The organism is Pseudarthrobacter sp. CC4 (assembly GCF_048957775.1).
GTDB lineage: Bacteria > Actinomycetota > Actinomycetes > Actinomycetales > Micrococcaceae > Arthrobacter.
This window is the reverse complement of record NZ_JARCCZ010000015.1, coordinates 57,079-113,930: the sequence shown is the minus strand read 5'-3', so window position 1 is coordinate 113,930 and position 56,852 is coordinate 57,079. Positions and strand designations below refer to the sequence as shown.

At 66.0% G+C, this 56,852-nt stretch carries 53 protein-coding genes (2 of these 53 only partly in view); 31 read left to right on the top strand and 22 right to left on the bottom strand.

Annotated features, from left to right (window positions below; genetic code table 11):
• From PV768_RS11850 to PV768_RS11815, 8 genes are all read left to right on the top strand, one after another.
• On the top strand, positions 1–989 hold the 3' portion of the coding sequence (locus PV768_RS11850; protein ID WP_321216180.1) for a uridine diphosphate-N-acetylglucosamine-binding protein YvcK. The gene continues 28 nt to the left of window position 1, outside the view; only the last 989 of its 1,017 coding nucleotides appear in the window; its start codon lies beyond the left edge, outside the window; it ends in the stop codon at positions 987–989.
• 9 nt (positions 990–998) lie between these two features.
• Complete coding sequence (gene whiA, locus PV768_RS11845) at positions 999–1,979, top strand: DNA-binding protein WhiA (protein WP_015937022.1); 981 nt, start codon at positions 999–1,001, stop codon at positions 1,977–1,979.
• Between the two features lie 99 nt (positions 1,980–2,078).
• Positions 2,079–2,705, top strand: a complete 627-nt coding sequence (locus PV768_RS11840; protein WP_188808970.1) for a superoxide dismutase — start codon at positions 2,079–2,081, stop codon at positions 2,703–2,705.
• Positions 2,706–2,967: 262 nt separating this feature from the next.
• Entirely contained in the window at positions 2,968–3,978 is a 1,011-nt protein-coding gene (gap, locus tag PV768_RS11835) for a type I glyceraldehyde-3-phosphate dehydrogenase (RefSeq protein ID WP_321216181.1), read from the top strand.
• 10 nt (positions 3,979–3,988) lie between these two features.
• Positions 3,989–5,215, top strand: a complete 1,227-nt coding sequence (locus PV768_RS11830) for a phosphoglycerate kinase (protein WP_157242366.1) — start codon at positions 3,989–3,991, stop codon at positions 5,213–5,215.
• A gap of 95 nt (positions 5,216–5,310) precedes the next feature.
• Positions 5,311–6,126, top strand: a complete 816-nt coding sequence (gene tpiA, locus PV768_RS11825) for a triose-phosphate isomerase (RefSeq protein ID WP_370460743.1) — start codon at positions 5,311–5,313, stop codon at positions 6,124–6,126.
• A gap of 46 nt (positions 6,127–6,172) precedes the next feature.
• Positions 6,173–6,430: a preprotein translocase subunit SecG gene (secG, locus tag PV768_RS11820; RefSeq protein ID WP_104997906.1), complete on the top strand. Its 258-nt coding sequence runs from the start codon at positions 6,173–6,175 to the stop codon at positions 6,428–6,430.
• Between the two features lie 116 nt (positions 6,431–6,546).
• Complete coding sequence (locus PV768_RS11815) at positions 6,547–6,936, top strand: RNA polymerase-binding protein RbpA (RefSeq protein WP_421093102.1); 390 nt, start codon at positions 6,547–6,549, stop codon at positions 6,934–6,936.
• On the opposite strand, the gene pgl is transcribed toward PV768_RS11815, so the two are convergent.
• From pgl to tkt, 6 genes are read right to left on the bottom strand one after another with little or no spacing between them, the layout of a single operon-like run.
• Positions 6,889–7,707 carry a 6-phosphogluconolactonase gene (gene pgl, locus PV768_RS11810; protein WP_421093101.1) on the bottom strand — a complete coding sequence of 273 codons (819 nt, stop codon included), beginning with the start codon at positions 7,705–7,707 and terminating at the stop codon, positions 6,889–6,891. The genes PV768_RS11815 and pgl overlap by 48 nt on opposite strands.
• Positions 7,697–8,638, bottom strand: a complete 942-nt coding sequence (locus tag PV768_RS11805; protein ID WP_157242364.1) for a glucose-6-phosphate dehydrogenase assembly protein OpcA — start codon at positions 8,636–8,638, stop codon at positions 7,697–7,699. The genes pgl and PV768_RS11805 overlap by 11 nt, the downstream gene beginning before the upstream one ends.
• Positions 8,635–10,206, bottom strand: coding sequence for a glucose-6-phosphate dehydrogenase (gene zwf, locus PV768_RS11800; RefSeq protein WP_197432524.1), 1,572 nt, complete (start codon positions 10,204–10,206; stop codon positions 8,635–8,637). Before zwf ends, PV768_RS11805 begins: the two co-directional genes overlap by 4 nt.
• Positions 10,207–10,220: 14 nt before the next feature.
• On the bottom strand, positions 10,221–11,855 hold the full coding sequence (locus PV768_RS11795) for a glucose-6-phosphate isomerase (RefSeq protein ID WP_421093100.1): 1,635 nt from the start codon (positions 11,853–11,855) through the stop codon (positions 10,221–10,223).
• A 6-nt stretch (positions 11,856–11,861) separates the two neighbouring features.
• On the bottom strand, positions 11,862–12,977 hold the full coding sequence (gene tal / locus PV768_RS11790; protein WP_157242362.1) for a transaldolase: 1,116 nt from the start codon (positions 12,975–12,977) through the stop codon (positions 11,862–11,864).
• 26 nt (positions 12,978–13,003) lie between these two features.
• On the bottom strand, positions 13,004–15,121 hold the full coding sequence (gene tkt, locus PV768_RS11785; protein WP_157243214.1) for a transketolase: 2,118 nt from the start codon (positions 15,119–15,121) through the stop codon (positions 13,004–13,006).
• 507 nt (positions 15,122–15,628) lie between these two features.
• On the opposite strand from tkt, the gene PV768_RS11780 reads away from it, so the two are divergent.
• Positions 15,629–16,588, top strand: coding sequence for a heme o synthase (locus PV768_RS11780; RefSeq protein ID WP_370460742.1), 960 nt, complete (start codon positions 15,629–15,631; stop codon positions 16,586–16,588).
• 293 nt (positions 16,589–16,881) lie between these two features.
• Positions 16,882–19,134: a SulP family inorganic anion transporter gene (locus tag PV768_RS11775; protein WP_421093108.1), complete on the top strand. Its 2,253-nt coding sequence runs from the start codon at positions 16,882–16,884 to the stop codon at positions 19,132–19,134.
• Positions 19,135–19,228: 94 nt separating this feature from the next.
• Here PV768_RS11775 and PV768_RS11770 read toward each other — a convergent pair whose 3' ends face one another.
• The 4 genes from PV768_RS11770 to PV768_RS11755 all read right to left on the bottom strand — a co-directional run bounded on the left by PV768_RS11770 (position 19,229) and on the right by PV768_RS11755 (position 22,970).
• Positions 19,229–20,107 (bottom strand): CPBP family intramembrane glutamic endopeptidase, encoded by an 879-nt coding sequence (locus PV768_RS11770; RefSeq protein WP_421093099.1) that lies wholly within the window; start codon positions 20,105–20,107, stop codon positions 19,229–19,231.
• Between the two features lie 154 nt (positions 20,108–20,261).
• Positions 20,262–21,206, bottom strand: a complete 945-nt coding sequence (locus PV768_RS11765; protein WP_421093098.1) for a COX15/CtaA family protein — start codon at positions 21,204–21,206, stop codon at positions 20,262–20,264.
• A 7-nt stretch (positions 21,207–21,213) separates the two neighbouring features.
• Positions 21,214–22,005 carry an ABC transporter permease gene (locus PV768_RS11760; RefSeq protein WP_421093097.1) on the bottom strand — a complete coding sequence of 264 codons (792 nt, stop codon included), beginning with the start codon at positions 22,003–22,005 and terminating at the stop codon, positions 21,214–21,216.
• The gene (locus PV768_RS11755; RefSeq protein ID WP_421093096.1) at positions 22,002–22,970 is read right to left on the bottom strand and encodes an ABC transporter ATP-binding protein; all 969 of its coding nucleotides are present in this window, start codon (positions 22,968–22,970) and stop codon (positions 22,002–22,004) included. The genes PV768_RS11760 and PV768_RS11755 overlap by 4 nt, the downstream gene beginning before the upstream one ends.
• A gap of 103 nt (positions 22,971–23,073) precedes the next feature.
• On the opposite strand from PV768_RS11755, the gene PV768_RS11750 reads away from it, so the two are divergent.
• From PV768_RS11750 to PV768_RS11725, 6 genes are all read left to right on the top strand, one after another.
• Entirely contained in the window at positions 23,074–23,916 is an 843-nt protein-coding gene (locus tag PV768_RS11750) for a helix-turn-helix transcriptional regulator (protein WP_370460741.1), read from the top strand.
• Entirely contained in the window at positions 23,916–25,379 is a 1,464-nt protein-coding gene (gene sufB / locus PV768_RS11745) for a Fe-S cluster assembly protein SufB (protein ID WP_104997916.1), read from the top strand. Before PV768_RS11750 ends, sufB begins: the two co-directional genes overlap by 1 nt.
• 2 nt (positions 25,380–25,381) lie before the next feature.
• Positions 25,382–26,665 (top strand): Fe-S cluster assembly protein SufD, encoded by a 1,284-nt coding sequence (sufD, locus tag PV768_RS11740; RefSeq protein WP_321216189.1) that lies wholly within the window; start codon positions 25,382–25,384, stop codon positions 26,663–26,665.
• Positions 26,666–26,688: 23 nt separating this feature from the next.
• Positions 26,689–27,048, top strand: coding sequence for a non-heme iron oxygenase ferredoxin subunit (locus PV768_RS11735; protein WP_323057182.1), 360 nt, complete (start codon positions 26,689–26,691; stop codon positions 27,046–27,048).
• Between the two features lie 79 nt (positions 27,049–27,127).
• Positions 27,128–27,922, top strand: coding sequence for a Fe-S cluster assembly ATPase SufC (gene sufC, locus PV768_RS11730; RefSeq protein ID WP_104997919.1), 795 nt, complete (start codon positions 27,128–27,130; stop codon positions 27,920–27,922).
• A gap of 15 nt (positions 27,923–27,937) precedes the next feature.
• On the top strand, positions 27,938–28,270 hold the full coding sequence (locus PV768_RS11725; protein WP_157242355.1) for a metal-sulfur cluster assembly factor: 333 nt from the start codon (positions 27,938–27,940) through the stop codon (positions 28,268–28,270).
• Between the two features lie 159 nt (positions 28,271–28,429).
• Here the strand turns inward: PV768_RS11725 and PV768_RS11720 are convergent, their stop codons facing one another.
• Entirely contained in the window at positions 28,430–29,308 is an 879-nt protein-coding gene (locus tag PV768_RS11720) for a neutral zinc metallopeptidase (protein WP_157242354.1), read from the bottom strand.
• Positions 29,309–29,367: 59 nt separating this feature from the next.
• Between PV768_RS11720 and PV768_RS11715 the strand changes: the two genes are divergently transcribed.
• Both PV768_RS11715 and PV768_RS11710 read left to right on the top strand, forming a co-directional pair.
• Positions 29,368–30,774 (top strand): class I adenylate-forming enzyme family protein, encoded by a 1,407-nt coding sequence (locus PV768_RS11715; protein ID WP_421093095.1) that lies wholly within the window; start codon positions 29,368–29,370, stop codon positions 30,772–30,774.
• On the top strand, positions 30,764–31,942 hold the full coding sequence (locus PV768_RS11710; RefSeq protein WP_421093094.1) for a thiolase family protein: 1,179 nt from the start codon (positions 30,764–30,766) through the stop codon (positions 31,940–31,942). Before PV768_RS11715 ends, PV768_RS11710 begins: the two co-directional genes overlap by 11 nt.
• Before the next feature lie 14 nt (positions 31,943–31,956).
• Here the strand turns inward: PV768_RS11710 and PV768_RS11705 are convergent, their stop codons facing one another.
• From PV768_RS11705 to PV768_RS11690, 4 genes are all read right to left on the bottom strand, one after another.
• Positions 31,957–32,580 carry an energy-coupling factor transporter transmembrane component T family protein gene (locus PV768_RS11705; RefSeq protein ID WP_157242351.1) on the bottom strand — a complete coding sequence of 208 codons (624 nt, stop codon included), beginning with the start codon at positions 32,578–32,580 and terminating at the stop codon, positions 31,957–31,959.
• A complete protein-coding gene (locus PV768_RS11700) occupies positions 32,577–33,308 on the bottom strand; it encodes an energy-coupling factor ABC transporter ATP-binding protein (RefSeq protein ID WP_421093093.1) in 732 nt (243 codons plus the stop codon). The genes PV768_RS11705 and PV768_RS11700 overlap by 4 nt, the downstream gene beginning before the upstream one ends.
• 11 nt (positions 33,309–33,319) lie before the next feature.
• Complete coding sequence (locus PV768_RS11695) at positions 33,320–33,964, bottom strand: biotin transporter BioY (protein WP_421093092.1); 645 nt, start codon at positions 33,962–33,964, stop codon at positions 33,320–33,322.
• A 201-nt stretch (positions 33,965–34,165) separates the two neighbouring features.
• Entirely contained in the window at positions 34,166–36,949 is a 2,784-nt protein-coding gene (locus PV768_RS11690; protein ID WP_421093091.1) for a phytase, read from the bottom strand.
• 321 nt (positions 36,950–37,270) lie between these two features.
• Here PV768_RS11690 and PV768_RS11685 point away from each other — a divergent pair, with 321 nt between their 5' ends.
• Both PV768_RS11685 and PV768_RS11680 read left to right on the top strand, forming a co-directional pair.
• Positions 37,271–38,539 carry a DUF7594 domain-containing protein gene (locus PV768_RS11685; RefSeq protein ID WP_421093090.1) on the top strand — a complete coding sequence of 423 codons (1,269 nt, stop codon included), beginning with the start codon at positions 37,271–37,273 and terminating at the stop codon, positions 38,537–38,539.
• Positions 38,540–38,776: 237 nt separating this feature from the next.
• The gene (locus PV768_RS11680; RefSeq protein ID WP_321216198.1) at positions 38,777–40,375 is read left to right on the top strand and encodes an ABC-F family ATP-binding cassette domain-containing protein; all 1,599 of its coding nucleotides are present in this window, start codon (positions 38,777–38,779) and stop codon (positions 40,373–40,375) included.
• A 159-nt stretch (positions 40,376–40,534) separates the two neighbouring features.
• On the opposite strand, the gene PV768_RS11675 is transcribed toward PV768_RS11680, so the two are convergent.
• Genes PV768_RS11675 through PV768_RS11660 form a run of 4 tightly spaced genes read right to left on the bottom strand, consistent with a single transcriptional unit; the run spans position 40,535 to position 42,591 of the window.
• Entirely contained in the window at positions 40,535–41,011 is a 477-nt protein-coding gene (locus PV768_RS11675) for a YbaK/EbsC family protein (protein WP_321216199.1), read from the bottom strand.
• A gap of 3 nt (positions 41,012–41,014) precedes the next feature.
• Positions 41,015–41,890: an SURF1 family protein gene (locus PV768_RS11670; RefSeq protein WP_421093089.1), complete on the bottom strand. Its 876-nt coding sequence runs from the start codon at positions 41,888–41,890 to the stop codon at positions 41,015–41,017.
• The gene (locus PV768_RS11665) at positions 41,891–42,160 is read right to left on the bottom strand and encodes a hypothetical protein (protein ID WP_421093088.1); all 270 of its coding nucleotides are present in this window, start codon (positions 42,158–42,160) and stop codon (positions 41,891–41,893) included.
• Positions 42,157–42,591, bottom strand: a complete 435-nt coding sequence (locus PV768_RS11660; RefSeq protein WP_321216201.1) for a DUF3099 domain-containing protein — start codon at positions 42,589–42,591, stop codon at positions 42,157–42,159. Before PV768_RS11660 ends, PV768_RS11665 begins: the two co-directional genes overlap by 4 nt.
• A gap of 153 nt (positions 42,592–42,744) precedes the next feature.
• On the opposite strand from PV768_RS11660, the gene PV768_RS11655 reads away from it, so the two are divergent.
• Both PV768_RS11655 and PV768_RS11650 read left to right on the top strand, forming a co-directional pair.
• Positions 42,745–43,470: a beta-ketoacyl-ACP reductase gene (locus tag PV768_RS11655; protein ID WP_157242343.1), complete on the top strand. Its 726-nt coding sequence runs from the start codon at positions 42,745–42,747 to the stop codon at positions 43,468–43,470.
• A gap of 126 nt (positions 43,471–43,596) precedes the next feature.
• Positions 43,597–44,361, top strand: coding sequence for an SDR family oxidoreductase (locus tag PV768_RS11650; protein WP_157242342.1), 765 nt, complete (start codon positions 43,597–43,599; stop codon positions 44,359–44,361).
• Positions 44,362–44,431: 70 nt separating this feature from the next.
• Here the strand turns inward: PV768_RS11650 and serB are convergent, their stop codons facing one another.
• Positions 44,432–45,325, bottom strand: coding sequence for a phosphoserine phosphatase SerB (serB, locus tag PV768_RS11645; protein ID WP_421093087.1), 894 nt, complete (start codon positions 45,323–45,325; stop codon positions 44,432–44,434).
• Between the two features lie 102 nt (positions 45,326–45,427).
• On the opposite strand from serB, the gene map reads away from it, so the two are divergent.
• From map to PV768_RS11615, 6 genes are all read left to right on the top strand, one after another.
• Complete coding sequence (gene map, locus PV768_RS11640) at positions 45,428–46,198, top strand: type I methionyl aminopeptidase (protein WP_421093086.1); 771 nt, start codon at positions 45,428–45,430, stop codon at positions 46,196–46,198.
• A 90-nt stretch (positions 46,199–46,288) separates the two neighbouring features.
• A complete protein-coding gene (locus tag PV768_RS11635; RefSeq protein WP_421093085.1) occupies positions 46,289–47,074 on the top strand; it encodes an ABC transporter ATP-binding protein in 786 nt (261 codons plus the stop codon).
• A 17-nt stretch (positions 47,075–47,091) separates the two neighbouring features.
• Positions 47,092–47,877, top strand: a complete 786-nt coding sequence (locus PV768_RS11630; protein ID WP_157242338.1) for a sulfite exporter TauE/SafE family protein — start codon at positions 47,092–47,094, stop codon at positions 47,875–47,877.
• A 7-nt stretch (positions 47,878–47,884) separates the two neighbouring features.
• Entirely contained in the window at positions 47,885–48,736 is an 852-nt protein-coding gene (locus tag PV768_RS11625) for a TrmH family RNA methyltransferase (RefSeq protein WP_421093084.1), read from the top strand.
• Positions 48,737–48,835: 99 nt separating this feature from the next.
• The gene (locus PV768_RS11620; RefSeq protein WP_066275740.1) at positions 48,836–49,093 is read left to right on the top strand and encodes a type B 50S ribosomal protein L31; all 258 of its coding nucleotides are present in this window, start codon (positions 48,836–48,838) and stop codon (positions 49,091–49,093) included.
• A gap of 110 nt (positions 49,094–49,203) precedes the next feature.
• Positions 49,204–50,295: a biotin/lipoate A/B protein ligase family protein gene (locus PV768_RS11615; protein ID WP_321216205.1), complete on the top strand. Its 1,092-nt coding sequence runs from the start codon at positions 49,204–49,206 to the stop codon at positions 50,293–50,295.
• Between the two features lie 102 nt (positions 50,296–50,397).
• Here PV768_RS11615 and pepN read toward each other — a convergent pair whose 3' ends face one another.
• On the bottom strand, positions 50,398–53,037 hold the full coding sequence (gene pepN / locus PV768_RS11610; protein WP_421093083.1) for an aminopeptidase N: 2,640 nt from the start codon (positions 53,035–53,037) through the stop codon (positions 50,398–50,400).
• Positions 53,038–53,070: 33 nt separating this feature from the next.
• Positions 53,071–54,126 (bottom strand): YeiH family protein, encoded by a 1,056-nt coding sequence (locus PV768_RS11605; RefSeq protein WP_421093082.1) that lies wholly within the window; start codon positions 54,124–54,126, stop codon positions 53,071–53,073.
• A 113-nt stretch (positions 54,127–54,239) separates the two neighbouring features.
• On the opposite strand from PV768_RS11605, the gene PV768_RS11600 reads away from it, so the two are divergent.
• The 3 genes in view from PV768_RS11600 to PV768_RS11590 are tightly spaced (at most 60 nt apart) and all read left to right on the top strand, a layout consistent with a single transcriptional unit that may run on beyond the window.
• On the top strand, positions 54,240–55,796 hold the full coding sequence (locus PV768_RS11600; RefSeq protein ID WP_157242336.1) for a circularly permuted type 2 ATP-grasp protein: 1,557 nt from the start codon (positions 54,240–54,242) through the stop codon (positions 55,794–55,796).
• A gap of 60 nt (positions 55,797–55,856) precedes the next feature.
• Positions 55,857–56,783 carry an alpha-E domain-containing protein gene (locus tag PV768_RS11595; RefSeq protein ID WP_013600945.1) on the top strand — a complete coding sequence of 309 codons (927 nt, stop codon included), beginning with the start codon at positions 55,857–55,859 and terminating at the stop codon, positions 56,781–56,783.
• Positions 56,780–56,852: the 5' end (the start) of a transglutaminase family protein gene (locus tag PV768_RS11590; RefSeq protein WP_157242335.1), read on the top strand. Its footprint extends 779 nt past the window's final position; only the first 73 of its 852 coding nucleotides appear in the window; the start codon lies at positions 56,780–56,782; its stop codon lies off the right edge, out of view. The genes PV768_RS11595 and PV768_RS11590 overlap by 4 nt, the downstream gene beginning before the upstream one ends.

Sequence of the window (56,852 nt, the reverse complement as noted above, 5' to 3'; positions counted from 1 at the left end):
TGGTTCCGCCCGCCGGAGCAGCGGGCGGCCAGCAAAACAAAGGCCCCAAGGTAGTTGCCCTGGGCGGCGGCCACGGCCTGTCGGCGTCGTTGTCCGCGCTGCGCCTCCTCACTTCGGACCTGACGGCGGTGGTGACGGTAGCGGACGACGGCGGCTCGTCCGGGCGCCTGCGCGAGGAGTACGGTGTCCTGCCGCCGGGGGACCTGCGCATGGCGTTGGCCGCCCTGTGTGACGACACTGACTGGGGACGCACCTGGCGGGACGTCATGCAGCACCGGTTCCGTCCCGGCAAGGGCCCGGGCGGCTCCCTGGACGAACATGCCATGGGCAACCTGCTGATCGTCACCCTCTGGGAACTGCTGGGCGACGCCGTCGCCGGGCTCAAGTGGGCAGGCGCGCTCCTTGGAGCACGCGGCCAGGTCCTGCCCATGTCCACCGTGCCGCTCACCATCGAAGGTGACGTCCGGATCACCGCCCCTGACGGCGGCTCCGCCCTGCACACCATCCGGGGCCAGGCGCGCTGCGCGGTAGCGGGATCCCTGGAGGAGGTGCGGCTCCTGCCCGGAGCCGCCCCCGCCTGCGTTGAGGCACTTACTGCGATCGAGCTCGCGGACTGGGTCATCCTGGGGCCCGGCTCCTGGTACACCTCCGTGCTGCCGCACCTCCTCCTGCCCGAGATGCGGGAGGCACTGTGCCAGACGCCGGCGAAGCGCTGCCTCACCATGAACCTGGCCACGGATACCAAGGAAACGTCCGGCATGACCGCCGCGGACCACCTTGACGTGCTGCGAAGATATGCCCCCGGGTTCAGCGTGGACGTTGTCCTGGCAGATCCCGCCTCCGTCCCTGACCGGCAGGAGTTCGAGAAAGCCGCCGGGATGATCGGCGCCGAGGTGGTCTTGGGTAAAGTAGGGGCGTCGGGCCGCCGTCCCGTCCACGACCCCCTGCGTCTGGCGACGGCGTACCACGACGTTTTTGGGAACAGTTAGGAAGGTGCCATGGCACTGACAGCATCGGTCAAAGAAGAACTGTCCCGTCTGGACATCAAAAAGTCATCAGTACGCAAGGCCGAGGTATCCGCCATGCTCCGCTTCGCGGGCGGGCTGCACATCATCTCCGGCCGGATCGTCATCGAGGCCGAGGTGGACCTGGCGTCCACCGCGCGGCGCCTCCGGGCAGCAATCGCCGAAGTGTACGGCCACCAGAGCGAAATCATCGTCGTTTCTGCCGGGGGACTGCGGCGCGCCAGCCGCTACGTGGTCCGGGTGGTGCGTGACGGCGAGGCGCTGGCCCGCCAGACAGGCCTCCTCGACGGCCGCGGCCGCCCCGTGCGCGGGCTGCCTTCCGCCGTCGTCAACGGCTCAGCGGCCGACGCCGAAGCGGTGTGGCGAGGGGCTTTCCTGGCGCACGGCTCGCTGACCGAGCCGGGGCGCTCATCGTCGCTGGAAGTCACCTGCCCCGGACCGGAATCGGCCCTGGCGCTCGTGGGGGCGGCGCGCCGGCTGGACATCCAGGCCAAGGCCCGCGAAGTCCGCGGCGTGGACCGGGTGGTCATCCGGGACGGCGACACCATTGCGGCGCTGCTGACCCGCATGGGTGCCCATGACGCCCTGATGGTGTGGGAGGAACGGCGGATGCGCAAGGAGGTGCGTGCCACCGCCAACCGCCTGGCCAACTTCGACGACGCCAACCTGCGCCGCTCCGCCCAGGCCGCCGTGGCAGCAGGGGCGCGCGTGGACCGGGCCCTGGAAATCCTCGGCGACGACGTGCCGGACCACCTGAAGTACGCCGGCGAACTGCGGGTGGCGCACAAGCAGGCCAGCCTGGACGAGCTCGGCCGCCTGGCGGACCCGGTGATGACCAAGGACGCGATTGCCGGAAGGATCCGCCGGTTGCTGGCCATGGCGGACAAACGTGCGCTGGACCTGGGCATCCCCGGGACGGACGCCAATGTGACGCCTGAAATGCTGGACGAGTGACAGCCCCATAGAATCAAAAAGATTCCGGGCGCCAGCCGCCCGGATGCATAATCCGAGAGTTACCAACCGGACCGAATGTCCACGATATTGGAGGATTTTGTGACCGAGTACGTATTGCCCGAACTCAGCTACGATTACGCCGCCCTGGAGCCGCACATTTCCGCGCGGATCATGGAGCTGCACCACAGCAAGCACCACGCAGCCTACGTGGCCGGCGCCAACAACGCACTGGCCCAGCTGGCCGAAGCCCGGGAGAAGGGCGACTTCGCCAACATCAACCGGCTCTCCAAGGACCTCGCCTTCCACACCGGCGGCCACGTCAACCACTCCGTCTTCTGGAACAACCTCTCCCCGGACGGCGGCGACAAGCCCGAGGGTGAACTCGCTGCGGCCATCGATGACGCGTTCGGCTCGTTCGACGCGTTCCGCGCGCAGTTCTCCGCTGCGGCACTGGGCCTGCAGGGCTCCGGCTGGGGTTTCCTCGCCTACGAGCCCATCGGCGGCAACCTGGTCATCGAGCAGCTGTACGACCAGCAGGGCAACGTTGCGCTCGGCACCACCCCGCTGCTGATGCTGGACATGTGGGAGCACGCCTTCTACCTGGACTACGTCAACGTAAAGGCCGACTACGTCAAGGCGTTCTGGAACATCGTGAACTGGGCCGACGTCGCCAAGCGGTTTGAGGCTGCGCGCACCAACGCCACGGGGCTCATCACCCTCCCGTAGTGAACACCGCCGCACCGCGGTGTAACAAACTTCACATTTCGGACATATGACGGCCGGGATGTGGACGGTCCGCCCCCGCACTTGCGGGGGCGGACCCAGTTAAACGTAAGATAGGTCACGGAAGGCGGTTAGCCTTCAGCAATGAGGCTGGTCGCCCTCCGTATGTAAATCATCTCTGCCCAATGGCGTGCGGGATCTGTTAGTTGGCTTGATAGCCCGCTCAACTAGTTGTGCTTCTGAAAGCACCAAGGAGACTGAACAAGTGACGACCCGTATTGGTATCAACGGCTTTGGCCGTATTGGCCGCAACTACTTCCGCGCAGCACTCGCACAGGGCGCGGACCTGGAGATCGTTGCAGTCAACGACCTCACCAGCCCCGAAGCACTCGCGCACCTCTTCAAGTACGACTCCGTCGGCGGCCGCCTGAAGGAAACCATCGAGGTCAAGGACGGCAACATCGTCGTCAACGGCAACGTCGTCAAAGTCCTCGCCGAGCGCGATCCCGCCAACCTCCCGTGGGGGGAACTGGGCGTTGACATCGTCATCGAGTCCACCGGCTTCTTCACCAAGGCCGCCGCTGCACAGAAGCACATTGATGCAGGCGCCAAGAAGGTCCTGATCTCCGCCCCGGCGTCCGACGAGGACATCACCATCGTGATGGGCGTAAACCACGGCCTGTACGACAACGCGACGCACCACATCATCTCCAACGCTTCCTGCACCACCAACTGCCTCGGCCCGCTGGCCAAGGTCATCAACGACGAGTTCGGCATCGAGCGCGGCCTCATGACCACCGTGCACGCCTACACCGCGGACCAGAACCTGCAGGACGGCCCGCACAGCGACCTGCGCCGTGCGCGCGCCGCGGCCATCAACATGGTTCCCACGTCCACCGGTGCGGCCAAGGCCATCGGCCTGGTGCTGCCCGAGCTCAAGGGCAAGCTGGACGGCTACGCCATCCGCGTCCCGGTCCCCACCGGCTCCGCCACCGACCTCACCGTCACCGTCTCCCGCGAGACCACCGTGGAGGAAGTCAACGCAGCCCTCAAGCGCGCCGCCGAATCCGAGGAACTGCAGGGATTCCTGACCTACACGGACGAGCCCATCGTGTCCTCCGACATCGTCGGCGACCCCGCATCCTCCATCTTCGACTCCGGCCTGACCAAGGTCATCGGCAACCAGGTCAAGGTTGTTTCCTGGTATGACAACGAATGGGGCTACTCCAACCGCCTCGTAGACCTTACGGAGCTTGTCGCATCCAAGCTGGGCTAGGGTTAGACACATGACATCTCACACCCTCAACGAACTGATCGCTGAAGGTGTCCGCGGGCGGTACATTCTGGTTCGAAGTGACCTGAATGTGCCGCTCGACGGCTCTACAGTCACTGATGATGGCCGCATCAAGGCCTCCCTGCCAGTGCTGTCAAAGCTCACGGACGCCGGTGCCCGCGTGCTGGTAACAGCCCACCTCGGACGCCCCAAGGGCGCCCCTGAGGACAAGTACTCCCTTCGGCCCGCAGTAGCCCGCCTGGCGGAGCTGGCCGGCTTCAAAGCCACCCTTGCCGCGGACACCGTGGGCAGTGCCGCCAAGGAAGCAGCAGCCTCCCTGCAGGACGGCGAAGTGCTTGTCCTGGAGAATGTCCGCTTCGATGCCCGCGAAACCAGCAAGGACGACGCCGAGCGCGGCGCCTTCGCTGACGAGCTGGTTGCCCTGACTGGCGGCAACGGCGCCTACGTGGACGATGCCTTCGGAGCGGTGCACCGCAAGCACGCCAGCGTGTACGACGTCGCCACCCGGCTTCCGTCCTACCTTGGCGACCTCGTGCACACCGAGGTGGAGGTCCTGCGCAAGCTGACGGCCGACACGCAGCGCCCCTACGTGGTGGTGCTCGGCGGTTCCAAGGTCTCCGACAAGCTGGCAGTCATCGAAAACCTGCTGGGCAAGGCCGACACCATCCTGGTGGGCGGCGGAATGCTGTTCACGTTCCTCGCCGCGGCCGGGCACAAGGTCGCCTCCAGCCTGCTCGAGGAAGACCAGATCCCGGTGGTCCAGGACTACCTCAAGCGTGCGGCAGGCGCCGGCACCGAATTCGTGGTGCCCACGGACGTCGTGGTGGCGGAGAAGTTCGCCGCCGATGCCGCCCATGAGACTGTCCCCGCGGACAACATCGAAGGCAGCAGCTTCGGTGCCCAGGGCATCGGCCTGGACATCGGCCCCGAGTCCGCCGCAGCATTTGCCGAGCGGATCAAGGGTGCCAAGACGGTCTTCTGGAACGGTCCGATGGGGGTGTTCGAGTTCGAAGCGTTCTCCGCCGGGACACGTGCCATCGCCCAGGCCCTGACTGAGACCGAAGCGTTCACCGTGGTGGGCGGCGGCGACTCTGCTGCGGCCGTACGCACGCTTGGCTTCGCTGACGACCAGTTCGGACACATCTCCACTGGTGGAGGCGCAAGCCTGGAATACCTCGAAGGCAAGGAACTCCCGGGGCTCAGCGTCCTCGACCGCTAAAGCCTTTCCGGCAGCAGTACCTGTCCCTCCGGCCGGCAGGTTGCCCCGCGGCAGCCTGCCGGCCGAACACATATCTAGAACTTTTTGGAGAATACGTGACTACGTCAACGAACGGCGCTTTCGACCGCAAGCCCTTCATCGCGGGCAACTGGAAAATGAACATGGACCACGTGCAGGGCATCACCCTCCTGCAGAAGCTCGCCTGGACCCTCTCGGACGCCAAGCACGACTACAGCCGGGTCGAAGTTGCTGTCTTCCCCCCGTTCACGGATCTCCGCGGCGTCCAGACCCTTGTCCAGGGCGACGACCTGGACATTGCCTACGGCGGGCAGGACCTCTCCCAGTTCGATTCGGGAGCGTACACCGGAGACATCTCGGGCCAGTTCCTTAACAAGCTGGGCTGCAAGTACGTCCTGGTGGGCCACAGCGAACGCCGCACCATCCACAACGAAACCGACGACGTCCTCAACGCCAAGGTCAAGGCCGCCTTCAAGCACGGCATCACGCCCGTGCTCTGCGTCGGTGAAGGCCTGGAGATCCGCCAGGCCGGCACCCACGTCAGCCACACCCTGGAGCAGCTTCGGGCCGGCGTTTCCGGGCTTAGCGGCGAGCAGGCCGCCGAACTGGTCGTCGCCTACGAACCCGTCTGGGCCATCGGCACCGGTGAAGTAGCCGGACCGGAGGACGCCCAGGAGATGTGCGCCGCCATCCGCGCTGAGCTCGGGACGCTGTTCGGCGCCGATGTTGCCGCCAGGACGCGGCTGCTCTACGGCGGCTCGGTCAAGGCCAACAACGCCGCCGCAATCCTCAAGGAACGCGACGTGGACGGCCTGCTCGTGGGCGGGGCAAGCTTGGATCCTGCCGAGTTTGCTAATATTGTCAGGTTCGAGAGTCACTTGGTGACGGACTAGTCCGTCCGCCCAACTCCCGCAATCCCCAACTTCCGGAAAGGCCGTCGTGGACGTTCTTCATGTCATTCTGCAGATCCTCCTAGGCATCACCAGCCTCCTGCTGACGCTGCTCATCCTCCTTCACAAGGGCAGGGGCGGCGGGATGTCGGACATGTTCGGCGGCGGCATGAGCTCAGGCCTCAGCTCGTCGGGCGTCGCCGAACGCAACCTGAACAGGTTCACGGTGGTGCTTGGCGTGACGTGGGGCATCGTCATCATCGCGCTGGGACTGATCATGCGGTTCAGCGGCGGCGGGGACTCCTGACTGCCTAATCAGCGAAAAGTGCCGTGGCGGAAACTGCCGCTGCACAGGTCTGCCAACTAAACTGTGGCTGTCGGTTCCCGACAGCCACAGTTCTGTTTAAGCAGGCAGGAGTCCCGATGATTCATCCGTCGTCAGGCTTCCGGGGCACCCGCGCGGGCGTCACGGAAGGAACGGGTTTCAGCTTCGAGTCGGAGGACCATGGGAAGCCGCTGCCGCGCATCCGGGTCTCGTACTGGTGCGCGAAGGGCCACGAAACCACCCCGGTATTCCTCAAACTCCCCGAGGACCAGATTCCGCTCGTCTGGGACTGCCGGAAGTGCGGCGGCCAGGCATCCCGGGATGGCGAGGCAGCGGCCGCCGACGCCTTGGACGACGGCTATAAAAGCCACCTTGAGTACGTTAAAGAGCGGCGCTCCGACCAGGACGCCGAAGATGTCCTGGCCGGAGCGCTGGAAAAACTACGCGCCCGCGGCGTCCTTCCGGACGAGCTGCTGGGGGACACGTGAGGCCGCGTTTTCGTCGATAAGCCACAGGGTCTGGGACGTCCCCCGTGGTCCTGCGGCCGGGACCTGGACGGGGTTGGCGCCTGCCAGTGCCAGACCCACGGCGCCGGCCTTGTCCTCGCCCGCCACCACCATCCACACCTCGGAGGCCGTATTAATGGCCGGCAGCGTCAGGGATACCCGCAGGGGCGGCGGTTTTGGCGAGTTCCTGACTCCCACCACAGTGCGTTCCTTTTCGCGGATGCCGGCCTGCTCCGGGAACAGCGACGCGACGTGCGCATCCGGACCGACGCCCAGCAGGACGACGTCAAGGCGCGGCAGCGCGGACGGCTCCTCCGGCCGGTCGTCGGACATATCGGCAGCGTGCTCGGCGGCTGCAGCTTCCCGCAACCGCCGGGCGTAATCCTCGGCGGCTTCTTCCGGGGTGCCGAAGTCATCCGCGGACCCCGGTTCGTGGATCCGTTCAGGGTCCACGGGGATGTGCGACAGCAGGGCGTCGGACGCCTGCTTCGTATTCCGTTCCGGGTCCCCGGCGGGGAGGAAGCGCTCGTCGCCCCACCAGAAATTCACCTTTGACCAATCGACCGCCGGGGCAGCCGGGGAGTCAGCAACAGCCTTTAGCGTGCCGATACCCACGGTTCCCCCGGTCAGCACCACGGTGGCCTCGCCGAACTTGTCCTGCACATCAACGAGCTTGGTGATCAGGCGGGCCGCGATCGCGGCCATCAGGACGGACGAATCAGGATGAATGCTTACTCTTGGGTCAACGCTCACTGGGTCGGACGCTCCTTAGATTGGTTCGTGGCAGTCCCATAGTAATCACTTCCCCAAACACCTCGTCCGGGTCCAGGCGCCGCAGTTCCTCGGCAAGGCAGTCACGCAGGCTGCGCCGGGGCAGCGAGATGCGCTGGGCGGGCTGGCCGGGCTGCGTTAGTTCGGCGACGGACAGGCCGGGCCGGAAGAGCTGGATGTCGCCACCGGGCCGGGAAAGCCGGACCCGGCGGATGCCCGTACCGGCCGGGTCGGCGACGATGGTCACGGGCGCGTCCAGGGTAAGCGTCAGCCAGGCTGCCAGCAGGATGGTGCTCGGGGAGTCCGAGGCCCCTTCGACCGCGACGGCCGTGACGGGGGAAGAGTCCACCTGGTCCAGGACGGCCGCGAGCTGGATCCGCCAGTTGGTCAGGCGCGTCCAGGCGAGGTCCGTGTCTCCGGCCTTGTAGGTGGACCGGATGTTCTCCAGCGCACGCTGTGGATCCGGCTCATTCGCGGAGTCGGTGATCCGGCGGTGGGCGATTCTCCCGATGGAGGTTTCGCACGCGTTTTTCGGCGCGCCGTGCGGCCACCAGGCCACGATCGGTGCGTCCGGGAGGAGCAGCGCGGCTACCAGGGATTCGCTTTCGTGCGCGAGCTCGCCGTAGCCGCGCAGTACGATCACCTCGGATGCGCCGGCGTCACCGCCGACCCGGATCTGGGCGTCCAGGCGGTCAGGCGCCGTGGCCCCGGCGTCGGCCAGGACGATGATCCGGCAAGGGTGCTCGCGGCTGGCCTCGTTGGCTGCCTCGATAGCCTCTTCCTCAAGCCCGGACTTGGTGACCACCACGAGGGTGAGCACCCGGCCCAGGGCAATCACGCCGCCCTGCTCGCGCAGGGACATGATCTTCTTGGAGACAGCGGAGGTTGTGGTGTCCGGCAGGTCTACAATCATGGCCTTCTCCAGGTTCGTCCGTCGCGGGCCAGCAGCTCGTCAGCCGAGGCGGGGCCCCAGCTGCCCGGGGCGTAGGGTTCGGGCTGTTCGTCCAGGGTGGCCCAGTATTCCTCGAACGGGTCGAGGATCTTCCAGGACAGCTCCACTTCCTCATGCCGCGGGAAGAGCGGCGGCTCGCCCAGGAGCACGTCCAGGATCAGCCGCTCGTATGCCTCCGGGCTGGATTCGGTGAAGGAGTGGCCATAACCGAAGTCCATGGTCACGTCCCGGACTTCCATCTGCGTGCCGGGGACCTTGGAGCCGAACCGGATGGTCACGCCTTCGTCGGGCTGGACGCGGATCACCACGGCGTTCTGTCCGAAGTCGTCCTCGGCGTGGTCGCGGAACAGCAGGTTGGGCGCACGCTTGAAGACCACGGCGATCTCTGTGACGCGGCGGCCCAGGCGCTTTCCGGCGCGGAGGTAGAACGGGACGCCGGACCAGCGGCGGGTGTGGATGTCCACCCGGATCGCGGCGAAGGTCTCGGTGGTGGAATCGGCCGGGATGCCTTCCTCCTCCAGGTAGCCCTGGACCTGTTCTCCACCCTGCCATCCGCCGGTGAACTGGCCGCGCGCCGAGTGCGTGGAGAGGTCGTCCGGGAGCTTGACGGCGGCGAGGACCTTTTCCTTCTCGGCGCGCAGGTGATCGGCGTTGAAGGAGATGGGCTCCTCCATCGCGGTCAGCGCCAGCAGCTGCAGCAGGTGGTTCTGGATGACGTCGCGGGCTGCTCCCACGCCGTCGTAATAGCCCGCCCGGCCGCCGGTGCCGATGTCTTCGGCCATGGTGATCTGGACGTGGTCCACATAGTTCGCGTTCCACAAAGGCTCAAACAACTGGTTCGCGAAGCGCAGCGCCAGGATGTTCTGGACCGTCTCCTTGCCCAGGTAGTGGTCGATCCGGAACACGGCGTCCGGCGGGAACACCGATTCCACGATGTCATTCAGCTGCCGGGCAGACTCGAGGTCGTGACCGAACGGCTTCTCGATCACCACGCGGCGCCACTTGTCACCCTCAGCCTGTGCCAGGCCGTGCTTGGACAGCTGTCGGCATACCTGCTCGAAGGCCTTGGGCGGAATCGAGAGGTAGAACGCGTGGTTGCCGCGGGTACCGCGCAGCTCATCAAGCTCATCGATGACTTCACCCAGCCGCTCGAAGGCGTCGTCGTCGTCGAACTCTCCCTGGACAAAACGGATGCCCTCGGAAAGCTGGTTCCACACCGCCTCATCAAAAGGCGTGCGCGCATAGGACTGCACGGAAGCCTTCACCTGACCGGCGAAATCCTCATCAGTCCATTCCCGGCGTCCGAAACCCACCAACGCGAAGCTGGGCGGCAGGAGCCCGCGGTTGGCGAGGTCGTACACGGCCGGCATGAGCTTCTTGCGGGCGAGGTCGCCGGTCACTCCGAAGAGCACCAGCGATGACGGGCCGGCGATCCGGTTCAGGCGGCGGTCGCGCGGGTCGCGCAGCGGGTTCCGCAGCGTTCTCCCGGAACGCGTCCCGGGCGTCCTGCCGTATTCAGTTTCTGGCATGTTGCTTCTGTGCCTTAGCTTTCGGTAACGGAGGCTGACCTGGCGGACAGCGCAGCAATAATGTCCTGCAACTGTGCCACACCGGCGGCACGGTCGGTCAGGTGCAGGCGCAGCACGGGCCGGCCATGCCCTTCCAGGACCTGCGCGTCGCCGGCTGCCTGGGCGGCAATGAGTTCCCCGAAGGTGAAGGGACGCTCCGGGATGGCGACGTCTTCCGCTGAGGCCGCGGTGACCTGGAGGAACACACCGATGGCCGGCCCGCCCTTGTGGAACTGCCCGGTGGAGTGCAGGAAGCGCGGTCCCCAGCCGAATGTCACGGGCCGGCCGGTGACGGCTGCGAGCTCGTCGCGGACGCCTTCAAGCTGCGCGAACGCAAGGCGGTCGAAGTAGGCCTGGACGCTGAGGTAGCTGTCGGGCTGGAGGGTATCCAACAGTGCGCGCACTGCCTCTTCCGCCGTTGCCGCGCTGCCAAGCCAGTCTCCGCCGCGCACCTCGATGGAGCCGTCAATGAAAGCTGCGGGCGTGGGCTCGGGCTGTGCGTCCAGCAGGCCGCGCGCCGCGACCTTGGCGGCTTCGACATCGGGCTGGTCGAAGGGGTTGATGCCCAGCAGGCGGCCCGCCACGGCAGTGGCAAACTCCCACACCATCATCTGGGTGGGAAGTCCGCCGGCAATGGCCACTTCGTTGTCCCCGAGTTCGACGTCGGCATCGGCGGCTACCAGCCGGACCACCAGAACGTCGTCGGCGCCGGAAGTCACCTCGGGCGAGTTGGGGCCGGCCACCACCGGCAGGACGCCGGTGCCGAGCTTGCCGGTGGACTCGGCGATGAGCTGCTCGGCCCAGTCCGCGAAACCAACAATCCCGGAGCCGTCCTCGGCGATGACAATCTTGTTGCGCAGCGGGCTGGTTCCGCCTAGCGCGGTTCCGAGTGCCAGCCCGATGTTCTCAGGAGCATCCTCGTTGAGGACTACCGCCGCTTCCTCGGCCTCGTCCAGAAACGCCTGGATATCCACCCCGGCCAGGCCCGAAGGCACCAGTCCGAAGGCAGTCAGGGCGGAGAAGCGGCCGCCGACATTGGGGTCGGCGTTGAAGACGGCCCGGTACCCGGCCTCGCGGGATGCCTTGTCCAGGGGCGAGCCCGGGTCCGTGACGATGATGATCCGGCTGGCGGCATCGATGCCGGCGTCGTTGAACGCCTTTTCGAAGACCCTCCGCTGGGAGTCGGTTTCAACGGTGGAGCCGGACTTGGAGGAAACCACAACGGCGGTTTCCGCCAGCCGGTCCGCCAGGGCAGCACGGACCTGGTCCGGGTCCGTGCTGTCCAGCACAGTCAGCTCGACGCCGGCGGTGCCGGCGATGACCTCCGGAGCCAGCGACGATCCGCCCATGCCGCAAAGCACGATGCGGGTCACACCCTCAGCCCGGAGGGCGTCACGCAGTTCGAGGATCTCTTTAACGAGCGGCTGGGAGACAGTGGCAGCCTCAACCCAGCCGAGGCGGATGGCCGACTCTGCTTCGGCGTCCGGACCCCACAGCGTGTGGTCCTTCGCGAAGATCCGGGTGGCGATCCGGTCCTCCACCAGGGCGGGAAGGTGCTGTTCGAGTGCCTGCTGTGCGGCACCGGTGGCTTCGTAGCTGAGTGTGCTCATGGTGGGTTAGGAAGCCTTCCGTGCGGAGGCGAGGGCGCCCTCGACGTCGCCGAGCAGTTCCTTCCAGCTGGCCACGAACTTGTCCAGGCCTTCGGATTCAAGGATTGCGACGACGTCGTTGTATGAAATGCCGAGCTTCTCAAGGGCATCCAGGGTGGCATTGGCCTCGGCGTAGGTGCCGGTGACCGTGTCCCCGGTGACCACACCGTGGTCGAAGGTGGCGTCCAGCGTCTTCTCGGGCATGGTGTTCACGACGCCCGGGGCCACGAGCTCGGTGACGTAGAGGGTGTCCGGGTAGGCCGGATCCTTGACGCCGGTGGAGGCCCACAGCGGGCGCTGGGGGAGGGCGCCGGCTTCGGCCAGCAGGGCCCAGCGTTCAGTGGCGAAGAGTTCCTCGTAGACCTGGTACGCCAGGCGGGCGTTGGCCAGGCCTGCCTTGCCCTTGAGTGCCTTGGCTTCGTCGGTGCCCAGGGCGTCGAGGCGCTTGTCGATCTCAGAGTCCACGCGGGAAACGAAGAACGAAGCCACGGAGTGGATCTTGGAGAGGTCGTGGCCGTTTTCCTTGGCCTGCTCCAGGCCGGACTGGAAGGCGTTGATGACTGCGCGGTAGCGCTCGAGCGAGAAGATCAGGGTCACGTTGACGCTGATGCCCTCGGCCAGGGTGGCGGTGATCGCTTCCAGGCCCTCAAGGGTGGCCGGGATCTTGATGAGGACGTTGTCCTTGTTGACGCGCTTGTACAGGTGCTTGGCTTCCGCGATGGTGCCTGCCGTGTCCCAGGCCAGGCGGGGGTCGACCTCGATGGACACCCGTCCGTCCACGCCCTTGGTGGCTGCGGCGACCGGTGCGAACAGGTCGCAGGCGTCGGCGACGTCGGTGGTGGTGATCTCGAAAATGGTGTCCTCGACGCTGGCGCCGGCTGCTGCCTGCTTCGCGATGGTGGCGTCGTAGTCCGTGCCGGCGGTGATCGCTGCGTGGAAGATCGACGGGTTGGTGGTTACGCCAACCACGTTCTTCTCTTCGATGAGCTTGGCCAGGGTGCCGGTTTCCAGGCGTCCGCGGGAAAGGTCATCAAGCCAGATGGAAACTCCGGCGTCGGAGAGCTGCTGGGTGGGAGTAGTCATGGTGTTTATCTCCTCGAAAATTGGGGTTATGCCTGGAGGCTGGCGAGGGAGTCCTTGGCGGCCGCGGTAACTGCTGCTGCGGTGAGGCCGAACTCCTGGAAGAGGCGCTTGTAGTCTGCGGAAGCGCCGTAGTGCTCGAGGCTGATGGAACGGCCGGCGTCGCCGACGAATTCCTTCCAGCCAAGGGCCAGTCCTGCTTCAACGGACACGCGTGCCTTGACGGCGGCCGGCAGGACGGATTCGCGGTAGGCGGCGTCCTGCTTGTTGAACCACTCAACGCAGGGCATGGAGACGACGCGGGCGGCGATGCCTTCGCCCTGCAGTGCCTTGCGGGCCTGCACGGCCAGCTGGACCTCGGAACCGGTGGCGATGAGGATGACGTCGGCCGGGACGGTGGCGCCGTCCTTGGCGGCCTCGGCCAGGACGTAACCGCCCTTGGCGACGCCCGCAACGGAACCGAACGTGTCGCCGTCGGCCTCGCCTTCGCCGCGCTCCCACGTGGGGATGTTCTGGCGGGTCAGCACGATGCCGGCAGGGTTGCTGTGGTTCTCCAGCATGGTCTTCCACGCAACGGCGACTTCATTGGCGTCACCGGGACGGACAACATCCAGCCCCACGATGGCGCGCAGCGAGGCCAACTGCTCCACCGGCTGGTGGGTGGGTCCGTCCTCGCCCAGTCCGATGGAGTCGTGCGTCCAGACGTACAGGGACGGGACACCCATCAGCGCGCCAAGGCGGATGGCCGGGCGCTGGTAGTCGCTGAAGATCAGGAACGTGCCGGAGAACGCACGCGTGCGGCCGTGCAGGCTGATGCCGTTCACGATCGAAGCTGCGGCGTGCTCGCGGATGCCGAAGTGCAGGACCCGTCCATAGGGGTTGCCGGACCAGGCATCAGTCTGCTTGGAGGCGGGAACGAACGACGGCGAACCCTCGATGGTGGTGTTGTTCGACTCGGCGAGGTCGGCCGAGCCGCCCCACAGTTCCGGCAGGACCGGGCCCAGGGCGTTCAGGACCTTGCCCGAGGCGGCGCGGGTGGAGACGTCCTTGCCGGCGGGGAACACCGGAAGCGCTGAGTCCAGGCCTTCGGGAAGTTCCTTGGCCTCGATGCGCTGCAGCAGGGCCGCGCCCTCGGGGTTGGCTGCCTGCCATGCGTTGAAGGACTCCTCCCACTCCTTGCGGGCAGCGGCGCCGCGGTCGACGACGGCGCGGGCGTGGGCCAGGACATCCTGGTCGACGTCGAAGGACTTGGCGGGATCGAAGCCCAGGACTTCCTTCAGCGCTGCGACTTCCTCCGCACCGAGCGCGGAACCGTGGATCTTGCCGGTGTTCTGCTTCTTGGGTGCCGGGTAGCCGATGATGGTGCGCAGGGAGACGATCGAGGGCTTCGAAGTCTCGGCCTTGGCGGCGAGGAGTGCGGAGTACAGCTCCTGCACGTCTTCCTTGTACTCGCCGGTCTTGGTCCAGTCCACGCGCTGGACGTGCCAGCCGTAGGCCTCGTAGCGCTTCAGGACATCCTCGGTGAAGGCGATGTCGGTGTCGTCCTCGATGGAGATGTGGTTCTCATCGTAGACAACGACGAGGTTGCCGAGCTCCTGGTGGCCGGCCAGCGAGGAAGCCTCTGCCGTGACGCCTTCCTGCAGGTCGCCGTCGGAGGCGATAACCCAGATGGTGTGGTCGAACGGGCTCTCGCCGGCGGGAGCATCGGCGTCGAACAGTCCGCGCTGGCGGCGCTGGGAGTAGGCGAACCCGACGGAGGACGCCAGGCCCTGGCCCAGCGGGCCGGTGGTGATCTCGACACCCGCGGTGTGCTTGTACTCGGGGTGGCCGGGGGTCAGCGAGCCCCAGGTGCGCAGTGCCTGCAGGTCCTTCAGTTCCAGGCCGTAGCCGGAAAGGAACAGCTGGATGTAAAGGGTGAGCGAGGTGTGGCCGGGGGAGAGGATGAAGCGGTCACGGCCCAGCCAGTCAGGGTTGCGGGGATCGTGGCGCATCAGCTTCTGGAAAAGAAGGTATGCGGCCGGCGCCAGGCTCATGGCCGTTCCGGGGTGGCCGTTGCCCACCTTCTCCACCGCGTCCGCGGCCAGCACGCGGATGGTGTCCACCGCGCGCTGGTCCAGGCTGGTCCAAGACAGTTCTTGCTCTTCCAAATGTGGCACGAAAACCGGGCCCCTCTCTGTGCTGATGGCAGGCGGCACACGGGATCCGTACAAAGGCACGCTGTGTGGCGCCCGCTCGGTGTGTACCAGCCGTTCACCATCGAAACGTTGATCTTTTCACTCAGCCACTGGCCAGTCAGGGAATGCGTTTTCCACTGCTTCCTCGCTGCGTGCTGATCTTGTGACAGCTTAGCTCTATTCCATCCTTTGGTCGCTGCAAATCTCACGTTTTGGACGCAATTTCCGCTTATATGAATGCGTCTGAAGTGAGGTTGAGTTAATCTGCTCGAATCGGTGCGCGAGCAATCACCAGCACCTAATGGCGGGCCGTCGGGAGCAGGCCGGCGCGGTATGATATTTGGAGGCCAGCGCCGGGTCGGGGAATAATTCCAGCCGCCCGCACTCCCGGCTGTTGCGTGGATCACTGTTCCGCGGGCGCCCGGTTGGACCGGGCCGCATGACTAGCTGGACAGCCAGACAGAACTGCCAACAGAACGGGTGACTGCCACCGTGAGCACAACAGATACGCCGCTGAACGCATCCCGGGCCTCACGACCCGGGATCGCCCGTAAGGCAAAGGCGTATCTCGCCCTCACCAAGCCCCGCGTCATTGAACTGCTGCTGGTCAGCACGCTGCCCACCATGATTTATGCGGAACGCGGCTTTCCGTCCATCGGGCTCATCCTGGCCACGCTGGTGGGCGGGGCCTTTGCTGCAGGCAGCGCCGGAGCCTTCAACTGCTACATCGACCGCGACATCGACAAGCTGATGCACCGGACGGAGAACCGGCCGCTGGTCACCGGTGAGGTCAGCCCGCGCGAGGCGCTGGTCTTCTCCTGGCTCCTCGGTGCCGCCGCCATCGCCATCCTCTGGTTCGGCGCCAACCCGCTGTCCGCGTGGCTTGGGCTTGGGGCGATCTTCTTCTATGTGGTGATCTATACGATGATCCTCAAGCGCCGCACCGCGCAGAACATCGTGTGGGGCGGGGCGGCCGGCTGCTTCCCCGTGCTGATTGCCTGGGCCGCCGTCACCAACTCGGTGGAATGGCCCGCCGTCATCCTCTTTATGGTGATCTTCCTCTGGACGCCACCGCACTACTGGCCGCTGTCCATGCGCTACGGCGAGGACTACCGCAACGCCAAGGTCCCCATGCTCGGCGCCATCGCCGGCGCCCAGGTGGTTTCCGTGCAGGTGGTCCTCTACGCCTGGGCCATGGTGGCCTGCTCGCTCCTGATGGTTCCTGCGGGCGGTGCCGGCTGGGTCTACACCGTAACCGCCGTCCTGGCCGGGGCCTGGTTCCTTTACGAGTCACACGCCCTCTACAACAGGGCACAGCGTGAGGACATCTCCGACAAGCGGGCCATGAAGGTCTTCCACGGCTCCATCAGCTACCTCACCCTGCTCTTCATCGCCCTGGCGGTAGACCCGTTCGTCGGGCCCGCCGTCATGGCCGGCTAGCAGGGGAAAGCGGTCCGGCGGGTTCCTTTCGCACCCGCAGCTCTCCATCACTTTCCGCGGGACTCTCCGCAACGCCCTGGCACCTTGGACTCAGCCCCCCGGGGGGCGCATTCTGTAGCGCCCGGGCGTATGACATTTTTGTCATGTCGATCACGTTTCCTGTCATTTGAAATGACGGCGTGGTTACGGTGGAGGGGATCCTGCCCGCTAGCAAAGGAAGTTCCATGGCACAGGCACCCGATCCATCCTCCGTCCGCACCGCGGCCAGTCCGCCCGGACCAGGGAGCGGGGGGATGGGACGGCGCCGCCTGAAGTTCCCTGGCCATCTGGGCGCAGACATCCCGGCGTCACTCGTGGTGTTCCTCGTGGCACTGCCACTTTCCCTTGGTATTGCCGCGGCATCCGGTGCGCCCATCATGGCGGGCCTCATCGCGGCCGCCATCGGCGGCATCGTTGCCGGCAGCCTGGGCGGGTCTCCGCTGCAGGTCAGCGGACCGGCGGCCGGACTCACCGTCGTCGTGGCCGGGCTGGTCCAGGAGTTCGGCTGGCAGGTGACGTGCGCCATCACCGCAGCGGCCGGCGTCGTGCAGCTGCTGCTGGGCTTCAGCCGCGTGGGGCGCGCCGCGCTGGCAGTCTCGCCGGTGGTAGTGAAGGCGATGCTGGCCGGCATCGGCGTCACGATCATCCTTCAGCAGATCCACGTACTGCTTGGCGGCCAGCCGGCGGGCTCGGCTGTTGAGAACATCGTGGGCTTGCCTGCAGCTATCACCAATGTCGAACTGCACGCAGCCCTCCTGGGACTGGCCGTCGTCGTAATCCTCCTCGGCTGGAAGCACCTTCCCGCGGCTGTGCGCCGTATTCCGGGGCCGCTTGCCGCCGTCGCCGCCGGCACCGCGCTTTCCATCGCCTTCGCTCCCGGGGTGGGACGCATTTCCCTCGAAGGGTCGATCTTCGACGCCGTCGCGCTGCCGCAATTGCCCGACGACAACTGGCGCGCCGTTGCCTTCGCCGTCATCTCAATGGCGCTGATCGCCAGCATTGAATCGCTGCTGTCCGCCGTCGCCGTGGACAAAATGCACCACGGCCCCCGCACCAACCTGGACAGGGAGCTCGTGGGCCAGGGCGCAGCCAACATTGTTTCCGGGTCCTTGGGCGGACTGCCCGTGACCGGCGTCATCGTCCGCAGCGCCACGAACGTGGAAGCCGGCGCCGCCACCCGTTCGTCCGCAGTCCTGCACGGCATCTGGGTCCTTGCCTTCTCCGCCATCTTCGCCGGACTGATCCAGCTCATCCCGCTGGCCGTCCTTGCGGGCCTCCTTGTGGTGATCGGCGCGCGCCTCATCAAAATTGCGGACATCAGGATCAGCCTCCGCACGGGCGACCTCCTGATCTACTCCGTGACCCTCCTCTGTGTCGTCTTCCTGAACCTGCTCGAAGGTGTCATGATCGGCCTCGTGCTGGCGGCGGCGAGCGTGCTTTGGCGTGTGTTGCGGGCGGCGGTCCACGCACACAAGCCCGTTTCGTCGTCGGATCCCTGGCGCATCACCGTCGCGGGGTCCTGCAGCTTCTTCGCCCTGCCGCGGCTCAGCCGCGTGCTGCATTCCGTGCCGAACGGCAAGGGGGTTGTGGTGGAGCTGAACGCGGACTACGTTGACCACGCATTCCGCGAGGCGCTGATCGCCTGGCAAAGGCAATATGAGGCGGCCGGCGGAAAGGTCCGCCTTGAGGAACACGGCAACAGCCTGTTCCAGGATGCTGCTGACCGCACGCCCAAGCGCCAGGACGCCAGGGAGCTTCCGCTGCCGCCCAGGACGTCATGGCAGTCCGCCATGCCAACCCGGGAAGGGGCCGGGGAAGCAGCCGGACGGCAGGCCGGGCCGCTGGATTCGCTTCTTCAGGGGATCAGCAAGTACCACCGGCGGTTCGCCCACCAGGTCCGGCCTCTGGTCCGGGATCTGGCAGAGGGCCAGAACCCGGACACCCTGTTTATCGCCTGCGTTGATTCCCGCGTCAACCCCAACCTGATCACCAGCAGCGGCCCGGGCGACCTGCTGACCCTGCGGAACATCGGGAACGTGGTGTGCCACGAGGGCGAGGATGCCTCGATTGACTCGGCCCTGGCCTTCGCCGTGAAGGGCCTGAACGTGGATTCGATCGTGATCTGCGGGCACTCCAACTGCGGTGCCATGAAGGCGCTGGTCGAGGAGGCCAACGGCAAGGGGAATGGTGTTTTGGGGGCGGCCTTCGATTCCTGGCTGGACCACGCGAGGCCCAGCTACGCCGAGCTTCTCGCGGAGCATCCGGTTGCATTGGAAGCTGCAGCCGCAGGCTACAACGAGGTGGACCAGTTGGCCATGGTGAACGTTGCCATTCAGCTGCGGAAGCTGGAACGCCATCCGGCGGTTGGCCCTGGACTCGTTACCGGCAAAGTGCAGGCAACAGGGCTGTTCTATGACATCGCCACGGCGCGGGTGCTACTGGTGGAACCCAGCGGCATCCGGTTCCTGGACCCGGCCCGGGCCGCCGCCCCGGTGTGTGCCGGGTGACGCGCACGGCAGGACCAAGGCGCCCGCGCTCCGGCGCGGAATGAAGAGTGAATGTTTTCCCTCAGGTGTCGCGAGGGGAGTCCCGGCGAAAGGTTCAATTTTTCGGGCGGACGGCTTTGACCACCAGGACGACGGCGGCGATCGCCCAGAACGCCATGCCCCAGGCCAGCGAGGGAACCAGGATGGCAAGGCCGGATCCAGTGCCGGAGGCCGCCATGAAGGAGAGGATGAAAGCGGCCGCCGAAAGTGGCGCATGCATCGCCATCGCCAGGGGAAGGCTCCCCGTCCGCTCGTACACCCACACCATCAGCACCCTGTACGGGGGAAGCCACGCGAAAAGGTACACGGCCACCACCAGGGCGGCGGGTACGGCTCCTGACGGATCAGCGCTCCCGGCGAACATGGGGTAGTGCCAGGCGCCCCACAGCAGGCCCATGATGAGCCCGGTGGAGAGGATGCCGAACCGCTGCCGGAGCCGGGGAAGCGCAAAGCCTGTCCAGCCGAGCTCTTCCAGGCTGCCGACCACGGTTCCCACCACGACGCCGGCCAGCACGATGACGGCCAGTTCACCGGGGGTGGCAAAGCTCCGGTAGAACCCCGGGAACGCCCATGTGACAGCAGCCGCAGTGGCAGCCATGACCAGGGGTCCGGTCAGGAGCGCAACCGCGTACCAGCGTGCACCGGCCGGCCATGTACGGAGCCGGATTCCGAGCTGCCGCAGGCCGGCTTTTCCGTGCAGGAGCCAGGTGAGGAGGACGCCTGCGGCCGCCGGGCCCAGCGGGCCTGCCGTTAGCGCGACGCCCATCGGTACCGGCCCCACACCCTGGATGGTAGCTACGGCGCCCCAGGAGATGGCGAAGGTCAGGAGGTAGTAGGCAGGGGCGGGATGCCGCCGCATGAACGCTGTTGGTCCGTTCCCGCTGCCGGCAGGTACCCCTGGCAGCGGGACTCCGGGCTGTGGCTGGCCTGCCATCGCGGATCCTCCTGCCCGTAGCCCCCTGGGACCGCCTTTCGGCACCAGGGAGCAAGCCAAAGTGTTTCAATACCCAGCCTGATGGCGCAGGGGTCGGGGGAGTAGGGGCGTTGGTCACAGATTGGCAGCGGCCGGACCGATCCGCTGCAGGGGGTTATTCCACCGGACTTGCTTTTGCGAGATCCCAGGCGTTCGTGGAGGCAACCATCAGCAGCGCGGCCCCCAGCATGTGGGCGGCCACCAGCAGGGCCGGGATGCCGTTGTAGTACTGGGTGAAGCCGATGACGGCCTGGAGGACTGTCACGCCAAGGAGTCCCAGGACTGCCGTTCGCATGGGGCCTGTGATCCGTCGCAGCAGCACCAGCGCAAGCGCAACCAGGGTTCCTGCGGTCACCAGGTAAGCCGGCACGGCGTGGATGTGGGAGAACAGGTCCCAGTCGAGCCCATTGCGCGGGGCGTCCGCGTCGCCGGCGTGGGGGCCGGCTCCCGTTACCACCACTCCCAGCATGACCGCGAGGGCGGAAAAAAGCGCGACGGCGGCGGTCACCGGGCGCATGGCCCCGGGCAGGACGGCGAGGGGAACGGTCCGGAACCGGCCGGTCCGGCCGAATGCCCGGTTGACCAGAAGCGTGGCGAACACCACCAGCGCCATGGATACCAGGAAATGAAGTCCGACTACCCAGGGGTTCAGGTTGGTGAGGACGGTGATGCCGCCGATCACGGCCTGGGCGGGGATGCTGGCCAGGAGGCCCAGTGCCAGCAGGAAAAGGTCGCGCCGCTCCTTGCGGAGGTTCCACAGGTACACCAGCATCAAAGCGGCGACCGCGGCCAGGGCGAAGGTGAGGAGGCGGTTGCCGAATTCGATGAAGCCGTGGATGCCCATCTCGGGGGTGTTCACCAGGGAGCTGTCAGTGCAGCGGGGCCAGGTGGGGCAGCCCAGGCCGGACGAGGTCAGCCGTACGGCGCCACCGGTGACCACCAGCAGGGTCTGCCCGATCAGGGAAGCTACGGCCAGGCGGCGGACGCTGGTGTCCACAGTGCGGGGCAGCCGCGCAGCCAGGCGGCCGGCGAACTCAGGAAGGCGGAAGGCGGTGCTCACGAATATCTCAATTCCACTTGAACCAACGGATTGCTGCTGCGCCGGCTATGAGTGTCCAGAGCACCAGTATGAGGGCGGCGGCGCCATTCACCGCACCGTGCAGGAAGGCGTCCCGCAGGGCTTCGCCGAGTGCGCCCGAGGGCAGGTATGCAACGATCTGCTGGGCCCCGGCGGGGAGCCTTTCCGCGGGAATCACGATGCCGCCGAGGGCCCCCAGGAGGATCCACAGCAGGTTGGTGATGGCCAGGGTGGCTTCCGGACGGACAGTTCCGGCCACCAGGAGGCCCAAGGCAGTAAAAGCCGCCGCCCCCAGCGCAAGGAGCAGGAGCCCCGGAATCCAGCCGGCCGCCGTCGGCCGCCACCCCAAAGCCAGCCCAACGGCGGCCACCACGGCAACCTGCAGGCACAGCACCGCCAGGACCGAAAGCACCTTGCCCGCGATCAGCCCGCCGCGGCCCAGCGGCGTGGTGGAGAGGAAGCGGAGCACGCCATAGCGCCGGTCGAATCCGGTGGCGATGCCCTGCCCGGTAAAGGCCGTGGACATGGCGCAAAGGGCGAGGATGCCGGGCACCGCCACATCGATGCGGGTGGGTCCGAGCCCGTCCAGGAAGGGTGTCACGGTCAGGCCGGCAAGCGCCAGCAGCGGCAGCACCACTGCGAGGATCAGCTGCTCGCCATTGCGCAGCATTGCCAGCGCTTCGTACTTGCCCTGCAGCAGTATGCGCCGCAGCAGGGGTGCGGGCGACTGGCGGCCGGGGCCTGGAGCGGTGCCTGCGGCACCCGCGGGAGTCCCGTTCATCGGAGGTCCTTTCCCGAGATGTCCAGGAAGACGTCTTCAAGGCTACGCGCCTGCAGGGTCATGGAAGCGGGCATGATGTCGTGGACGGCCCACCACTCTGCCAGGGCTGCAAGGTGGCGGGGGGTCAGAGTACCGGTGGCGGTGTAGCTGCCGGCCCGTTCCTCGGAGATGACGACGTCGGCGGGCAGCACGGCGGACAGGTCCAGTCCCGGCTTCGCCTCGAAGGAGAGGGTCCGCACGTGGTGGGCGCCTGCTTCCAACGCGGGTCCGCGCTGAAGGAGTTCCTGGACTGTCCCTTCGGCGACGTTCCGGCCGCCGTCGATGATGTAGACGTAGTCGGCCAGCCGCTGGGCGTCGTCCATCAGGTGCGTGGTGAGGATGATTCCCAGGCCGGCATCCCGCAGTTCGCCGATCAGCTCGAACACCAGCCGGCGGGACTGCGGATCCAGCCCGGCGCTCGGCTCGTCGAGGAACAGGACTTCCGGCCGGCCGATCAATGCTGCCGCAAGGGCAAGGCGCTGTTTCTGGCCGCCTGAGAGCCGCCGGACGGTGGTCCGGCCGAACGCGTCGATCCCCAGCCGCTCAACCAGGTCCTCCACGGGCCAGGGGTGCGCGTAGAGTCCGGCAATGTGCCGCAGCAGCGGCAGCGGCCTGGCCGACGGCGGGAGGCCGCCGTCCTGGAGCATCACGCCTACGCGGGACCGCAGGTCCGCCCCGGCCGACGCCGGGTCCTGGCCCAGCAGGGTGATGCTGCCGCCGCTGCGCTTCTGCAGGCCCTGGGCGCATTCGAGCGTGGTGGTTTTGCCTGCACCGTTGGCACCCAGCAGTGCAGTGACCTGCCCGCGCTCGGCGACCAGTGAGATGCCGCCCACCACCCGGAGCATTTTTCCGTCCAGGCTGGAAAGCGGACCTACATCCTTGATGAGCCCGTTAATGGACAGGACGGGGGATTGGGGCGATCGCACCCCAGTATTCTACGGGAAGTAGTATTGCCGGCAGTCCGCTGTTGCGGGTCAGGTCAGCCTCGCCTTACTGGAACCCGGGACTAAATTACGACACTATTGTGTTGTGTATTCCATGACCAACGCTACTGCTGTGCCTGTTGTCCGGCACGGGGCTTCCGCTGTTTCCGCGGAAGGCGGCGTCATGCCCGCAGGGCCGGTGGCTGACGCAGATGAGCGTACCCGCGACCGCGTCCTTGCTGCGGTCCTGGAACACGGACCAGTCAGTGCCGCCGAACTGGGCGACCTGCTGGGATTCACGCCCGCGGCAGTCCGCCGCCACCTGGACCATTTGTCCCGTGCCGGCGTTATCGAAGTCAAGCGGGTGGCCAAGTCGGGTGCAGGGGCAGGCCGCCCCGCCCGGCGTTACGTCCTTAGTTCCCAAGGCCAGTCGAGCCTTGGCAACGACTACCTTGATATTGCCGCCCTCGCCCTCCAGCAGCTCCAGGAAATGGCAGGCCCGGACGCGGTGCGGGCCTTCGCCGTCGAGCGCTTTGCGGACATGGAGCGCCGGTACGCGCCCGAGATCGAAAAGGCGGGTCCGGACATCACCGACCGCGCCAAAGCGCTTGCGGACGCCCTGAGCCGGGACAACTTCGTGGCGTCGGCAGCCTCCATCGAGGCCAAGGCTCCGTTGCCGGCAGCCCTTTCCAGTGTCCAGCTGTGCCAGGGCCATTGCCCCATCCAGCAACTCGCCGCCCGTTTCCCCGTGTTTTGCGATGTGGAGACCGAAGTGTTCTCGAGGCTTGTGGGCGTAGACGTACGCCGGCTCTCCACACTTGCCCGCGGCGGCCACGTCTGCACCACCCACATTCCCACAGGAAGGCTGTCTGCCGGAGGGCCTAAACCGCTCCCGGCAGCCCCCGCCCGCCTGAATGAAGTAACCAACCATCAGCAAGAAAGGCCGTGATGACGGACCAACTATCAGAGAAAGCAGTCGCCGAAAACACTGTGATCTCGGAGATTCTTGAGAAGAATCCCGAGCTTCACGGCATCGGCAACTACGAGTACGGCTGGGCTGACAAGAACGACGTCGGCGCCAACGCCCGCCGTGGGCTCGATGAAGAGGTAGTCCGGGACATTTCGGCCAAGAAGAGCGAGCCGGAATGGATGCTCGACCTGCGCCTCAAGGGCCTGAAGTACTTCGACCGGAAGCCCATGCCCACCTGGGGTGCGGACCTCTCCGGCATCGACTTTGACAACATCAAGTACTTCGTCCGCTCCACGGAGAAGCAGGCTGCCACCTGGGAAGACCTGCCCGAGGACATCCGCAACACGTACGAGAAGCTGGGTATCCCGGAAGCCGAGCGCAGCCGCCTCGTCTCCGGTGTTGCCGCACAGTACGAGTCCGAGGTTGTCTACCACCAGATCCGCGAGGACCTCGAAGCCCAGGGCGTCATCTTCCTGGACACCGACACCGCCCTCAAGGAGCACCCGGAGATCTTCCAGGAGTACTTCGGCACGGTCATCCCCGTGGGCGACAACAAGTTCGCGTCGCTGAACACCTCGGTGTGGTCAGGCGGTTCCTTCGTCTATGTGCCCAAGGGCGTCCACGTGGACATCCCGCTGCAGGCATACTTCCGCATCAACACCGAAAACATGGGCCAGTTCGAGCGGACCCTGATCATTGCCGACGAGGACTCCTACGTCCACTACATCGAAGGCTGCACCGCGCCGATCTACACCTCGGACTCGCTGCACTCGGCCGTCGTGGAGATCATCGTGAAGAAGGGCGCCCGCGTCCGGTACACCACCATCCAGAACTGGTCCAACAATGTGTACAACCTGGTGACCAAGCGTGCCATCTGCGAAGAAGGCGCCACCATGGAATGGGTCGACGGCAACATCGGCTCCAAGGTCACCATGAAGTACCCCGCCGTCTACCTCGTAGGCGAGCACGCCAAGGGCGAAACCCTGTCCATCGCGTTCGCCGGCGAAGGCCAGCACCAGGACACCGGCTCCAAGATGGTCCACATCGCGCCGAACACCAAGAGCTCCATCATCTCCAAGTCCGTGGCCCGCGGCGGCGGACGCGCAGCCTACCGCGGCCTGGTCCAGGTCCGCGAAGGCGCCAAGCACTCCGCAAACACCGTCCGCTGCGACGCGCTGCTGGTGGACACCATCAGCCGTTCGGACACCTACCCGTACATCGACATCCGCGAGGACGATGTCGTGATGGGCCACGAGGCAACTGTTTCCCGGGTCAGCGAAGAGCAGCTCTTCTACCTCATGTCCCGCGGCATGCGCGAAGACGAAGCCATGGCGATGATCGTCCGCGGCTTCATCGAGCCGATTGCCCGCGAGCTCCCCATGGAGTACGCACTTGAGCTGAACCGCCTGATTGAACTGCAGATGGAAGGGTCCGTCGGATAACGATGACTGAAATCACTACTGAAAAGGCACGCATCGGCGCGCCCTCAGCCCAGCCGTTCATTGACGGCTTCACGGAGGAAGGCGAGAGCCTTTCTCCCATCAATGCCGGGAACAAGGCACCGCTTGCCGGCGCTCCGGCCAAGCGCCACTCCCACGGCGGCGGCGTCGGTGTCCCGGACAGCTCACGCGCCGGCCGCCTGACGTCCTACAGGCTTGCCGATTTCAAGCCGCTGACCGGCATGGAGGAAGACTGGCGGTTCACCCCGCTCAAGCGCCTCCGCGGCCTTCACACCGAGGTCCTTTCCGGCGCGGCGCCCGCAGTGGTTGTCACCGGTCCGGAGCAGGTCATCGTTGAGAGCGTCGGCCGTGACGACCAGCGCATCGGTACGGCCGGCATCCCCGAGGACCGCGTGTCCGCCAACGCCTGGGAGAACTTCGCCGGCGCGACGGTGGTAACCATCCCGTCCGAGTTCGAAGCCACGTCGGAGATCAACGTGGACATCGAAGGCACGTCCCTCGAAGCCGCCGCCCAGCACCTCGTGATAGTCGCAGAGAAGTTCTCCAAAGCGGTGGTTGTCCTGAACCACAGGGGCTCCGCCGTTGTTTCGGAAAACGTCGAGATCATCGTGGAAGACGGCGCGAACCTGACCGTGATCACGCTCCAGGAATGGAACGACGACGCCGTCCACGCCTCCTCCCAGCAGGCGAAGATCGGCCGCGACGCCAAGCTCAAGCACGTCATGGTGAGCCTCGGCGGCGACCTCGTCCGAGTCACGCCGTCGGCCCGCTTCACCGCCCCCGGCGGCGAAGCCGAGATGTTCGGCCTGTACTTCGCCGACGCCGGCCAGCACCTGGAGCAGCGCCTCTTCGTTGACCACGCCGTGGCCAACTGCAAGTCCAACGTGCTGTACAAGGGCGCGCTGCAGGGCCGGAACGCCCACGCAGTCTGGGTTGGCGACGTCCTGATCCGCAAGGAAGCCGAAGGCACCGATACCTACGAGGCCAACCGCAACCTGCTGCTGACGGACGGTGCCCGCGCCGACTCCGTGCCCAACCTCGAAATCGAGACCGGCCTGATCGAGGGTGCCGGCCACGCCAGCGCCACCGGCCGCATGGATGACGAGCACCTGTTCTACCTGATGGCACGCGGCATCCCCGAGGACGTTGCCCGCCGCCTGGTGGTCCGCGGCTTCCTGAACGAGATCATCCAGCAGATCAAGGTCACCTCCATCGAGGAGCGGCTGACCGAGGCTGTTGAGCACGAGCTCGCCCTCACGGACAACTAGGAAGCACGGAGCACGGTTTACAGATGACTGACCAGCCAAAGGGCGAGCTTGTCTGCAAGGTGGATGAAATCCAGCTGAAGCAGGCGCTGCGGATCCTGATCGACGACTACCCTGTGGCCATCGTCAAGGACTCCATGGGGGAGATCCACGCCATCGGCGACACCTGCTCGCACGCGGACATTTCGCTGTCCGAGGGCGAGGTCGAGGGCTGCGCCATCGAGTGCTGGGGCCACGGGTCCCAGTTCGATCTGCGCAGCGGGCAGCCGCTGCAGCTGCCGGCCTACGATCCCGTCCCGGTCTTCGCCGTCGACGTCCGCGGGGACGAGGTCTACGTGGACGTCACCACTGTCCTCAACGGCGCCGAAGCTCCGAACTTCAGCTAGCACCACAGAATTACGAATCAACTTCCAGACAGAGAGCGCACCGCGGCCGGCAGGCACGGTGCAGAGGAGAACAAGACACATGTCTACTCTTGAGATCAAGGACCTGCACGTCAGCATTGAGACGGAGCAGGGAACCAAGGAAATCCTGAAGGGCGTCAGCCTGACCATCCGGACCGGCGAGACCCACGCCATCATGGGCCCCAACGGCTCCGGCAAGTCCACGCTGGCCTCCACCATCGCGGGCCACCCGCGCTACAACGTCACCAGCGGCTCCATCACCCTCGACGGCGAAGACGTCCTGGCGATGAGTGTTGACGAGCGCGCCCGTGCAGGCGTCTTCCTGGCCATGCAGTACCCGGTGGAGGTCCCCGGTGTCAGCATGACCAACTTCCTGCGCACCGCAAAGACTGCCATCGACGGCGAAGCGCCCAAGCTCCGCACCTGGACCAAGGACGTCAAGGCTGCCATGGAGAAGCTGCGGATCGACGCCGACTTCGCCCAGCGCAACGTGAACGAAGGCTTCTCCGGCGGCGAGAAGAAGCGTGTGGAAATCCTGCAGCTGGAACTCTTCAAGCCGAAGTTCGCCGTCCTGGACGAGACCGACTCCGGCCTGGACGTCGACGCGCTGAAGGTCGTCTCCGAGGGCGTCAACCGCGCCCACGCCGAGGGCAAGATGGGCACGCTGCTCATCACGCACTACACGCGCATCCTGCGCTACATCAAGCCTGACTTCGTGCACGTGTTCGTGGACGGCCAGGTTGTCGAGGAAGGCGGCCCGGAGCTGGCCGACCGCCTGGAAGAAGAAGGCTACGACCGCTACGCCAAGGGCGCCGGCGCGGCCACCATCGCGGCCTCCGCCGCAGCACAGGCCTAGTAAAGGACACTTGCCATGACCGAAATCAACACGGCACGCACGAGCCTTGAGGACGTCGAGGAGGCGCTGAAGGATGTCATCGACCCCGAACTCGGCGTCAACATCGTTGACCTGGGCCTGCTGTACGGCTTGAAGTACTCCGATGACGACGGCGCGCTGCTGATCGACATGACCCTGACCACCGCGGCCTGCCCGCTCACCGACGTCCTGGAGGAACAGGTGGGCAAGGCCCTGGACGGCGTTGTTGACGACTGGCGCCTGAACTGGGTCTGGATGCCGCCATGGGGTCCTGAGCGGATCACGGACGACGGCAAGGACCAGATGCGGGCACTTGGCTTCAACATCTGAGAGCTTCACAAGTACGACGACGGCGGGTCATCTTTCCCAGGAAAGGTGACCCGCCGTCGTCGTTCCCTCATCCATTGCTCCATTCTTGTCGTTTTCACCGCTCTAAACGACATTTGCGGAGCAATCGATGGGGCTAGAGCTGCAGAGCGCTCGGCGGAGTTAGAGCGAGGGTGCCGAGAACGTGTCGCACTGGTTGATGTCCCCGGTCTCGTAGCCGCGGTAGAACCAGCGCTGGCGCTGCTCGCTGGATCCGTGGGTCCAGGCCTCGGGCGTGACACGGCCGGTGGCCGCCTCCTGGATCCGGTCGTCGCCAACCGCAGACGCGGCGGACAGTGCATCGTTCAGGTCCTGCTGCGTGAGGGCCTCCAGGAACGGCTGGCCGTCGGGGCCCGGCTGGGTGGATGCGTGTTTTGCCCAGAGTCCGGCGTAGCAGTCAGCCTGCAGTTCAACCCGGACTGCACCGGACTCCGGCCCCTGCGGATCCTGCTGGGCTTGGTCGAGGCTCCCCAGCACGTTCTGGATGTGGTGTCCGAACTCGTGGGCCACCACATACTCCTGCGCCAGCGGCCCGCCTGAGGAACCGAACCGGTCCACGAGTTCCTGGAAGAACCCGGGATCAAAGTAGGCGGTGGTATCGGTGGGGCAGTAGAACGGTCCCACCGCGCTGGAGGCCGTGCCGCAGCCGGTGCTGACCGCCTGGTCGAAGATCACGGTCTCCGGCTGCGGGTACTGCACGTTGTACTGCTGCAGGTAGGCAGGCCAGAAAGCGTTCAGGCTGTTGACTGTGCCGGTGATGCGGCAGTCCACGCGGGCGTCCGCATCCGCCCCGGTCTGGCAGGCAGGAGCCGTGCCCTGGCTCTGCGGTGCCTGGCCCGCACCGGCCAGGCCCTCCAACAGCTGGGGATTGACGCCCAGCAGCGCGGCAATGAGCAGGATGAGCCCGCCGCCGATGCCGCCGCCCACTTTGACTCCGCGGCCCATGCCGCGCCGGTCCTGGACCTGCGAGGGGTCCAGCTGCACATTGTCATTGAAACTCATAAAGTCACAATACCCGCGGGCCCGCGGCTCAATCCGTGCCGGCCGGTAAAGTTGATGCGATGCCTTTCCTCAACCGAATCCAGCGCTGGGCCGATGAACGGCCGCACGACACCGCCGTCGTGATTGCAGGACGGCGCCTTTCCTGGTTGGAGTTCCGGGATTCCGCCGCCGCGCTGGTAGCCCAAGCCAAGTCCGTCACGGCCCTCTGTGAGGCCAATTCGGTTGACTTCGCCACCAAATTCGCCGCCGCGGTGGCGGGCGGGCGCCAGTGCGCCGTCCTCGACCCGGCGTGGGCCGCCCAGCTGCAGGAGGACATCAGGCGGCGCGTCGAAGCATCCGCACTTCCGGCACCGGTGTCCCCGGACGATGAGCTGGCGGACGGCGTGCCGGAGGGCACCTTCCTCATCGGACTGACGTCCGGCACCACCTCGGTTCCCAAAGCCTTCACGCGCTCCCGGCGGTCCTGGCAGGAATCCTTCGACGCCTCGATCGAGTTCTTTGGGCTCCGCCAGGATGATGTGACGCTGGCGCCGGGGCCGCTCGCCGCGAGCCTCAACCTCTACGCCCTGGCAGAGTGCCTTTATGCGGGGTCCGAGTTCCAGACCCTCGAATCCTTCGACGTCGGGGACGTCCATACCGCCATCGCGCATGACCGCGTCACCAGGCTGGTGCTGGTGCCCACCATGCTAAGGATGCTCAGCGAGCGCGGCCTGACCGGATGCGTGGACGCTTCCGGGGTCCGCACCATCATCTGTGCAGGCTCGAAGCTGGACGCGCGGACGCTGGAGGCTGCGCGCCGCTGGGCCCCGAACGCCACCATCTTCGAGTATTACGGCGCCTCGGAGCTGAGCTTTGTGTCCGGGGCCGGGCTGCCGGCCCGCCAGCCTGCCGTGCACGGCGGCACCGGAATTGGCCGGCCCTTCCCGGGCGTGGACGTCCGGATCCTCGATGACGCCGGCATGCCCCTCCCGGACGGTGACGCCGGGAACATCTGCGTCCGGAGCCCGATGGTCAGCAACGGCTACCTCTGGGGCGACGACGGCCGGGCCCTGAAGTCCTTCGGCGGCTGGTTCACAGTGGGGGACCAGGGGTATCTCGCCGAGGGGGAACTGCACATCCTGGGCCGCCGCGCGGACATGATCCTCACGGCCGGCAGGAATGTCTATCCGCACGAGGTTGAACTGGCACTGTCAGCGGTGCCCGGGGTCTCCGCCGCCGTGGCTGCCGGAATGCCCGACGACCTTCGCGGCCAGAGGGTGGTGGCCGGCGTCGTCCCCTCCCATGGGGCGGTCACGGCAACGCAGCTCCGGGCGGGACTCGAAGAGCTGCTGGCACGGGACAAGCGGCCGCTCCAGTACTACCTGCTGGCCGAATTGCCCGCCACGGACCGCGGCAAGGTCAGCAGGAGCCTGCTGCTGGACTGGATAGAGTCCCGGGACCCGAGGGTGCGCAGCCTTGGCGGCTGACCAGCTCCCTCCGGACCGGCAGCCCGTCATCATCGCGGCCCTGCGGACGCCGGTTAGCCGCACCAACGGCGCCCTCCGGAAACTGCGCGCCCACGAGTTGCTGGCGCCTGTCCTGCGCGGTCTTTTGGCCGGCGTCGGGGTTGAGCCCGGTGCCGTTGCCGACGTAGTGATCGGCAACGCCGTGGGCGGCGGCGGAAATGTGGCGCGCCTGGCCCTGCTCGAGGCCGGAATGCCCGTCAGTGTTCCCGGCATCACCGTGGACCGCCAGTGCGGTTCGGGGCTGGACGCGATCGTCCTCGCGTCACGGCTGGTGGCAGCGGGCGGTGGTCCGCTGTTCCTTGCCGGAGGTGTTGAGAGCACCAGTACGGCGCCATTGCGCGCGTACAGGAACGACGACGGCAGCCCGGAGTTCTACCGGCGGGCCCAGTTTGTGCCGGCGGCCTTCGGGGACCCGGACATGGGCGTGGCCGCGGAAACCGTGGCGCAGAAGTTCAGTGTCAGCCGGGAGCGGCAGGACGCCTTCGCGCTCCGGAGCCACCGGCTGGCGCTTGGCGCCTCTCAAGCAGGGTATTTCGACGGCGAGCTGGTTCCGCTGGACACCGCCGCCGGGACTGTTGCTGCTGACGATGGTCCACGGCGGGGGTTGAACGCCGCGGTGATGTCCCGGTTCCCGGCCGCCTTCGTGGAGGGAGGAACTGTCACCGCGGGGAACTCATGCTTCGACGCGGACGCCGCCTCCGCCGTCGTCCTGACATCCCTTCAGCGGGCGCGGGAACTGGGCGCGGCGGACGCGCTGCTGGTGCTGGGCGCCGGGACGGCAGGAGTGGACCCCGAGGTGCTGGGCGTCGGTGCCGCCGCCGCGGCGAAGAACGTGCTCGGTGCCGCGCAGGTGGGCGCCGGAGAGCTGGACCTGGTGGAGTTCAACGAAGCCTTCGCCTCACAGACGCTTGCCTGCCTGGATCTGCTGGGGATTGACGGTGAGCGGGTAAACCTCGACGGCGGGGCGCTGGCCTTGGGCCACGCGTACGGTGCGTCCGGCGCTGTCCTGGTGACGCGGCTTCTCGCCCAGGCGCGCAGGAACACGGCGCCGGGAAGCCTGGCACTGGCCATGATCAGCAGCGCCGGAGGCATGGGTACGGCGGCGTTGCTGCAGTACGAGCGCCTCTAGGAAGTTCCCGGGCTTCAGTCCTCCGCTTCGCCCAGGCCGCGGGCGGCAAGCGCCTCGCCCGTCTGGCGGGCGAAAGCCACCGAGGTGATGAAGACGGGCAGGATCAGGGCCCTCGGATTTCGTTCCAGGCCCCGGGCGCGGGCGGAATCCCGGACGTCGGCAAAGGTGCCGGCGATGTAGGGGATGCTGCGCAGCATGATGCCGATGGTGAGGGCGAACCGCTCGGGATCGGCACCAAACCTCCTGAAGGGCGTGGCTGCCCTGACTACTCCATCCAGGAGCTGCTGCACCGGGGTAGTGGCTGTGAGCAGCGAGGCCGCCACAACGCAGATGACGATGTTCAGGACGATCCTGGCCGCAGTCGGGGCTCCCAGCTGCCACCACTGGAACAGCCCGATGACCAGCAGGACGGCGGCGAGCGGGCGGATTGCTCCCCAGAGCCGTTTCAGGCCCGCACCGGTGAGCAGGAAGAGGCCGCAGAGTCCGCCAAGTACCGCCGCCGAGATGAGCCAGTCCTGGATGATGAACGAGGCCAGGCCGCAGCCGAACACCAGGAGGAACTTCAGCGCGAGCGGTGACCGGTGGAGCAGTGAATTCCCCGGCACGTAGTTGGCCAGGAGGAAGCCGTGCCCCCTCATCGGACGCCCGGCTCCGTGGCACGGAGGCCTTCCATGCACAGGGCGCGGTACGCTGCCACCGCTTCCGCCGGGGCACCGTCGAACGCGACTTTTCCCTGGTCGATGACCAGTACGCGGTCCATCTCCAGTGCAAGGTCAAGGTCGTGGGTGGACATGATGACCTGCTGGTCCAGCCCCGCCAGGGTCCTGCGGAGAAGCTCCCGGTTGCGAAGGTCCAGGAGGGTGGAGGGTTCGTCGAGCACAAGGACCTGGGGGTTCACCGCCAGGACGGCCGCGAGGGCCATCAGCTGCCGCTCGCCGCCGGAGAGTTCGTAGATGCTCTGATCCGCCAGATGCAGCAGTCCCATCCGCTCGAGGGCCGCTTCGGCCTGGCTGCGCCGCTCGGTGCCGTTCTTCACCGAGCGGCGCAGCGAAAGCTCCACGTCCTCCCGGCCGGTGGGCATCACCAGCTGGGAGAGGGGATCGGTGAAGACAAAGCCGACGTTCCGCCGGACTTTCCGGACGGCACGTACTGTGTCCTCGCCGTCGACCGCAACGCTGCCCGCTGTCGGCTGGATGAGGCCGTTGACCAGCCGCAGCAGCGTGGACTTCCCGGAGCCGTTGGCGCCGATGACGCCCACGCGCCGTTCCGTGAGTTCGAGGTTGACGTCGGCGAGGAGGACCTTGGGCTCAGGGGAGTGGTCCGTTTCGACGGCGACTGTTGCCTTGTCAAAGGTCACGGAAGGCATGGCGGTTGTTCCTAGGCTTCGGTGGTCTGGACGGTGCTGCAGCGGACGCGGCGGACCAGGATGTCCGGGAATGCGCGGTGGAGGGCGACGGCGAGGATGGCGGCGAGGATGTTCTTGACGATGTCTCCGGGGTAGAAGACCAGATCGCTTACGAATGCCTGCGCCAGGGTTGCCTTGGTGTTCAGGGCAATGCCGGCGACGCCGAGCGAGTGCACCACCAGCACGCTGGTGGCCATGGCGGCCAGGAAGAGCCAGAGGGCACGGACTTTGGTGGTGCGGCGGATCACCAAGGTGGCGAGCCAGCCTACGACCAAAGCTGCGATGGGGAAGGCGATGATGTAGCCGGCGGACGGACCGGCGAGGATGCCCAGTCCGCTGCGGCCCTGGCTGAAGATCGGAAGGCCGGCGAGGCCCAGCAGGGTGTACAGGCCGACGGCGGCGAAGCCCCTTCCGGGGCCGAGCACCAGGCCGGTGAGCATCACGGCAAGGGTCTGGAAAGTGATGGGGACGCCGAAGCCGTTCACGGCCAGGCCGGGAACGAGGGCCGCGCCGGCCACGAGGGCGGCGAAGACGGCGATCAGGCCCAGGTCGGTGGCGTTCCAGCTGTGGCGCTTGGTCTTGCCGGTATTGCTGACGGCAGTGTCGGTGTTGCTCATGGTGGTCCTGTCGGGGTAGTACAAGCGGGATCTGGTGTAATCCCGACGTTACCGGGGCAGGGCAGGAGGTATTTTGTAGGGGCCCTACTAAAGCAGGCCCCGGCGGATGAGGGCTGGGCACAACTGGCCCACCGTTCATGCCAGTAACGGTTCTGGTTTTTGGGGGCCGCGATGGGTTCTGTGAGCTGTGAGCTCCTACGGTTATTGCAGCTGAAGCACCAGCTTTGGCGGGGTGCTTGTCTCCCTTGAGCCGAAGTCGGCCCCGTCGCTGCTGGTGGCGTTGATGCCAAGCGAGAGGATGCCGCCGAGCTCGCCCTGCAAAGCTGACGCACTCAGCGTCACTTCATAGCTGGTGTTCGACGCGACGGGTCCGAGACTGCCCAGCACACTGCTGCCCAGGGCCGGCCTTGTGCTGTACGTGAGGCCGCTCTCAGTCCAGGTGTCGTCCGTAACCAGCCTGACGTTCTGCATACCCACTGAGCCGCTGGTCGTCGCCCGTAGTTGGAGCTTCGCGCTAACGATCGTCTTTCCTGCGAGCGCCGACACATCAAACTTCAGGTAGGCATTCTCCACCGGACTGTTGTCCACGGCGAGCTTCGGCGCCGTCCCGTAATTCGCCGTCGCCGCCCCGCTGGAAACATAAGCGTCCGCTGTGGCCGTCAACGTCACCGTCACCGTCTCCGGGGGCGTCGTAGCCGCAGCTGTCGTGAAAGTCCACGTCTTGGCAATGACTGCATTTCCGGAGGAATCTTTCGCCCCGGTGACCCTCGCGGTGTACTGCGTACCAGGATTCAAACTGGCGGTGGGATCCAGCGTGGCGGTGTTGTTGCTGAGGGTCACGACCGCATTCACAGGAGTGGTTGAAGTTCCCTCGGCCAGCGTGAACGTCGTGTTGTTGACCGTCGTCGAGTCCATTGCCTCCGAAAACGTAGCGGTGACATTGCCGGTGACCGCTGCGTCTGCTGCATTTTCTGCAGGAGTCACCGAGGTCACCGTAGGCGCGGTGGTATCTCCGGGCGGGGTCCCCGTGCCCGATCCCAGCTGGAGGACCAGCTTGGGTGGGGTGGTTGTCTCTCTTGAGCCGAAGTCGGCCCCGTCGTTGCTGGTGGTGTTGATGCCAAGCGAGAGGATTCCGCCGAGCTCGCCCTGCAGAGCTGACGCAGTCAGTGGCACTTCATAACTGGTGTTCGACGAGACGGGTCCGGCGGTGCCAAGGATGCTGGTGCCCAGGGCCGGCCTTGTGCTGTACGTGAGGCCGCTCTCAGTCCAGGTGTCGTCCGTAACCAGCCTGACGTTCTGGGTTCCCACTGAGCCGCTGGTCGTTGCCCGAATCTGGAGCTTCGCGCTCACGATCGTTCTTCCTGCGAGTGCCGACATATCAAACTTAAGGTAGGCATTCTCCACCGGGCTGTTGTCCACAGAGAGCTTCGGCGCCGTCCCGTAATTCGCCGTCGCCGCCCCGCTGGAAACATAAGCGTCCGCTGTGGTGGTCAAGATCTCCGTTTGCGGCGCCGTGGTGTCGATCAGCCACGTTCGCTCCGCGGGAGTCGGGTCCGCGTTGCCGGCCGCGTCGGTCGCCCGCACCGTGAAGACGTGCGAGCCAACCGCGAGATCAGCGTATCTCTTCGGCGAGGCACATCCCTCGAAGGCACCTCCATCCAAGGCACACTCGAAGGTCCCGGGCTCCGTGGCAGTGAAGGTGAACTCGGCCGAAGTGCTGCCACTGGTCCCTGACGGACCACCTGTAATCGATGTATCGGGCGGGGTGGTGTCCGGTACGGGGTCGCCGCCTCCGCCCTCTGCTCCTATTTGCCGCGGGTCAAAAGTCGTGTCCACAAGCAGGCGGGGGCTGAACGCATCGGCAATCTGCTGCCAGGAGACAAGCTTGTGGTTTTGGTTACCGCTGTTACCGTTGCCCGCATCCGTGTTGTTGTGGTCCTGGCTCGTGAAAAGACCAGCGGGATAGGAGGGTCCAAGTGGGAAATTGGTGACATCAATCCCGTCTTGGCCATTGACACCGTCGACGCCGCCTCCAGCGACGATCTTGAAGGAGCCGACGAAGGCGTTGTCACCGCGGTTGTAGACAACGAAGTTGGATCCGCCCTGGCTCGACACAATCAGATACCCGGTCCCCTGCCGGCCATAGTAAATGGCGGAGTTTTTGACGTTCTCCACTATTCGTCCGCCGGTCGCCACCGTGCGGTCCACGAGCGACCGGGTTGAGCCGTCCCCCGGCTCAGCTCCGTAGCGCCAGAGGCCGACTTTCTCCTCGGACACGTATAAACGTTGCAGCTCATCATCTGCGGAAATACCCTCGGAGCTGTCGCCATTGTCGAAAGAACGCACCGCTGTCCCGCGAACCGATCCGTTGGCGCCATCCAACTCGAACTGGGTAATCACATTCGTATTGAAGTCATGCACAAAGGCGTAGTACTTCCCCGACGCCGGGGAGTGATACATTCCAAAGCCGCGGGGCCTGCCTGGAGTGCTGATGCGCCCCACCTCTGTCAGGGACCGGTCCGCGACGTTCACCTTGTAGAACCGAACGCCGGTCGACTCCACATTCCTCTCCGTCACGCCGACGAGGGCGACGCGCTCACTGCCCAACCGAAAGTTGTACCGGAGATCGACGTTGTTCATGCTGCCGTGCAGGTAGAAATGCAGCTGGCGCCCGGACAGGTCGTAGACCCCCACTCCTCCGGTACTTAACTTGTCTGTGCCGATCACCACGCTCTGCGACGGATCCGTGGGGTGTATCCAGATCGCGCTGTCGTCTGCCGCGTCACTGGAGCTCGGAACGGGTGTAGTCTCTCCCGACGGAACCACGAGGACGTCCGCCGCATGCGCCTGCGGGGCGATGAGTACGTTGAGGCCTGCGAGGGCGGCGGCTAAAACCGCAACAAGCAGGATCCGGAACAGCGTGGGAGCGTGGCGCAAGGATCCGCCAGCGGCCCGCGTGCGTCGAGCAGCAACCGTGTGAGCCATGGACTTCCTATCCGTTGGCCGGTGCTGCATAAATGCACCGGATGTCCGATACGGACGCCCCAGGCCCCCAGCAGCATTCAGCGTCGTAGGGGAAGCCTACGCGCGGCCGGACCAGGCAAGAATAAGGGCGATCACCCATTTCACTCATTAGGTATAGGTGTTTTGTCAGTCCCGAAAACTTGGGTATAGGGGATCGATTGCTCCGTTATTGTTCCAGGCTTACGCTTTGAGATAACTCGCATTTAGCCGTCGTTGTTTCTGGGGTCGACACTCGCGCGGGCAGCCGGTACATCAAAACCCCTGGTAGAAACAGCGACGACCATGAAGGCTACGAGCGTTCAAGCGCTGCAAACTCAGCAGAACCGGCGTGGCATTGACTTCCGGCGTAAATGCGCAGCGGTTGCTTCGTCCATTCTGATTATGTTCGCAATTATCACTCCGACAACCGCAAGCGCCGCAGCGACAACCTCGTTAGTCATGGATACTTACGTGCAGGCCGACAAAGCGAATTCGAACTTTGGGAACAGCATCCGTTTATCTACGGAAGGCCGGGCGTATATCTGGCGGAACTCGCTCCTACGGTTCTCCGTGCTGGTGCCCGCAGGCGAACATGTCGTATCAGCCAAACTTCGGGCGTATTCCGAGGCATCTGCAAATTCCACTCAGTTCGTTGACGCCTTTACTACATCTGGCGGCTGGACCGAGAGGGGCGTCACGTGGAATAACGCACCGGCACGCGGGACATGGCTCGGGAAGGCCGGCGGATTCGCGAGCGGCTCCTGGGTTGAATGGGATGTAACGAAGGGCGTCAATCCGAAGGGCGGCGAGCAAAACTTCAAGCTGGAAAGCAACGCGCAGAAGTGGATCGGGTTTAAGTCCAGGGAATCGTCGAACTCCGCCCTGCGCCCAAGACTGGTGGTGACGACAGCGCCTGACACGGTGACCTCCACCGAGGCGGCCGTAGTCCAGGGGTGGGGCGCGAGCGTGGCCGGGGACGAGTTCAATTATTCCGGCGCGCCCGATGCCGCGAAGTGGAATGTCTACAACAGTGCCGGCCACGCAGGAAACGGTCTCCGGAGTCCTCAGCAGGTAACCGTGAACGGGTCCACAATGGTCATGACCGGAACTCCGGATGGCACGACTGCCGGAATGGGCGCCAAGTTTGCTAACCAGAAGTACGGGCGGTGGGAAGTCCGGGCGGCCGGGTCCGGTGATAACGAATACCACCTGGTGTCCATCCTGTGGCCCGACAGTGAAAATTGGCCGTGTGACGGCGAGATTGACTATGCGGAGACGACCGGCGACTGGAACGTCATCCAGTTCTTCCACCACTATGGATGCTCGAACTTACAGACCGCGGCGTCCAAGCCCCTGGATGTGACGCAGTTTCACAACTACGCGGTCGACTGGTCGTCGCGCGGGATCGTCGGCTATATCGATGGCATAAAGTGGTTCGAAGACACCGACCCTGCACATCAGCCTCCCGGTCCGATGCATCAGACCTTACAACTGGACTGGTTCCCTGACGCCAGTGCCGACGGAGCCGGCGAGATGCGGGTTGACTGGGTCCGCGTGTACGCGGCAGGGTGAACATCCAAGCGCAAGCAACGCCGGACAATTCCTGGTGGACATACCGGTTCCCGTCGTGCCTTCGAACGTGACAGCCATGGTCCGGGTACTCCAGTCCGTGAGACCCGTCTCGAAGTAGCCCTCCCCGGCGCGTTGAACGGTAGACTTGGATGGGCCGTTCTCCGGCCATTGCCGCCCACGCCCGTCACAGATACTTGGGGCTGCGGCTTATCCCTGCTGTGAAAGGCTTTACCTGCTGTGATTACTGTCCAGGACCTCGAACTGCGTGCCGGCGCCCGGCTCCTGATGGATCAGGTGAGCTTCCGCATCGACAAGGGAGACAAGATCGGGCTGGTGGGCCGGAACGGTGCCGGGAAGACGACGCTCACCCGCGTGCTCGCGGGCGAAGGGCTTCCGGCAGCCGGCAAAGTTACCCGCACCGGTGAAATCGGCTACCTTCCCCAGGATCCGCGCACGCCGGACATGGAGCAGCTCGCGCGGGATCGGATCCTGTCCGTCCGGGGCCTGGACATCGCCGTCGGCAAGCTCCGCTTGGCGCACGAAGAGATGGCCAGCGAGGATGCTGCCGTGCAGCGCAAGGCAATGAACCGCTACGACCGGCTCGAGTCCGAGTTCCTGGCGGCCGGCGGTTACGCCGCTGAAGCCGAGGCCGCAGCTATCTGCTCCAACCTCGCCCTGCCGGACCGGCTGCTGAACCAGCCGCTCAAGACCCTTTCCGGTGGCCAGCGGCGCCGCGTGGAACTGGCGCGCATCCTGTACTCGGATGCGGAGACCATGCTCCTCGACGAGCCCACCAACCACCTCGATGCCGACTCCATCGCGTGGCTCCGTGACTTCCTGAAAAACCACCAGGGCGGACTCATCGTGATCAGCCACGACACTGAACTCCTCGAAGCCACCGTTAATAAGGTGTTCCTGCTGGATGCCAACCGTGCGCAGATCGACTTCTACAACATGGACTGGAAGCGCTACCTCACGCAACGCGAAACCGACGAACGTGCGCGCAAGCGCGAGCGGGCCAATGCCGAGAAGAAGGCCCAGGTGCTGTTCGACCAGGCTAACAAGATGCGGGCAAAGGCCACCAAGGCCGTTGCCGCCCAGAACATGGCCAAGCGCGCCGAGCGCCTGTTGAGCGGCCTGGAGGCTGTCCGCGAGCAGGACCGGGTGGCAGCGCTGCGCTTCCCGGATCCCTCGCCGTGCGGCCGGACCCCGCTTACCGCCGAGGGCCTCAGCAAGTCCTACGGTTCCCTGGAGATCTTCACTGACGTGGACCTGGCCATCGACCGCGGCTCCAAAGTGGTCATCCTGGGACTCAACGGTGCTGGCAAAACTACCCTGCTGCGGATGCTCGCGGGCGTGGACAAGCCCGACACCGGTGACGTGATTGCCGGGCACGGCCTGAAGGTGGGCTACTACGCGCAGGAGCACGAGACCCTCGACGTCGAGCGCACCGTCCTGGAGAACATGCGCTCCGCTGCACCGGACATGAAGGACGCGGAGGTGCGCGGCATCCTGGGCTCGTTCCTGTTCTCCGGCGACGACGTCGACAAGCCTGCCGGCGTCCTCTCCGGCGGCGAGAAGACGCGCCTCGCCCTGGCCACCATCGTGGCCTCCAGTGCCAACGTGCTCCTCCTCGACGAGCCCACCAACAACCTCGACCCCGCCAGCCGTGCCGAAATCCTCGGGGCCCTCAAGAACTACAGCGGAGCCGTCGTCCTGGTCAGCCACGACGAGGGGGCTGTCGAGGCCCTCAACCCCGAGCGCGTCGTCCTGCTGCCGGACGGTATCGAGGATCACTGGAATGAAGACTATTTGGACCTGATTACGCTGGCTTAGTCCCGCCGCAGTCCGCCTTGCGTTCGCTGCGCGACGCCGGTGGGTTGCGTCCGCTTCGCGGCGTGGGCGATTTCCCGCGTGCTGGCTCCTTCGTCGCCTTTGACGCACGCTACATAAATCGCCCACGCCGCTGCGCTTGTGCCCCGGACACCTTTTGTGTCAGCGCACCTTCAGTTCCCTGGCTTCGGTGATTCTTCGCAGCTCTGCATACGTGATGCTGAACATTGAGTTGTGGTCTCCTGCTCCGGCCCAGAGTAGTTCCTGTTTCTTGAGGGAGCTGTCCAGGAGGGCCCTGATCTTTTCCGGGTGGCCCACCGGGGCCACCCCGCCTACCGCCTGGCCGGTATGCTGCAGGACGAACTCGGGGGAGGCGCGGCGGATTCTGCCTTCACCCAGCTGCCCGGCCACCAGCCTTGTGTCCACCCGTGCCGCCCCACTGGCAAGGATCAGCAGGGGCTCCCCATTGAGGTCGAAGATCAGGCTGTTCGTGATCGCCGCGAGGTCGCAGCCGAGCGCCTCAGCTGCCGCGGACGCCGTCGGAACGCCCGCCGGAAAAGTCCGCACGGTGTCCCCAACTCCGGCAGCCACCAGGGCCGCGCGCACCAGGACCACCGGGCCGCCGTCGTGCTCCGTCATCCGTCAGTACCCCTGGGCGTCGAGGAGTGCGTCTTCCTCTTCCTCGGATGTCGCCTTCTTCCGCTTCCTGGGAGGTGACGGACGACGGCGTGGTGCCCCGGCCGCCGCGCGGGGCGTGCCGTCCGCAAACGCATCGTCGTCCTCTGCGTCAATGGCCGCGTTGCGCGCCTGCTGGCGGGCGGCGTAACCGAAACCGACAAACATCAGGACGCCGAACGCGAACCACTGCAGCGAGTAGGAAAGGTGCGTGCCTTCCTCTGTGGAAGGCTTGGGGAACGCCATGGGCATCTCGGCGGCCGGGGGAGTCTCGGAGGCGAGCTGCCCGTAGGCTCCGGTCAGCAGCGGGTACCCAAGCTGGGCGGAGTAGGCGGGAAGGTCGATGGACGCCAGCTGGCCGTCGGGGGCGCCGCGCTTGAGTTCAGGCTCGGGATGCTTCAAGCGGACGACGGCGGTCACCTCACCTGGAGGGGGCGCCGGCACGGAGTCGGGGCTGCCGGGATTCCTGTTGCCGATGGGCAGCCACCCACGGTCGATCACGACGGTTTCACCCGTGGTCAGCCGGAACGGGACCACCACTTCGTAGCCAGGCTGGCCATTGAGCGGACGGTTCCGAACCACGCGCTGGCCGTCAACAAGATAGGTGCCCCGCAGCTCCACCTGCGCCCACTCCAAGGCGGAATCCAGCCGGCTGAATTGTCCTTTGGCGTCCTCGAACGGAATGGGCGCCGCAGAGTAATTGGTCACCACCCGGTTGATCTCGGCGAGGGTCTCGGCGCGGCGGTCCATCTGCCAGCGGCCCAGGAACACGCAGGCGGTGGCGAAGATTGCGGCCAGCAGGAGATAACCCAGCCACTTGCTGGAAAAGAGGAAACGGTACATTCAGCTGTCCTGCTCCGGGGCACCAAAGATCCGGTACTCCTCAAGCGGCAGGGTTTCCTTCCACAGCCCCCTCGTCTGGAGGTAGTCTTCCAGCCATTCCCGGTGGTCCGCACAGGCGAGCCAGGTCTTGCGCCGCTCGGGGGTGTGGATTTTAGGGTTGTTCCACAGGAGCTGCCAGGAGGCCTCGGAGCGGCAGGCCTTGCGTGAGCAGATGGCAGCGGATTCCGCGAGCGTGGGATCGGATCCCGCCGCGAAGTCGAAAATACTCATGATGCCCTCCGCTCCTGCCCGGTTGTTGTTTCGTCGTCGTCATTGATGAGTTCGCCCTGAAGGACCTCGTTGCCGTGTTCGTCATTGGCCGAGCGTGCGGGGGGACTCTCGAGTTCCGCCAGCGGCGCGGAGTCCAGCAGCAGGTCACTGTGCCCCTCCGCCTTGTCGCTGCCGTTCGCTATGACCACCGCAATCCACGGCAGGAACACGGCTCCGGCCACCGCGATAATCTTGAACCAGCCGTCCACCACGAAGATCAGGATCAGGCACACCATGCGGATACCCATGGCCAGCGCGTACTTGATCATGCGCTGGCGCATATCCTCGGAATGGGCCGCCGCAGCATCCGTGATGCTATGGACTTCCGCATCGCCGGAGAACCGGCCGGGTTCTCCAGTCGCGGATTGTCCCGCATGGTTTTCAAGGGTCACGGTGATTCATCACGCTCCAAAGGCTTAGCTCAATTCTCTCACCATCGGCAGTGGCACCCAAACCCGGGCCGGGCCGGACGCTAAGATCGAAGTCAGCCAAATTACCCCTACCTACCGCGGCCCCAGCGCGCCGCAGAATACCGGAGCCCCTCCATGACTGAAGCAGCCACCGCCCCCCGCAGCGTCCTCATCACCGGCGGCAACCGCGGCATCGGCCTGGCCATCGCCGAGGCGTTCCTGGCCAACGGCGACAAGGTGGCCGTCACCTACCGCAGCGAATCGAAACTCCCGGAGGGGATCCTTGGGGTCAAGGCCGACGTCACGGACGAGGCCTCGGTGGATGCCGCCTTCAAGGAAGTGGAAGCGGCGCACGGTCCCGTGGAGGTCCTGGTGGCCAACGCGGGCATCACCAAGGACACCCTGCTGCTGCGCATGAGCGAGGACGACTTCACGTCCGTCATCGACACCAACCTCACCGGCGCGTTCCGCGTCATCAAGCGCGCCTCCAAGGGCATGATCCGGCTGCGCAAGGGCCGCGTCGTCCTGATCTCCTCCGTGTCCGGCCTGTACGGGGCTCCCGGCCAGATCAACTACTCGGCGTCGAAGGCAGGCCTTGTGGGCATCGCCCGTTCCCTGACGCGTGAGCTTGGATCGCGGGGGATCACGGCCAACGTCGTCGCCCCGGGCTTCATCAACACGGACATGACTGCCGAACTCCCCGACGCCACCCGGAAGGACTACCTTTCCAGCATCCCGGCGGGCCGCTTTGCCGAGGCCTCCGAGGTAGCCAACGTGGTCCGCTGGATCTCCAGCGACGAGGCCGCCTACATCTCCGGAGCTGTCATCCCCGTCGACGGCGGCCTGGGCATGGGGCACTGACCGGCGCCGGCAAACTAGCAGCCCGGCGCTTCTTTGTGTAGGTCACACAAGGGAATTGGCCGGGGGCGCTGGCATGATGGACTGCAGGCCATCAGCAATTTAGACGTTTCAGACAAAGGAGCCCGCATGGGACTGCTGGATAACAAGACTGCCATCGTGACCGGATCCTCGCGCGGAATTGGCGCGGAGGTAGCCAAGAACCTTGCCCGCGAGGGCGCCGCCGTCGTGGTGAACTACCGCCAGAAGGCACCGCGCGCCAACAAGGTGGTGCAGGGCATCGAGGCCGCCGGCGGCCGCGCCGTGGCCGTGGGCGCCGACCTCACCAGCCAGGAGGGCGTGCAGGCCCTGGCCAGCGCCGCCATGGAGAACTTCGGGTCCCTGGACATCCTGGTGCTGAACGCTTCCGGCGGCATGGAAACCGGCATGGGCGAGGACTACGCGCTCAAGCTGAACCGCGACGCCCAAATCAACATGCTCAACGCCGCCGTGCCCCTGATGCAGGAAGGCTCCCGCGTGGTGTTCGTGACCAGCCACCAGGCCCACTTCATCAACACCGTGCCCACGATGGAAGCCTACGAGCCCGTTGCCCGCAGCAAGCGCGCCGGGGAGGACGCCCTGCGCGAACTCATTCCCGGCCTCGCCGAGAAAGGCATCACCCTGGTGGTTGTGTCCGGCGACATGATCGAGGGCACCGTCACCGCAACGCTCCTGGACCGCTCCACGCCTGGTGCCATAGAGGCCCGCCGCGCTGAAGCCGGAAAGCTGTACTCCGTGGAGGAGTTTGCCGAGGTGGTGGCCAGCATGGTCACCGCCGACGTCGAATCCGGCCACACCGAATACGCCGGCGGGGCAGACTACTTCGGCAAGGGCGCCGGCCAGGCCACGAGCTAGGCCCCAGCCAAAACGCCGGATGGCACGTTGCGGCGCGACGTGCCATCCGGCGTTTAAGGGGAGGCGCCGCTCAGACGCCGGCGACGTACCGGACGGCGTCGAGGTACGGCATGTTGACGGCGGCGTCAGCCACGGCGCGCACGGCGGGTTTGGCGTTGAAAGCGATGCCAAGGCCGGCCGCACCGAGCATGTCCAGGTCATTGGCGCCGTCACCCACGGCCACCGTGTGCTCCAGCGCGATGCCCTCCGCTGCTGCCCATTCACGCAGGTATTTTTCCTTGGCTGCCCGGTCCACCACGGCGCCGAGCACCTTGCCCGTCAGCGCGCCGTCGACAATCTCCAGCTCGTTCGCCTGCCAGTAGTCCAGGCCCAGCTCATCGGCGATCGGCTCCAGGATCTGGTTGAAGCCGCCCGACACCACTGCAACCACGTGGCCGGCAGCCTTGAAGGCGGAAACCAGTTCCCCGGCTCCCAGGCTCAGCTTCACTTCCTGGCGGACGGAGTGGACGACGTCGGCCGGAAGCCCCGCGAGGACTGCCACCCGTGCGTGGAGGCTTTGGGCGAAATCCAGTTCCCCGCGCATTGCGGCTTCGGTGACAGCGGCCACTTCTTCGCGTTTCCCGGCGTAGGCGGCCAGGAGTTCGATGACCTCCTGCTGGATCAGGGTGGAGTCCACGTCCATGATCAGGAGTTTGCGTTCGGCTGACCGCAGGCCGGCAGGGACCAGGGCGGTGTCCAACCCGCCGATGGAGGCCCCGGCCAGGGCATGGCGAAGGGCGGCAAGTCCGGCGGCCGTCGCATCCGGGAGCGCCAGGTCCGCGACGTGGACCTGGTACCGCTCGTCGCCAAGGCTTGCCTCTGACAGAATGGCGGCGCCGTGCGCGGTGAAAATGGAACGGAGCTGCTCCAGCCCGGTTGTGGTTACATTCAGGCCGTAGCTGACCGCAGTCACGTTCGAAGTCATGCCTGCAATCTTAGCCAGCGGGGGAGGGGTCCCTTGAATTCATTTCACGGCTGCTGAAAGGTGGCAAGCGGACAGCAAAAACGGTCGCACCTGGAGGAACCCATGATTGAGCTGCTCACGCCCCGCGAGGTTGACGAGGCCCGTGTTTCGGGCCAGTTCGTGGCGAAGACCTTGGCGGCGTTGAGGGAGAGAGTCGGGCCGGGAACGAACCTCCTGGAAATAAACGACTGGGCTGCCTCCATGATCCAGGCCGCGGGCGCGCGCTCCTGCTACGTCGACTACGCCCCCTCATTTGGGCGCGGCCCCTTTGGGAAAGTCATCTGCACGTCCGTGAACGACGCCGTCCTGCACGGGCTGCCCCATGACTACGTGCTGATCGACGGGGACCTGCTGACGCTCGATTTCGCCGCGAGTGTCAACGGTTGGGTGACGGACTCGGCAATCAGCTTCGTCGTAGGGAATTCGTCCGCGCCCGAAGACCGGCACATGATCGAAACCACCGAGAAGGCCCTCCTGGCCGGCATCGGCGCAGCGCAGCCGGGAGCCAGGATCGGAGACATCTCCCACGCGATCGGCTCGGTGCTTGAAGCGGCACAGTTCCAGGTCAATACCCAGTTCGGCGGGCACGGCGTCGGGAGCACCATGCATCAGGACCCGCACATCCCCAATACCGGTAAACCCGGGCGCGGATACGTGCTTCGCCCGGGACTGCTGTTGGCCATAGAACCTTGGGTCATGGACGGCACCAGCAAGCTCGTTACCGATCCGGACGGGTGGACGCTGCGCAGTTCCAACGGCCGCCGGACCGCGCACTCGGAGCACACGATAGCCGTCACCGGATCCGGTCCGCTGGTCCTCACTCAACTGGCCTGAAGGGCATGCGGGGAAGCTGCCCATCCAGGGTTTCGCTGTTACCTGCGCCGGTTATCAGTCGGCCTCTTTTTTGTCCTAGTGTCTACTCCTATGAGTGATGTTCTGGAATTGGCTTCCGTCAGCGTTGTCCGCGGCAAAAAGACCCTGTTGGACAAAATCGACTGGGAGGTCAATGAAGGCGAACGCTGGGTGATCCTCGGACCCAACGGCGCCGGCAAGACGACGCTCCTGCAGATCGCTGCAGCCCGGCTCCACCCCAGCAGCGGTAAGGCCGGCATCCTTGACGAAATCCTCGGGCGCACGGACGTCTTCGAGCTCCGCCCCCGGATCGGGCTTTCCTCCGCCGCGCTGGCCACCCAGATTCCTGAACAGGAGAAGGTCCTCAACGTCGTGGTCACCGCCGCCTACGGTGTCACCGGCCGCTGGCGCGAGGGCTACGAGCGCGACGACGAGCGGCGGGCTTTCCGACTGCTCAACGACTGGGGGATGGGCCCGCTCCTCAACAGGACCTTCGCCACCCTGTCGGAGGGGGAGCGCAAGCGTGTCCAGATCGCCCGTGCCCTCATGACCGATCCCGAGCTGTTGCTGCTTGATGAACCGGCGGCCGGCCTGGACCTTGGTGGCCGCGAGGAACTCGTCCACAAGCTTGGGGAACTCGCACAGGACGAGGCCGCGCCGGCCATGGTCCTGGTGACGCACCACCTGGAGGAAGTCCCGCCGGGCTTCACGCACGCCATGCTGCTGCGTGACGGCGGCGTGGTCGCCGCGGGTGTGATCACGGACGTCCTGACAGCGGAAAACCTCAGCAAGACCTTCGGGCTGGACCTGGACGTGAGCGTCAACGCCGGCCGGTACACCGCCGTCGCCCGCCGCTAAGGCGGCACTGCAGCACCTTGGATCTTCTCAGCAGCATCTTTGTGACCATCGCCGGCCTCTGGGCCGGCACCATCAACGCCGTCGTTGGCTCGGGCACCCTGGTGACGTTCCCCGTGCTCATCGCCCTTGGGGTCGCCCCGGTCGTTGCCTCCATGAGCAATGCCATGGGCCTTGTCTTCGGTACGGCAGCGGGAGCGTTCGGTTACCGGCGCGAGCTGAAGGGCCGCGGACGGCAGCTGATGAGGCTCCTGCCGGCCTCGCTCCTGGGCGGCATCTCCGGCGCCTGGCTCCTCCTGCACCTCCCCGAAGAGGTATTCCACTACGTAGCGCCCGTCCTCATTGTCCTGGCCCTCCTGATGGTGGTCTTCCAGCCCCGCCTGCAGGCCTGGGTGCGCACCCGGGAGGCGAACCCGGAACACGCCGTACGGGACAAGGGGCACGGCATCCTCCTGGTGGTGCTGGTCTACCTCGCCGGCGTGTACGGCGGCTACTTCGTTGCGGCCCAGGGAATCCTGCTGGTGGGCATCCTGGGCGTCTTCCTGACGGGCACCATCCAGAACGCCAACGCCATGAAGAACATCCTGGTCCTGGGCGTGAACCTGGTGGCCGCGGTGTCCTACGTGCTTTTCGCGTTCGACCGGATCAACTGGCTTGTGGTGCTGCTGATTGCCGTGAGCTCCAGCATCGGCGGTCTCATCGGGGCCAAAGTGGGCCGCCGGCTCCCACCCACGGTGCTGCGGGCCGTGATCCTTGTCCTGGGCCTGGTGGCCCTCGGATTCATGATCGCCAATCTGCTGAAATAATCACCCGGTGACAATCCACTATCTTGAATCGGCCGCGGACCCCCGGGTCTCCGACTACACGCAGCTCACTGACGTGCACCTGCGCAAGCTCCGGGAGCCGGCTGAAGGCATGTACATTGCCGAGTCTTCCCGCGTGCTGCGCCGGGCGCTGGCCGCCGGACACCAGCCGCGGTCCTTTTTCCTGGCGGAGAAGTGGCTGGACGACCTCCAGGACGTCCTGGCCGCCCACCCGCAGGTCCCCGCCTTCATTGGCAGCGCCGCCCTGCTGGAGGAGATCACCGGTTTCCACCTGCATCGCGGGGCCATGGCGGCGATGCAGCGCCCGGCTCCGGTCCCGCTGCCGGAGCTGCTGGCCGGTGCACGCAGGGTGGCCGTCCTCGAGGACATCGTGGACCACACCAACGTGGGCGCCATCTTCCGGTCGGCAGCCGCCTTGGACATCGACGCCGTCCTGGTCTCACCCCGCTGCGGCGATCCGCTTTACCGGCGGAGCGTCCGGGTGAGCATGGGCACGGTCTTCCAGGTGCCGTGGGCCCGGCTGACCGGCTGGCCGCAGGACCTCCTCCTGCTCAAGGACCACGGCTTCACGGTCGCGGCGCTGGAGCTCACCAAGGACGCGGAGGACGTGGACGCGGTGGCTGCCCGGAACCCGGAAAAACTCGCCCTGGTGCTTGGCACCGAAGGTGCCGGAATGAGCCCTGAGACCCTCGCCGCCGTCGACCTCGCCGTCAAGATACCCATGCGCAACGGCGTGGATTCCCTGAATGTTGCGGCCGCATCGGCGGTGGCGTTCTGGGAGCTGCGCCCCCGGGACCACGCCGGGCACCCCGTTCGCGGGCACCATGGTTATCCGCTATGATTGATAGCTGGCTGCCCTGCGCTTCACCGCACAGAACGCGGCCATCCCATTCATACCTGGCAGCTGGCAAAATCCAGTTGTGCGAACAAAGGTCCCATTATGAAGTCTGATATCCACCCGAAGTACGAAGCTGTTGTTTTCAACGACCTGGCTTCCGGCACGAAGTTCCTGACCAAGTCCACCGTTTCCTCCTCGAAGACCATCGAGTGGGAAGACGGCAACACCTACCCGGTCATCGACGTCGAAATCTCCTCTGAGTCCCACCCGTTCTACACGGGCAAGCAGCGCATCATGGACTCCGCAGGCCGCGTCGAGCGCTTCAACGCCCGCTTCAAGGGCTTCGGCGGCAAGAAGTAACATACTTCCGCAAGGTTCTTTGGGAAAGCCCGCACCGGAAACCGGTGCGGGCTTTCTGCGTTCCGGCACCGTATTACTTGGGTGCGCCGCTCCTGGGGCAGGATGGAAGCATGACCGGCACACCTGTTCCAGAGCATCCTTCCGCCGCCCGCCTGCACGGTGAATATAAGGTACCCGGCGGCAAGCTCGTGGTGGTTGACCTGGACGTCATTGGCGGCCGGCTCGCCAATGTGAGCGTCAGCGGCGATTTCTTCCTGGAGCCGGACGAGGCACTCCTGGACATCAACCGTGGCTTGACCGGACTGCCTGACACGACGACGGCGGCCGAGCTTGCCGCCGCCGTCTCGGCTTCGCTGCCGGCCGGGGCAGCCCTGTTCGGCTTCTCCGCGGACGCCGTCGCGGTCACCGTCCGCCGTGCCCTCGCGAAGGCGACCTCGTGGGCGGACCACCAGTGGAACGTCATCGCACCCACCGTCCTGCCGACAGAAATCAATGTTGCCCTCGACGAGGTCCTCACAGAGGAAGTCGGCGCGGGCCGGCGCAACCCGACGCTCCGATTCTGGGACTGGCAGGAGCCGTCCGTGGTCATCGGCAGCTTCCAGTCGGTCCGCAACGAGGTGGACCCGGCCGGCGTGGAGAAGCACGGCATCACGGTGGTCCGGCGCATCAGCGGCGGGGGAGCAATGTTCATGGAGGCAGGCAACTGCATCACCTACTCCCTCTACCTGCCGCAGACCCTCGTTGACGGCATCAGTTTCGCCGACTCCTATCCCTTCCTGGATGCCTGGGTCATGGCGGCACTGGAAAATCTCGGCATCAACGCCTTCTACGTACCGCTGAACGACATCGCCACGGACCAGGGAAAAATCGGCGGGGCAGCGCAGAAACGCCTCGCCAACGGCGGCATGCTGCACCACGTGACCATGAGCTACGACATCGACGCCGACAAAATGGTCGAAGTGCTGCGGATTGGCAAGGAGAAGCTCTCGGACAAGGGCACCCGCAGCGCCAAGAAGCGGGTGGACCCGCTCCGGCGCCAGACCGGCCTGGCACGCACCGCCATCATTGCCGCCATGAGCGAGGTATTCACCGGCAGGTACGGCGCAATTCCCTCACAGCTGACCGAAGCCGAACTTGGCGCGGCCCGTGAACGCGTCGGCAGCAAGTTCGGCACGGCAGACTGGCTGCACCGCGTCCCGTAAGCCCATCCATTGTCCCTGCCGGCCCCTAACCTCACAAGTTCGGCCAGGGAACCCTGCCGGCATGGGCCCACCTACTGTCGTTTTGGGGGTTCGAAACGGCACTTAGGGAGCAATCGATGGTGAATTCACGACGGCGGTCTGTGCGTTGAGCGTCCGCAGCAGGTGGCTGCGCTGCTCCACGATGATGCGCCGCAGGGCGCGGGGAGCGTCTCCGTTGTCCGCCAGCCACTTGTCAGTGCGCAGGATGACCGGATGCTCCGCCGGTGCCGAGCCCTCCGCCACGTCCTGCGCCAGGGGATAGAGGCCCCGGATGATCCGGCCGGCGATCTCGATGCTGCGGCTCTCCCATACGCTGCGCAGGCACTCGAAATAAGGTTCAACATAAGGCTCCAGCAGCTCCGCGGGGGACGTCATGAAACCGCTGATGGTGGCGCTCAGGAGCTGGTTGGAGAGCTCATGCCCGTGCACCGCCGCCGTCCAGGCCGCTGCCTTCACGTCCTTGCAAGGACGGGCGGCGATCGCTGTGGCATGCCCGGCGCGTCCGGAGGCCGTGGTGTCCAGGGCGAGTTCGGCGTCCAGTTCTTCCACCGTGGCCTGGCCATGTGCAGCCAGGGCATGCCAGAAGTGCCAGCGTAGTTCGGCGTCCACTGCCAGCCCGGCCACCTCGGCGGTGCCGTCCAGGAGGCCGCGCAGCCGGGACGCCATGGCGTCATCATGCCGGCTGAGGGTGGCCAGGGTCCTCGCCCATGCCAGCTGCTGGTCCGAGCCGGGCCTGGCTGCGTCCAGTTCGCCGGCTGCGGCAGCCAGGAAGGAGGACCGTACGGCGCTCCGGACGGAGGCGGGCGTGTAGCGTTCGACGGCGGTGCCGGCGTTCTCAAGGACATTCAGCAGTACGCCGATGCCGGTTTCGGCAGGTGCGAACGCTGCGACAGCCTCGACGTACCGTGATGCCGGGCTTTCCCCGTCGCGGGCTGAATTCCAGAGCGCCGTCCAGCACAGCGCCCGGGCCATGGGGTCGGCGAGCCGGTCCAGGGAGGAAAGGACCGTGGCTTCGGACGCCGGATCGAGCCGGACTTTGGCGTACGTGAGGTCCTCGTCATTAACGAGCAGGAGCGCGGGCCGCGGCCGGCCGGACAGCTGGGGGAGTTCGGTCCGCGCGCCCGCCACGTCCGTCTCGAACGTCCCGGTCCGCACCAGGGCCCCGTCGGCGTCGAAGTTGTAGGAGCCGACGCGGAGCCGGTGCGGGCGCAGCTCCTCGCGTCCGGTGACCGGGTCCACCGCTTCCTGGACGATGGCCGCTGTGCCCAGCCGGCCGTCGTCGCCCGCTGCATCTGCTGCGATGTCCAGGGACAGCGTGGAGATGCCCGAGGTCTGCAGCCACTGCTGCGCCCAGCCGGCCAAGTCCCGCCCGGAGGAGGCACTCAACGCGGCCAGCAGGTCGTCAAGCGTTGTGTTGCCGTAAGCGTGCTTACGGAAGTAGGCACGGGAGCCCTCAATGAACGCATCGAACCCTACGTAGGCCACCAGCTGCTTCAGCACCGAGGCGCCCTTGGCGTAGGTGATGCCGTCGAAGTTCTGCTTGGCGGCCTCGAGGTCCGGGATGTCCGCCACGATCGGGTGCGTGGTGGGCAGCTGGTCCTGGAGGTAGGCCCACGCCTTGCGCTTGTTGGCGAAGTTCACCCAGGCGGTGTCCCAGTCAGTGGCCTGGTCCACGCCCAGGGTTCCCATGTAGTCGGCAAAGGATTCCTTGAGCCACAGGTCATCCCACCACTGCATGGTCACCAGGTCGCCGAACCACATGTGCGCCATCTCGTGCATCAGCGTGTTGGCCCGCCCCTGGTACTGGGAATCGGTGGCGCGCGAGGTGAAGACGTAGCTTTCGGTGAACGTGACCAGGCCCGGGTTCTCCATGGCGCCGAGGTTGTACTCCGGCACGAAGGCCTGGTCGTACTTGCCCCAGGGGTAGGGGTAGTCGAAGAGCCGGTTGAAGAAGTCCAGGCCGTCTTTGGTGAGCCGGAAGAGTTTGTCCGTGTCGAAGGAGTGCGCCATGGAGGCGCGGCAGTAGAGGGCGAGCGGCACGTCCAGGGAGGTCCCGTCGTCGAGCGTTGCCTGCCAGCGGTCCTGCGCCTTGAAGTAGGGGCCGGCCAGCACGGTGGTGATGTACGTGGACATCGGTTCCGTGGCCGCGAAGTCCCAGCGTGCCGAGGCGGGGTCGTCGGGAAGGACGGTCCGGTCAACCTCTGCCCCGTTGGAGGCGACGTGCCAGCCGGCGGGGGCCGTCACGTGGAAGGTGTACGTGGCTTTGAGGTCGGGCTGCTCGAAGTTGGCGAAGACCCGGCGTGCGTCCGCGGGCTCGTACTGCGTGTAGAGGTAGCACTGCCCGTCGGCAGGATCAACGAACCGGTGCATGCCTTCGCCGGAGCGGCTGTACAGGGCAGTCCCGGCCACTGCCACCTGGTTGTGGGGCTGCAGGTTGTCCAGCCTGATCCTGGCGCCGTCCGCCACGTCCTCAACGCGGAGTTCCCTGCCGTTCAGGACAACGCTGTGGACCTCCCCGATGAAGTCCAGGAACGTTGCTGCCCCGGACTCGGCGGCGGTGAAGGTGATGATGCTGCGGGTTGGATAGCCGGCGGCGTCCGGGTCCGCAGCCTGCCGGACGTCCAGCGAAACGTCGTAGCTGGTGGTGCTGATCAGGACTGAGCGTTCAGCGGCTTCGTCGCGCTGCAGATTCTCATGTGACACCCAGCTATCTAATCACGGGATGGGTGACCGGAATCATGCGGCGATCAGCAGGGCAGCCGCCAGTCCCAGGACGGCAATCAGGAACCATGAGGCGAGGGCCGCCAGAAGTGCCCGCCCGCCGGTGTGCAGGAGCGTCCGCATCCGGACAGCGGACCCCAGCCCGAACAGCGCGGCGCCGAGCAGGATGTCCTGCAGTGCGCCACCTGCCTCCAGCCATTCCGGCGCCAGCCAGCCGGTGGAACGAAGCCCCACCATGGCGACGAAACCCAGGACGAAAAGCGGCACCACCGGCGGCAGTTTGGCGTTCCCGCCGTCCCCGGGAACTGCCGGCCCGGGGGCGATACGGTGGTGCGCGCCGGCTATTGCTGAGACCGGCGCCAGCAGGAGCACCCGGGTGAGCTTAACCACGACGGCGATGCCCAGCGCCGCAGTCCCCGCCGTTTGCGCCGTGGCCACCACCTGGCCGACGTCGTGCACCGATGCGCCCGTCCAGGCGCCGAAGACCGGCGCGCTGAGCCGGAGGGGATGAACCAGCAGGGGAAGGACGCCGATGGCAAGGGTTCCGCAGAGCGTCACGAGGGCCACCGGCAGGACGGTGTCCACATGCCGGATCCGGCGGACGGCCGCCATGGCGCCGATGGCCGAAGCACCGCAGATTGAGAACCCGGTGGCCACCAGGAGCGACGTCACCGGCGGGAGCCGGAAGAGCCGGGAGATGGCGTATGTCCCGCCGAAGCTCGCCGCCACGACGCCAACGATCAGGACCAGGGACAGCCAGCCCAGTCCCAGCACGTCGGTGATGCTGACCTTCAGCCCGAGCAGGACGATTCCGCCGCGCATAAGATGTTTCCCGGCGAAGTCCAGTCCGGGCCGGGCCCTGCCGGCTGTCCATGCTCCGGCCGCCGGCAGGTTCGCGGCAAGGACGCCCAGGGCCACCGCCAGTGTCATGGCCGGCAGCGCGGGCACCAGCCAATGGACCAGGAACGCGGCGGCCAGCGCAACTGCCGCTGAAGCCAGGCCCGGGAGGAGCCTCTCCGGCCGTCCGGGCAGGTCCGGACCGGGGTTGCGGAAGGATCTGCTGACGGGCACTCACCTACTGTGCCGGAAAAGGGGCGGAATCCACGAATAGGGGGACCTCCGCCAACACGCCACAATGGATGGCAGTAATGAATTCGAAACAAAAAGATGGTTGGCTATTGGACATGTCAGACCTATTCCAGGATTACTCCGTGGCCGCCGGCCGGTCCGGAGCCTATGACGAGATGTTCGCCCCCGGGCAACAGGCCCGTGACTCGTACGGGCAGGTGGCGGACGCCCTTCGCAAGCTCTCCCTGGCCGATGTCAGTGCGCGCGCCGACTCAATGGCGCGCACGTTCCTGGACCGCGGCGTGACGTTCGATTTCGCGGGGGAGGAGCGCCCGTTCCCGCTGGACATCGTTCCCCGCGTCATTCCGGCCGGCGAGTGGGATGTACTGGAGCGCGGGGTAGCCCAGCGGGTACGCGCCCTTGAGGCGTTCCTCAACGACGTGTACGACAAGATGACCGTGGTGGCAGACGGCGTGATCCCGCGGCAGCTGGTCACCACCAGCGCGCACTTCCACCGGCAGGTCCATGGCTTCGAACCGGCCGGCGGCGTCCGGGTCCACATCTCCGGCATCGACGTTGTCCGTGATGCCGCCGGAACGTTCCGCGTGCTGGAGGACAACGTCCGCGTTCCCTCCGGCGTGAGCTACGTCCTGGAGAACCGCCGGGCCATGGCCAAGGGCCTGCCGGAGGCTTTCGGCCAGCAGCTCATCCGGCCGGTCGAGGAGTACCCGCGGCGCCTGCTCTCTGCCCTGCGGAAGACCGCGCCGTCCGGGGTGGACGATCCCACCGTCGTCGTCCTGACCCCCGGCGTGTTCAACAGCGCCTACTTCGAGCACACCCTGCTGGCCGGACTGATGGGCGTTGAGCTGGTGGAGGGCCGCGACCTCATCTGCCGCGGCAACCGCGTATACATGCGCACCACGGCGGGCGAGCAGCGCGTGGATGTCATCTACAAGCGGATCGACGACGATTTCCTTGACCCCCTGCAGTTCCGCGCCGACTCCATGCTCGGCTGCCCCGGGCTGGTCAACGCGGCCAGGGCCGGCGGGGTCACCATTGCCAACGCCGTGGGCAACGGCGTCGCGGACGACAAACTGGTCTACAGTTACGTCCCTGACCTCATCCGCTACTACCTCAGCGAGGAACCCATCATCGCCAACGTGGACACATACCGCCTGGAGGAGAAGGAATCCCGCGAGTACACCCTGGACAACCTGGCCGAACTGGTGGTCAAGCCCGTGGACGGTTCCGGCGGCAAGGGCCTGGTTATCGGGCCGGATGCCTCCAAGGACGAACTGGACGCCCTCCGCCAGCGGATCATCGCGGACCCCCGCGGCTGGATCGCCCAGCCGGTGCTGCAGCTCTCCACGGTCCCGACGCTGAGCGGGGACAAGTTCGGCCCCCGCCACGTGGACCTGCGCCCCTTCGCGGTGAACGACGGCGAGAACGTCTGGGTGCTCCCGGGCGGCCTGACCCGCGTGGCACTCAAGGAGGGCTCGCTGATCGTGAACTCCAGCCAGGGCGGCGGATCCAAGGACACCTGGGTCCTGGCCGATTCCCCCCAGGTGCCGGTGGAGACCGTGCCGCGGCCTTCCATCTCCGTCCGGGAGCGCGTTTCCGTGTGGCCGGTGGAGAGCAACTGGCGGGACCGCCAGTCGGAGCAGCAGCAGTGAGCCGGGCCGTAGGCCGGACAGTTTCTTTTCCAGTTTCGGGCACGCAGGAGGTAGCCGCGAATGCTTAGCCGTATTGCCGAGTCCCTTTTCTGGATCGGCCGCTATGTGGAGCGGGCGGACGGCACCGCCCGGATCCTTGACGTCCACCTGGAGCGCCTGAACCACCTCCCCATGGAGGAACGCAAGAGCGTGGCGCAGGAGCTCCTGGCGGTCATGGGAGCCAGGCCGCAGAGCGAGGATTTTGGGCTGCCCGAACTGCTCCACGCACTTGCCTATGACAAAACCAGCGCCACCTCCATTGCCGGTTCCCTCGGGGCGGCGCGGGAGAACGCCCGGCGCGCCCGGGAGACTGTCTCTTCCGGTCTCTGGGAGAGCCTGAACACCACGTATTACGGGCTGAGCCAGCACCGGAAGGACGTTGTGGGCACGTACCGGTTCTGCAACTGGACCCTTGAACGGACGGCCATGGTCAGCGGCCTGGCGGACACCACCGTCAGCCACGACGAAAGCTGGCTCTTCCTGGTGCTGGGCCGCTCCCTGGAACGGGCGGACATGACGGCCCGCATGCTCTCCACCCGGGACGTGCTGTCCGCCGGCATGTCATGGGTCAACATGCTGCGGTGCGCCGGGGCGTACGAGTCCTTCCTGCGTACCCGGCGTGCCGCCTTTGGAGACCAGCACGCTGCCGAGTTCCTGCTGCTGGACCGCCTCTTCCCGCGGTCCATCGTCTATGCCCTGCGGGATGCCGATGAATGCCTTGCAAAACTTGATCCTTCCGCCCAGCGGGTGGGTTTCATCAATGATGCGCGGCGGATTGTGGGGCAGGCGCGGACGTTCCTCGAGTTCCACCGGACGGACGATCTCATGTCCGAGTTGCCCGAACACATGGAGCGGGTGCAGAAAGCCGTCTCACAGGCCTCGGACGCCATTTCCCGTAAGTACTTCAATCAGGCGGATGAACTGGCCTGGGTGGGAGAAGTTTCATGACCCGGCTGAGCATCGTCCACAAGACGGCCTACAAGTACAACAAGAGGGTCACGCTGTCCTACAACGAGG

Excerpts from the sequence above, each read along its gene's own strand:
- PV768_RS11655 (WP_157242343.1), top strand. The coding sequence starts at position 42,745 with ATGACTGAAGCAGCCACCGCCCCCCGCAGCGTCCTCATCACCGGCGGC.
- PV768_RS11725 (WP_157242355.1), top strand. The coding sequence starts at position 27,938 with ATGACCGAAATCAACACGGCACGCACGAGCCTTGAGGACGTCGAGGAG.
- PV768_RS11775 (WP_421093108.1), top strand. The coding sequence starts at position 16,882 with ATGGGACGGCGCCGCCTGAAGTTCCCTGGCCATCTGGGCGCAGACATC.
- PV768_RS11720 (WP_157242354.1), bottom strand. The coding sequence starts at position 29,308 with ATGAGTTTCAATGACAATGTGCAGCTGGACCCCTCGCAGGTCCAGGAC.
- PV768_RS11705 (WP_157242351.1), bottom strand. The coding sequence starts at position 32,580 with ATGAGGGGGCACGGCTTCCTCCTGGCCAACTACGTGCCGGGGAATTCA.
- PV768_RS11595 (WP_013600945.1), top strand. The coding sequence starts at position 55,857 with ATGCTTAGCCGTATTGCCGAGTCCCTTTTCTGGATCGGCCGCTATGTG.
- PV768_RS11700 (WP_421093093.1), bottom strand. The coding sequence starts at position 33,308 with ATGCCTTCCGTGACCTTTGACAAGGCAACAGTCGCCGTCGAAACGGAC.
- PV768_RS11805 (WP_157242364.1), bottom strand. The coding sequence starts at position 8,638 with ATGATTGTAGACCTGCCGGACACCACAACCTCCGCTGTCTCCAAGAAG.
- PV768_RS11650 (WP_157242342.1), top strand. The coding sequence starts at position 43,597 with ATGGGACTGCTGGATAACAAGACTGCCATCGTGACCGGATCCTCGCGC.
- PV768_RS11735 (WP_323057182.1), top strand. The coding sequence starts at position 26,689 with ATGACTGACCAGCCAAAGGGCGAGCTTGTCTGCAAGGTGGATGAAATC.
- map (WP_421093086.1), top strand. The coding sequence starts at position 45,428 with ATGATTGAGCTGCTCACGCCCCGCGAGGTTGACGAGGCCCGTGTTTCG.
- sufB (WP_104997916.1), top strand. The coding sequence starts at position 23,916 with ATGACGGACCAACTATCAGAGAAAGCAGTCGCCGAAAACACTGTGATC.
- PV768_RS11770 (WP_421093099.1), bottom strand. The coding sequence starts at position 20,107 with ATGGCAGGCCAGCCACAGCCCGGAGTCCCGCTGCCAGGGGTACCTGCC.
- PV768_RS11620 (WP_066275740.1), top strand. The coding sequence starts at position 48,836 with ATGAAGTCTGATATCCACCCGAAGTACGAAGCTGTTGTTTTCAACGAC.
- sufD (WP_321216189.1), top strand. The coding sequence starts at position 25,382 with ATGACTGAAATCACTACTGAAAAGGCACGCATCGGCGCGCCCTCAGCC.
- zwf (WP_197432524.1), bottom strand. The coding sequence starts at position 10,206 with ATGCCAGAAACTGAATACGGCAGGACGCCCGGGACGCGTTCCGGGAGA.
- whiA (WP_015937022.1), top strand. The coding sequence starts at position 999 with ATGGCACTGACAGCATCGGTCAAAGAAGAACTGTCCCGTCTGGACATC.
- PV768_RS11815 (WP_421093102.1), top strand. The coding sequence starts at position 6,547 with ATGATTCATCCGTCGTCAGGCTTCCGGGGCACCCGCGCGGGCGTCACG.
- PV768_RS11635 (WP_421093085.1), top strand. The coding sequence starts at position 46,289 with ATGAGTGATGTTCTGGAATTGGCTTCCGTCAGCGTTGTCCGCGGCAAA.
- PV768_RS11670 (WP_421093089.1), bottom strand. The coding sequence starts at position 41,890 with ATGTACCGTTTCCTCTTTTCCAGCAAGTGGCTGGGTTATCTCCTGCTG.
- PV768_RS11830 (WP_157242366.1), top strand. The coding sequence starts at position 3,989 with ATGACATCTCACACCCTCAACGAACTGATCGCTGAAGGTGTCCGCGGG.
- PV768_RS11665 (WP_421093088.1), bottom strand. The coding sequence starts at position 42,160 with ATGAGTATTTTCGACTTCGCGGCGGGATCCGATCCCACGCTCGCGGAA.
- PV768_RS11690 (WP_421093091.1), bottom strand. The coding sequence starts at position 36,949 with ATGGCTCACACGGTTGCTGCTCGACGCACGCGGGCCGCTGGCGGATCC.
- tal (WP_157242362.1), bottom strand. The coding sequence starts at position 12,977 with ATGACTACTCCCACCCAGCAGCTCTCCGACGCCGGAGTTTCCATCTGG.
- sufC (WP_104997919.1), top strand. The coding sequence starts at position 27,128 with ATGTCTACTCTTGAGATCAAGGACCTGCACGTCAGCATTGAGACGGAG.
- PV768_RS11675 (WP_321216199.1), bottom strand. The coding sequence starts at position 41,011 with ATGACGGAGCACGACGGCGGCCCGGTGGTCCTGGTGCGCGCGGCCCTG.
- PV768_RS11795 (WP_421093100.1), bottom strand. The coding sequence starts at position 11,855 with ATGAGCACACTCAGCTACGAAGCCACCGGTGCCGCACAGCAGGCACTC.
- PV768_RS11760 (WP_421093097.1), bottom strand. The coding sequence starts at position 22,005 with ATGAACGGGACTCCCGCGGGTGCCGCAGGCACCGCTCCAGGCCCCGGC.
- PV768_RS11685 (WP_421093090.1), top strand. The coding sequence starts at position 37,271 with ATGAAGGCTACGAGCGTTCAAGCGCTGCAAACTCAGCAGAACCGGCGT.
- PV768_RS11715 (WP_421093095.1), top strand. The coding sequence starts at position 29,368 with ATGCCTTTCCTCAACCGAATCCAGCGCTGGGCCGATGAACGGCCGCAC.
- PV768_RS11695 (WP_421093092.1), bottom strand. The coding sequence starts at position 33,964 with ATGAGCAACACCGACACTGCCGTCAGCAATACCGGCAAGACCAAGCGC.
- PV768_RS11600 (WP_157242336.1), top strand. The coding sequence starts at position 54,240 with ATGTCAGACCTATTCCAGGATTACTCCGTGGCCGCCGGCCGGTCCGGA.
- PV768_RS11615 (WP_321216205.1), top strand. The coding sequence starts at position 49,204 with ATGACCGGCACACCTGTTCCAGAGCATCCTTCCGCCGCCCGCCTGCAC.
- serB (WP_421093087.1), bottom strand. The coding sequence starts at position 45,325 with ATGACTTCGAACGTGACTGCGGTCAGCTACGGCCTGAATGTAACCACA.